This is a genomic window from Candidatus Neomarinimicrobiota bacterium, from assembly GCA_017656425.1.
GTDB lineage: Bacteria > Fidelibacterota > UBA2242 > UBA2242 > B5-G15 > JACDNV01.
This window is the reverse complement of record JACDNV010000002.1, coordinates 115,343-173,013: the sequence shown is the minus strand read 5'-3', so window position 1 is coordinate 173,013 and position 57,671 is coordinate 115,343. Positions and strand designations below refer to the sequence as shown.

40 protein-coding genes and 1 pseudogene (2 of these 41 running past the window's edge) are annotated in these 57,671 nt (G+C 34.4%); 21 read left to right on the top strand and 20 right to left on the bottom strand.

Translation table 11 applies throughout. The features are described from left to right. The 3 genes from nifJ to H0Z29_01975 all read right to left on the bottom strand — a co-directional run. Positions 1 to 2,455 carry the 5' portion of a pyruvate:ferredoxin (flavodoxin) oxidoreductase gene (nifJ, locus tag H0Z29_01985; GenBank protein MBO8130269.1) on the bottom strand. Its footprint begins 1,061 nt before the window's first position, so only the first 2,455 of its 3,516 coding nucleotides appear in the window; its start codon is at positions 2,453 to 2,455; the stop codon falls past the left edge of the window. A gap of 134 nt (positions 2,456 to 2,589) precedes the next feature. Continuing rightward, on the bottom strand, positions 2,590 to 3,771 hold the full coding sequence (locus H0Z29_01980) for an ATP-dependent 6-phosphofructokinase (protein ID MBO8130268.1): 1,182 nt from the start codon (positions 3,769 to 3,771) through the stop codon (positions 2,590 to 2,592). Between the two features lie 125 nt (positions 3,772 to 3,896). Next, on the bottom strand, positions 3,897 to 5,858 hold the full coding sequence (locus tag H0Z29_01975; protein MBO8130267.1) for a cellulase family glycosylhydrolase: 1,962 nt from the start codon (positions 5,856 to 5,858) through the stop codon (positions 3,897 to 3,899). 626 nt (positions 5,859 to 6,484) lie between these two features. Between H0Z29_01975 and H0Z29_01970 the strand changes: the two genes are divergently transcribed. Further along, positions 6,485 to 8,428, top strand: a complete 1,944-nt coding sequence (locus H0Z29_01970; GenBank protein ID MBO8130266.1) for a sialate O-acetylesterase — start codon at positions 6,485 to 6,487, stop codon at positions 8,426 to 8,428. A 3-nt stretch (positions 8,429 to 8,431) separates the two neighbouring features. Here the strand turns inward: H0Z29_01970 and H0Z29_01965 are convergent. Beyond that, positions 8,432 to 9,301: pseudogene (locus H0Z29_01965) on the bottom strand (VIT1/CCC1 transporter family protein). 809 nt (positions 9,302 to 10,110) lie between these two features. Here H0Z29_01965 and gltB point away from each other — a divergent pair. Genes gltB through H0Z29_01950 form a run of 3 tightly spaced genes read left to right on the top strand, consistent with a single transcriptional unit; the run spans position 10,111 to position 17,427 of the window. After that, positions 10,111 to 14,658 carry a glutamate synthase large subunit gene (gene gltB, locus H0Z29_01960; protein MBO8130265.1) on the top strand — a complete coding sequence of 1,516 codons (4,548 nt, stop codon included), beginning with the start codon at positions 10,111 to 10,113 and terminating at the stop codon, positions 14,656 to 14,658. Then, positions 14,651 to 16,138, top strand: coding sequence for a glutamate synthase subunit beta (locus H0Z29_01955; protein MBO8130264.1), 1,488 nt, complete (start codon positions 14,651 to 14,653; stop codon positions 16,136 to 16,138). Before gltB ends, H0Z29_01955 begins: the two co-directional genes overlap by 8 nt. A 20-nt stretch (positions 16,139 to 16,158) precedes the next feature. Beyond that, entirely contained in the window at positions 16,159 to 17,427 is a 1,269-nt protein-coding gene (locus tag H0Z29_01950) for a radical SAM protein (protein ID MBO8130263.1), read from the top strand. Positions 17,428 to 17,484: 57 nt separating this feature from the next. On the opposite strand, the gene H0Z29_01945 is transcribed toward H0Z29_01950, so the two are convergent. Continuing rightward, positions 17,485 to 21,654 (bottom strand): lamin tail domain-containing protein, encoded by a 4,170-nt coding sequence (locus H0Z29_01945; protein MBO8130262.1) that lies wholly within the window; start codon positions 21,652 to 21,654, stop codon positions 17,485 to 17,487. Between the two features lie 115 nt (positions 21,655 to 21,769). Here H0Z29_01945 and H0Z29_01940 point away from each other — a divergent pair, with 115 nt between their 5' ends. From H0Z29_01940 to H0Z29_01910, 7 genes are all read left to right on the top strand, one after another. Next, positions 21,770 to 23,476 carry a hypothetical protein gene (locus H0Z29_01940; GenBank protein MBO8130261.1) on the top strand — a complete coding sequence of 569 codons (1,707 nt, stop codon included), beginning with the start codon at positions 21,770 to 21,772 and terminating at the stop codon, positions 23,474 to 23,476. 10 nt (positions 23,477 to 23,486) lie between these two features. Further along, entirely contained in the window at positions 23,487 to 24,758 is a 1,272-nt protein-coding gene (locus H0Z29_01935; GenBank protein ID MBO8130260.1) for a hypothetical protein, read from the top strand. Between the two features lie 8 nt (positions 24,759 to 24,766). Further along, complete coding sequence (locus H0Z29_01930; GenBank protein MBO8130259.1) at positions 24,767 to 26,101, top strand: LPP20 family lipoprotein; 1,335 nt, start codon at positions 24,767 to 24,769, stop codon at positions 26,099 to 26,101. Positions 26,102 to 26,118: 17 nt separating this feature from the next. Beyond that, positions 26,119 to 26,679: an LPP20 family lipoprotein gene (locus H0Z29_01925; GenBank protein ID MBO8130258.1), complete on the top strand. Its 561-nt coding sequence runs from the start codon at positions 26,119 to 26,121 to the stop codon at positions 26,677 to 26,679. Next, positions 26,672 to 27,439, top strand: a complete 768-nt coding sequence (locus tag H0Z29_01920; protein MBO8130257.1) for a hypothetical protein — start codon at positions 26,672 to 26,674, stop codon at positions 27,437 to 27,439. The genes H0Z29_01925 and H0Z29_01920 overlap by 8 nt, the downstream gene beginning before the upstream one ends. Positions 27,440 to 27,516: 77 nt before the next feature. Next, the gene (locus tag H0Z29_01915; protein ID MBO8130256.1) at positions 27,517 to 27,825 is read left to right on the top strand and encodes a hypothetical protein; all 309 of its coding nucleotides are present in this window, start codon (positions 27,517 to 27,519) and stop codon (positions 27,823 to 27,825) included. Continuing rightward, complete coding sequence (locus H0Z29_01910) at positions 27,826 to 29,505, top strand: hypothetical protein (GenBank protein MBO8130255.1); 1,680 nt, start codon at positions 27,826 to 27,828, stop codon at positions 29,503 to 29,505. A 13-nt stretch (positions 29,506 to 29,518) separates the two neighbouring features. Here H0Z29_01910 and H0Z29_01905 read toward each other — a convergent pair whose 3' ends face one another. Continuing rightward, on the bottom strand, positions 29,519 to 30,517 hold the full coding sequence (locus tag H0Z29_01905) for a potassium channel protein (GenBank protein MBO8130254.1): 999 nt from the start codon (positions 30,515 to 30,517) through the stop codon (positions 29,519 to 29,521). Between the two features lie 124 nt (positions 30,518 to 30,641). On the opposite strand from H0Z29_01905, the gene H0Z29_01900 reads away from it, so the two are divergent. The 10 genes from H0Z29_01900 (at position 30,642) to tgt (ending at position 42,121) form a co-directional block, all read left to right on the top strand. After that, positions 30,642 to 31,736, top strand: a complete 1,095-nt coding sequence (locus H0Z29_01900; protein ID MBO8130253.1) for a hypothetical protein — start codon at positions 30,642 to 30,644, stop codon at positions 31,734 to 31,736. Positions 31,737 to 31,773: 37 nt separating this feature from the next. Continuing rightward, positions 31,774 to 32,541 carry a TerB family tellurite resistance protein gene (locus tag H0Z29_01895; GenBank protein ID MBO8130252.1) on the top strand — a complete coding sequence of 256 codons (768 nt, stop codon included), beginning with the start codon at positions 31,774 to 31,776 and terminating at the stop codon, positions 32,539 to 32,541. A gap of 21 nt (positions 32,542 to 32,562) precedes the next feature. After that, positions 32,563 to 34,722 carry a S46 family peptidase gene (locus tag H0Z29_01890; GenBank protein ID MBO8130251.1) on the top strand — a complete coding sequence of 720 codons (2,160 nt, stop codon included), beginning with the start codon at positions 32,563 to 32,565 and terminating at the stop codon, positions 34,720 to 34,722. A gap of 3 nt (positions 34,723 to 34,725) precedes the next feature. Then, positions 34,726 to 35,532 carry a biotin--[acetyl-CoA-carboxylase] ligase gene (locus H0Z29_01885; GenBank protein ID MBO8130250.1) on the top strand — a complete coding sequence of 269 codons (807 nt, stop codon included), beginning with the start codon at positions 34,726 to 34,728 and terminating at the stop codon, positions 35,530 to 35,532. Further along, positions 35,507 to 36,274 carry a type III pantothenate kinase gene (locus H0Z29_01880; GenBank protein MBO8130249.1) on the top strand — a complete coding sequence of 256 codons (768 nt, stop codon included), beginning with the start codon at positions 35,507 to 35,509 and terminating at the stop codon, positions 36,272 to 36,274. Before H0Z29_01885 ends, H0Z29_01880 begins: the two co-directional genes overlap by 26 nt. Next, complete coding sequence (locus H0Z29_01875) at positions 36,271 to 36,942, top strand: hypothetical protein (GenBank protein ID MBO8130248.1); 672 nt, start codon at positions 36,271 to 36,273, stop codon at positions 36,940 to 36,942. Before H0Z29_01880 ends, H0Z29_01875 begins: the two co-directional genes overlap by 4 nt. A gap of 215 nt (positions 36,943 to 37,157) precedes the next feature. Beyond that, positions 37,158 to 38,522, top strand: a complete 1,365-nt coding sequence (locus H0Z29_01870; protein ID MBO8130247.1) for a hypothetical protein — start codon at positions 37,158 to 37,160, stop codon at positions 38,520 to 38,522. 172 nt (positions 38,523 to 38,694) lie between these two features. Next, positions 38,695 to 39,582 carry a DMT family transporter gene (locus H0Z29_01865; GenBank protein MBO8130246.1) on the top strand — a complete coding sequence of 296 codons (888 nt, stop codon included), beginning with the start codon at positions 38,695 to 38,697 and terminating at the stop codon, positions 39,580 to 39,582. Continuing rightward, positions 39,579 to 40,928, top strand: coding sequence for a DNA repair protein RadA (gene radA, locus H0Z29_01860; protein ID MBO8130245.1), 1,350 nt, complete (start codon positions 39,579 to 39,581; stop codon positions 40,926 to 40,928). Before H0Z29_01865 ends, radA begins: the two co-directional genes overlap by 4 nt. Then, complete coding sequence (gene tgt, locus H0Z29_01855) at positions 40,928 to 42,121, top strand: tRNA guanosine(34) transglycosylase Tgt (protein MBO8130244.1); 1,194 nt, start codon at positions 40,928 to 40,930, stop codon at positions 42,119 to 42,121. Before radA ends, tgt begins: the two co-directional genes overlap by 1 nt. Here the strand turns inward: tgt and H0Z29_01850 are convergent. The 14 genes from H0Z29_01850 to H0Z29_01785 all read right to left on the bottom strand — a co-directional run. Further along, complete coding sequence (locus tag H0Z29_01850; GenBank protein MBO8130243.1) at positions 42,105 to 43,553, bottom strand: glycogen synthase; 1,449 nt, start codon at positions 43,551 to 43,553, stop codon at positions 42,105 to 42,107. The two genes, tgt and H0Z29_01850, sit on opposite strands and share 17 nt — an antisense overlap. After that, the gene (locus H0Z29_01845; GenBank protein MBO8130242.1) at positions 43,550 to 45,256 is read right to left on the bottom strand and encodes a DUF1957 domain-containing protein; all 1,707 of its coding nucleotides are present in this window, start codon (positions 45,254 to 45,256) and stop codon (positions 43,550 to 43,552) included. The genes H0Z29_01850 and H0Z29_01845 overlap by 4 nt, the downstream gene beginning before the upstream one ends. A gap of 58 nt (positions 45,257 to 45,314) precedes the next feature. Then, the gene (locus H0Z29_01840) at positions 45,315 to 47,429 is read right to left on the bottom strand and encodes a DUF1926 domain-containing protein (GenBank protein MBO8130241.1); all 2,115 of its coding nucleotides are present in this window, start codon (positions 47,427 to 47,429) and stop codon (positions 45,315 to 45,317) included. Positions 47,430 to 47,445: 16 nt separating this feature from the next. Beyond that, entirely contained in the window at positions 47,446 to 48,453 is a 1,008-nt protein-coding gene (gap, locus tag H0Z29_01835) for a type I glyceraldehyde-3-phosphate dehydrogenase (protein MBO8130240.1), read from the bottom strand. 157 nt (positions 48,454 to 48,610) lie between these two features. Continuing rightward, positions 48,611 to 49,660: a trypsin-like peptidase domain-containing protein gene (locus H0Z29_01830; protein MBO8130239.1), complete on the bottom strand. Its 1,050-nt coding sequence runs from the start codon at positions 49,658 to 49,660 to the stop codon at positions 48,611 to 48,613. After that, positions 49,660 to 50,511 (bottom strand): agmatinase, encoded by an 852-nt coding sequence (speB, locus tag H0Z29_01825; GenBank protein ID MBO8130238.1) that lies wholly within the window; start codon positions 50,509 to 50,511, stop codon positions 49,660 to 49,662. The genes H0Z29_01830 and speB overlap by 1 nt, the downstream gene beginning before the upstream one ends. Then, positions 50,498 to 51,349, bottom strand: coding sequence for a polyamine aminopropyltransferase (speE, locus tag H0Z29_01820; GenBank protein MBO8130237.1), 852 nt, complete (start codon positions 51,347 to 51,349; stop codon positions 50,498 to 50,500). Before speE ends, speB begins: the two co-directional genes overlap by 14 nt. 17 nt (positions 51,350 to 51,366) lie before the next feature. Next, positions 51,367 to 51,837: an arginine decarboxylase, pyruvoyl-dependent gene (locus H0Z29_01815; GenBank protein ID MBO8130236.1), complete on the bottom strand. Its 471-nt coding sequence runs from the start codon at positions 51,835 to 51,837 to the stop codon at positions 51,367 to 51,369. Between the two features lie 18 nt (positions 51,838 to 51,855). Further along, the gene (locus tag H0Z29_01810; GenBank protein ID MBO8130235.1) at positions 51,856 to 52,263 is read right to left on the bottom strand and encodes an S-adenosylmethionine decarboxylase proenzyme; all 408 of its coding nucleotides are present in this window, start codon (positions 52,261 to 52,263) and stop codon (positions 51,856 to 51,858) included. Positions 52,264 to 52,626: 363 nt separating this feature from the next. Next, positions 52,627 to 53,049 carry an isoaspartyl peptidase/L-asparaginase gene (locus tag H0Z29_01805; GenBank protein ID MBO8130234.1) on the bottom strand — a complete coding sequence of 141 codons (423 nt, stop codon included), beginning with the start codon at positions 53,047 to 53,049 and terminating at the stop codon, positions 52,627 to 52,629. Positions 53,050 to 53,134: 85 nt separating this feature from the next. After that, positions 53,135 to 53,311 (bottom strand): isoaspartyl peptidase/L-asparaginase, encoded by a 177-nt coding sequence (locus H0Z29_01800; protein MBO8130233.1) that lies wholly within the window; start codon positions 53,309 to 53,311, stop codon positions 53,135 to 53,137. A 126-nt stretch (positions 53,312 to 53,437) separates the two neighbouring features. Then, entirely contained in the window at positions 53,438 to 54,619 is a 1,182-nt protein-coding gene (locus H0Z29_01795; protein MBO8130232.1) for a HAMP domain-containing histidine kinase, read from the bottom strand. Then, positions 54,609 to 56,999 carry a YfhO family protein gene (locus tag H0Z29_01790; protein ID MBO8130231.1) on the bottom strand — a complete coding sequence of 797 codons (2,391 nt, stop codon included), beginning with the start codon at positions 56,997 to 56,999 and terminating at the stop codon, positions 54,609 to 54,611. The genes H0Z29_01795 and H0Z29_01790 overlap by 11 nt, the downstream gene beginning before the upstream one ends. Further along, a protein-coding gene (locus tag H0Z29_01785; GenBank protein MBO8130230.1) for a hypothetical protein crosses the window boundary here: on the bottom strand, positions 56,983 to 57,671 show its 3' portion. The gene runs 478 nt beyond the window's last position; the window shows 689 of its 1,167 coding nt (coding positions 479-1,167); the start codon falls outside the window, past its right edge — the gene reads right to left on this strand; the stop codon is at positions 56,983 to 56,985. The genes H0Z29_01790 and H0Z29_01785 overlap by 17 nt, the downstream gene beginning before the upstream one ends.

Sequence of the window (57,671 nt, the reverse complement as noted above, 5' to 3'; positions counted from 1 at the left end):
AAGGAGTCTCACCACATCCAGCACAAGCTCCTGAAAACTCAAATAGAGGCTGCTGAAATTGGCTACCTTTTAGCGTCGTCTTCTTTACCAGATTTCCCCTATTAGGGATAATTTCAAGATATTTCCAGTTTTCCACCTGATTCATTTGTGTCTCTATTGGCTTCATAACCAGTGCTTTCTCTTTTGCTGGACATACATCAACGCAATTTCCACATCCAGTGCAATCCAGTACAGAGAGTTGTATTCTAAATTCATAACCCTGAAGCTCCTTTCCAATAGCAGGTATAGTTTCAAAAATCTCGGGTGCCTTCTCCTTTTCTTCTGGTGTTACCAATACAGGTCTAATGACAGCATGAGGACAAACAAAAGCACATTGATTACATTGTATGCAGTTCTCTTTTATCCATTCAGGCACTTCAATAGCAATTCCACGTTTTTCATATTTAGTGGTAGCGGTAGGAAAGAGACCGCCTGGAGTAAAAACACTCACTGGTAAAGTATCCCCTTTTTGAGCATTCATCGGTATCAATATCTTTCTAACAAATTCCGGTAAACTTTCCTCTGTTTTTTCTTCTTCTTCTTCTTCAAGATTTATCCAATCCTCTGGATATTTTACTTCCCGTATCGCATCTCTTGCCCTGTCAACAGCATTCCAGTTCATTTTAACTATATGCTCACCTTTAGTGCCGTACGTCTTTTTTATAGCATCCTTCAAATATTTTATCGCCTCTTCTTCAGGTAAAACCTTCGACAATTTGAAAAACGCGGTTAACATTATCATGTTAATTCTTTCGCCGAGTCCCAGCTCCTTCGCAATACTGACTGCATCTACTATATAAAACTTTGCCTTCTTCTCAGCTATCTTCTTCTTTAATTTATTCGATAAATGAATTTCTAACTCTTCATCGGACCAAGGTGCATTCAGAACAAAAACCCCGCCTTCCTTCAAATTGTCAATCATATCGTATTTATTGACATAGCTCGCCTTATGACATGCTATATAATCAGCGGAAGTAACTGTATAGGTAGATTTAATCGGTTTCTTACCAAACCTTAAATAGGATATAGTTAATCCGCCTGATTTTCTTGAATCATAGGCGAAATATCCCTGTGCATACATATCAGTATTATCACCAATAATTTTAATGGCATTCTTGGAAGCACCAACCGTACCATCTGAACCAAATCCCCATAGCACACACTGAACTGTACCCTCTGGAACCGTATCAAGCTTTTCAGTGATAGGCAAAGATCTGAAAGTAACATCATCTTCTATTCCAATGGTAAAATGATTCTTAGGTTCAGGTAGTTTCAAATTATTGAAAACCGCTTTTACCATAGATGGATTAAACTCTTTCTGACCGACGCCATATCTACCACCCACTACTATTCTGTCCTCTTTTGCATTCTGTAAAACAGTACATACATCTTCATATAGCGGTTCGGCATAGGCGTTTGACTCCTTTGTCCTATCAAGCACTGCAATTCTTTTTGCTGTTTTAGGTAAAACTTTTAGAAAATGCTCAGCAGAAAATGGGCGATATAGTCTGACCTTTATCAATCCTACTTTTTCTCCTTTTGAGGTTAGATAATCCACAACCTCATGAGCCGTTTCTGCACCAGAACCCATCATTACGATAACTCTTTCCGCATCAGGCACTCCGACATAGTCAAATAGATGGTATTTTCTGCCTGTTACCTTCCCTACCTGTGTCATTACATTCTCAACAATAGATGGAACCGCATCATAATATTTATTGGCTGCTTCACTAACCTGAAAGAAAATGTCGGGATTCTGAGCAGTGCCGCGTAGCTGTGGATGTTCTGGATTAAGCGATCTCTGTCTAAATTTCTCAATCGCCTCTTCATCTACAAGCCCTTTAATAGTATCATAATCTATCACATCTATTTTTTGTATCTCGTGACTTGTTCTAAAACCGTCAAAAAAATGGAGAAAAGGTAAACTTGATTTGATTGCCGAAAGATGTGCAACCAATGCTAAGTCCATAACCTCCTGAACAGAACCTGAAGCCAGCATACAAAAGCCCGTTGCTCTCGCAGCCATTACATCAGAATGATCACCAAAGATAGAAAGAGCTTGAGTAGCGACAACCCTTGCAGAAACATGAAAAACACCAGGTAACAATTCTCCTGCTATTTTGAACATATTAGGTATCATCAGCAAAAGTCCCTGGGAAGCGGTAAATGTTGTAGTCAATGATCCCGCTGCCAATGAACCATGAACAGCTCCAGCAGCTCCGGCTTCGCTCTGCATTTCAACAACTTTTACAGTTTGCTCAAATATATTCTTCAATCCTTTTGCAGACCATTCATCAACAAGTTCCCCCATTGGGGAAGACGGCGTAATGGGATAAATCGCCGCGACCTCTGTTAAAGCATATGCAACATGAGCCGCAGCGGTATTTCCATCCATACTCTGCATATTTTTTTTCATGACTAACTCTCCATTTCTTTTTATAATACAATAAACAAAGGGCGAGTATAATACTCGCCCTTTCCTTCTTAAAGATTCAATTAAATGCTAAACATACTATATTTTTTACTTTTATTATAATCTTAACCATTATATCAATCCTCATCAGATATTATCAACATTGGATTACCTTCAAAACCGATATATTTAGGTCTTAACCTTTCGGTATTATAATATTTTTCAACATCAACCGCTTTCTTTTTACTTGTAACAATATCCAGCGGAACGTCAGTATATTTACCCTGTCTTACACCTACAAGTCTACCCGAAACCCCTCTGGTAATCAAGTCAAATGCAATGTTCCCATATGCCATCGGTACAATAGAATCTATGGCATCAGGATCTCCACATCTAACTAGATATCCCAGTTTCTGACTGATAACATTTATCTTTTTCCCATTATTATACCTAGCGGACAATTTCTTTATTCTATCAGCTATAACATCACCAATACCACCAAGTTTTTTATGTCCGAACATATCAGCCTCTTCACTCATAAAAACCATCTCCCCACCTTCGAACATAGCACCTTCAGAGACCAGCACTACAGAATATCTGCTGGGATTGGTTAACCTATCCTCAATTAAAAGCTCCGTCAACTTCTCGATATTAAACTTATACTCAGGTATTACACACCTGTTCGCTGCACCTGCCATAGTAGGTAATAAAGCAGTAAATCCTGCATACCTACCGAATACTTCTATTACCAATATCCTTTCATGGCTTCCTGCCGATGTTCTCAAGCTATGAGTTAGAGAAAGTGTTCTTGTAACACATGTGCTAAAACCAATACAATAATCAGTACCCGGGACGTCATTATCCATTGTCTTTGGCATAGCCACAACTTTAAAACCCTCTTTATGCAATCTTACACCATAACTCAGTGTATCATCGCCACCAATTGGAATTAGATAGTCCAGACCCAGCCATTCGAGATTTTTCAATACCTCTTCTGTTAAGTCATTAACCTCTCCATTAAATCTATCTTTTAAATGTTCAGGAACTGCATCTGCGGGCACCTTGCTGGGATTAGTTCTCGATGTGTGTAAGAAAGTCCCACCTGTTCTACCAACTCTGTTAACAACATCTTCCGTCAGCCTCTGAAAATTATTTGAATTATCATAATCCTTATCCCTGACCATCTCAACTAATCCAGCCCAACCTCTTCTAATTCCAATAACCTCATATCCTTCCCTAATAGCTCTTAATGTAATCGCACGAATCGCTGGGTTCAACCCCGGGACATCACCACCACCTGTCAATATACCTATTCTCATTCTGTACCTCCCTTTCTCATTTCTTAAGAAACCACTAATTTTACTCAATTTAGTAAAAAATTACAATCGGTAAACTTGTTGTCTTTAATAATATAAGACTTTTGAAATTTTATCGAAAAGCACTGTTATTTCATATATATCATATTTATCGAATCATAAATTTTATCTTCACATTTTATTCGACAAATATAAAAACCAGTTGATATCGCCTTACCATCACTACTTTTCGCATCCCAGCTTAACTCATATAATCCTTTACCATAATATCCCTCAAAAATCTGGGCAATTTTCCTACCCATCAGATCGTATATCTCCACATTGACATTTAGATATTTAGGAAGGTAGAATTTAATGATGGTTCTATCATTAAAAGGATTTGGGAAATTTTGATACAGGACAATTCTCTCTGGTATGCTGGCAGGTTCATCACGAATTGAAAACTCATTTTTAATCGCGATCCCATCAAACCATAATTCAGCATCATCTAAATTGCGATGCTCAGCTACTATTTCAAACAAATCCACTTTTCCCCAATCAAAAGCACCAGGAACAGGTTCATACCACTTACCATTATCCCATGAACCACCATCTACAAAATCACTCAGAGATATAGCTATATTTTGCCATGTACCATCCCAACTAACCACATTATCATCAATAGTGTACTTTTTTCTCCATGGATGATCCTCATCACTTTCCTTAGTATCTACAAATCTTATATCAATTTCTGTATTGGGACTGTTACCTTTAATATACATTACTAAGAAATAATTATTTTCTAACAAATACGTTAAATCTTTATCAATCAAGAAATTAAAAGCAATAGAATTATATCGTTTTGCATTAGTCCAGTAAATGCAAAAATTTCCGATAGCAGCATCACTGTTATATAAGTCAAGATAGCCTTCATTCCAGCCGGCCATTTCAATCATCTTGCCAGGATAATCGTCATAGATATTAAAACCAACACTATCAGGCACAATTTTAAACTCTTTTTGTTCAGGTACATTAAGTTTGAGTGCTTTAAGCAGTGGCACATTTAAATCATATTCGAACAGTTCATTACTTCCCTTCTCAAATAATCCAAACCCACCTTTGTAATCCCACATTGTCCAGGGAATTTTATGGTCTTCAAAAAATTCTCTAACCACTTTATACCACTTTACCCTGTCTTCATTCTCACTATTTTTCATATAAACACCGAACTCGCCACAAAAAACCTTTATATTCTTTGAATCTCTAAAATTCACAACTTCCATTAGCCTATTTTTAATCCAGTTTTCATTGCCCTGGCTGGGGTATGAATTATATTTTTCTTCTATCCAAGTACCCTCATATTTTGATGGCAATTTGGGCATTTCATCAGCGTTATATGGAAAGGGTATCCTCACGATTTGATCCATAGATGGATCTACCCAATTAGCTCCCTGATGGGTAAAAAGAAAAGGCTCATAAAAATGAAAACTATAGATTAAATTTTTATCTTCATAAATCTGCACATTTTTTAATCCATCAATACCTCCCCAATCAGTACCCGTCACCACTATCGTGTGGCTGGTATCAATTTTTCTTATCTCCTCAATAACCTCACCCTGAATATTATTCCATGTATCCTTATCAATACCATGTGGCTCATTTAAAATTTCGTAATAGATCAGTTCTGATCTGTCCTTATACCTCTCTGCTATCTGTCTCCAAACTGGTTTTAAAACCTCCCCAATTTTTACTGACGTGTTTTCCGATGGATCAAAGCTGTGATTATCAAGGATCAAATTAATATTAAGCTCCTCTGCCCAAACAATAACACTATCTAAGAAAAACCAGAAAAGTGGGTCAATAGTATAGTCAGGAGCTCCAGTTGTCATTGCATGGAGATTAATAGGCAGTCTTATTACATCACAATCAAGGGATTTAATATTCTCGATATCTTCCTTTGTAAATTTATTAAACTGAATTTCTCTGGGACTTCCCGCTTGAAACCACATGGTAAGATTTACGCCACGATTAAACTGACCCCGCAAGAGTGAGAATAAAAAAGTGATCATTAAGAATTCCACAAAAATTGTTTTAAATAATGACGATCTCATAATCACCCTTCTGTTTTACACTAATCTAACTTAACATAATTAAAAAATAATGAATAAATTTTACAATAAATTTTATTTTTTATCATTTAGTCCATATTATTTTCATGCGAGACCAAAATTATATCATTTAAGCTATTTTAACTTCACTATTTACTGTTAATATTATTAAAATGAATAGTGAATAAATCCTTAGGATAAGACATTAGCAGATACCTGAAAAATATCTCCTACTTTTATTTCAATTATCATTTTTTTCCAATATAAATAATTTATAAGAGGGATAAAATTGTTTTTGTAATTCTCAAGGTGAATTTAAACAATGTAGCTTCAAATCCATATTCTAAAGGTAATGAATAATTAATACTGCTCAAAACTATTAGTTTGTACTCTGATTAAGCACTTTATATGATTGTGAATCGTCCTGGAAAGAAATCTCGATATAAGCCATATCTCTACCAAATGTATTAATTATCAATTTATTAAAAAAATTCTAGTCAATTACTAGAATAATTAAGGATAACTAAAAGCTGTTTGAGAAATACTTTTAATAAATTGCTTGGATTTTGTCTTTCAATATGAATATTTTTAAAGTTGTTTAATTTGCTATTCAATCTGGAGGATTAAAAATGAAAGAAAGCGCAAGGACTTCCTTATTATTTATCATTATAATCATGTTAACGGTATCGGTTGCTGCCAAAATAAAGCTACCAAAGCTTATCAGTGACGGGATGGTACTGCAAAGGGAAACAGAACTTACAATTTGGGGGTGGGCATCCCCAAAGGAACATGTTGAAATTGAGTTCATGGGTAAAACCTACGCTACTATATCGGATAAGAAGGGTAACTGGGATATAAAACTACCAAAATTAAAAGCAGGTGGTCCCTATAAGATGATAATAAAAGGAGAAAATACAATTACAATAAAGGACATCTTTATCGGTGATGTCTGGCTTTGCTCAGGTCAATCAAATATGGAATTAACAATGCAGAGAGCAAAACCGCTGTATGAGGATGAAGTAGCAAACGCAAGTAATCCGAATATCCGACAATTTGAGGTTCCTGATGTTTACAATTTTAATGCTCCTCAAAAAGATCTACCTTCCGGAAAGTGGGTAATTGTTACACCCAAAACAATTTTAAAATTCTCGGCAGTTGCTTACTTCTTCGTAAAGGAACTTTATGAAATTTATAAAATACCTATTGGTCTTATTAATGCATCACTTGGTGGCTCTCCAGCTGAAGCATGGATGAGTGAGGAAGCTTTGAAAGAATTTCCTCATTATCTCCAAGAAGCTTACAAGTACAGAGATAGCACTTTAATAAAGAAAATACAGAAAGAAGACAGACAAAGAATTTCCAGCTGGTACAGGGAGCTACACAAAAAAGACCTTGGATATAAAAATTCTGAAAAACCATGGTACTCATTGGACATCGATACAACTGATTGGTTACCTTTTAATCTTCCCGGATACTGGGCTGATCGGGGTGCTGGAAATTTAAACGGAGTGCTATGGTTTAGAAAAACATTTAATATCTCATCCGACAAAGCAGGAAAACCTGCAAGGTTGTTGTTAGGTAGAATTATTGATGCAGATTCTGTCTTTGTAAATGGAATATTTGTGGGAACAGTCTCATATCAGTATCCTCCAAGAAGATATAAAGTTCCTGATGGAGTACTAAAAGAGGGCAAAAACGAAATTGTTATACGAGTAATAAATAACGCAGGAAAAGGTGGCTTTGTACCGGATAAACCATATATGCTAATCGTGAAAGGAGACACAATCGATTTAAAAGGCAAGTGGCTTTATAAAGTCGGTGCTGAAATGCCACCGCTGAAGGGAAAAACATTTATCCAATGGAAACCAATGGGACTTTTTAACGCAATGATTGCACCTCTTCTGAAGTATAAGATTAAAGGCGTAATCTGGTATCAGGGAGAATCAAATATTTCAAGAGCAATTGAATACAGAAAACTTTTCCCTGCACTGATAAAAGACTGGCGTAAACACTGGCGAAATAATAAGCTACCATTTTTATTTGTTCAACTACCCAATTATGGTCAACCTTCATCTGAGCCAACTGAAAGCTGGTGGGCACTCTTACGTGAAGCTCAACTTATGGCGCTAAAACTTCCCTATACAGGTATGGCAGTTACAATTGACATTGGCGAATGGAATGATATTCATCCTTTGAACAAAAAGGATGTCGGCAAACGTCTTGCACTCTGGGCGAGAAAAATCGCTTATGGTGAGAAAGATATTGTTTATTCAGGCCCTATCTATAAAAAAATGAAGAAAAAAGGGGGTGAAATAATACTTTATTTCGAACATGCAGGTAGTGGACTTGTTGCCAAGGGAACAGAGCTACAAGGATTCTCAATTGCAGGGCAAGATAAAAAGTTTGTAGGCGCAAAGGCTGAAATTATAGGCAAGAATAAAGTTGTTGTCTGGAGTGAAAAGGTTAAAAAACCTGTAGCTGTAAGATACGCCTGGGCAGATAATCCAGAGGGAGCAAATCTGTATAACAAAGAGGAGTTACCAGCATCACCATTTAGAACTGATAATTGGTAAAAATTATACATCTATACCAAAGAGAATCCTCATAGAATAGCCAATACCAAAACTTATAGCTGCAACGGTTAAGCTTAGTATCAGCATCTCTAAAAATGCTCGACTAAAACTTTTATTCATTGCCACGGAAATATAATAATTGAAAATTGCAATAATCACAATTCCAATGATAAGCATACATGCAAGGGAAATGAGAGGATTGTGAAAAATTAAATATGGAAACACAAGGGCTACCACGGTAAATATATAAGCAATCCCTGTATATATGGATGATTTTAAAGGATGTTTTTCACTCTTTTCAGCTTTTGTAGAGAGATACTCAGATGCCGCCATAGATAGTGCTGCTGCTATACCGATAATAATACCTGATAATGCTATTAATGGTGGTTTTCTTAAAGCTAAAGTTAATCCAGCCAATCCCCCAGTTAACTCCACAAGAGCATCGTTTAACCCCAGAACAATTGACCCCACATAACGAAGTCGCTCCTCATCAAGGAGTTCCAGTAGCATTTCCTCGTGCCTGACTTCATCTTCTATTACACTTTCAATATTTTCAACCTCATCTTTCAAGTCGGTGTAATTTTCCTGGGCTGATTTCTCACCCTTCTCCATAAGTTTCAAAGAAAAAGTAATACCAAGAGTTTTTGCCATCATAACATAGAACCAGACTTTAATCCAATCAGGAGGTATATTCTTACCAGTTAAACCCTTCCATATCTCGTAATGTTTTCGTTCCTATTCTGCAATCTGTAATAGAATTTTTCGGTTATCTACAGATCTATTACTTTTAGCTATTCTTTTATAGATATGATATTCCGTGATTTCATTACGCTGATATGATACCATAATGTGCTGAATGGATTTACCTCTCATATTTTATTTCCTTTACAATCACTTCTTCCTCTTTAAAAATACTAACATTCCAATTCACACACAAGCCATAATACCTAAAATGAGCGGACAACCAAATTTCCATTTAAGCTCCGGGAGGATTTCAAAATTCATACCCTAAATTCCTTATAGAAGGTCAGGGGTATAAAATTGTTCCATTGATCCATAATGTATACAGCTAAGAAAGTTAATGGAATTGATGGGTATAAGAAATATTTAGAGGATATCAGATGAGAGATTGATAGAAAAGAATTGAAAGAGAAATATCTTTCATAATAGGCTTTAATGGATATGATAAAATGTAGTAGTAAGATATTAACAATTAATAAGATTTATGTAAAACAATTAAAATTTGCATAGTGAAAAGGTAGTAAACTAGCCTTAGAGAATGGAGTAAGTAAGATCAATATAATACTTGACTTTTTCAGCACAGATTATTGTAAAATGTCTCACCACATTGCATACCATTCGCCTGAATCAGACACTATTTCTGAAAACTAACCTTGACTATTACGATTTTTTAATTAAAATTATTGGACATTTGCAATTATGTTGATTTTAGTAAGTACATTTATATTATGAATATTTCAAAGAAAGCACGGAAATATATAAATAACTGTAATATAAAAAATACTATCTATTGTCAAGCTGAATATTCTTTCCTTTTATCAATCATAATTATAGCAATTATAATAGTAATTTAGAGTTTCCTGCCAGAGGCCTGAAACAGTTAACAAACTTATAAGACCTCTGGCAGAGGGAAAGCTAATTGTAAATTTTTATAAGAGGTTATGATGGGAAAAAAGTTTGGACTATATAACAGTTTATTTGAACACGATGGGTGTGGCGTAGGATTCATAGCCGATATTCATGGATATAGAAAAAAGCATGTTATAAGGGATGCAATAACATCTTTAAAAAATTTAAACCATAGAGGCGCATACGGTTATGAAGAAGGAACCGGGGACGGAGCTGGGCTACTTTTCCAGATTCCAGATACTTTTTTCAGGATTTACGCTTCAGAGAAAGGCATTGAATTACCAGCAATTGGGAACTATGCTATAGGTATGTTTTTTTTGCCAACAAGTAAAGAAAAGGCAAACATATCAAAAGAATTATTTAGAAAAATAGCTGAGGAAGAAAGTTGTATTATACTTGATTGGAGAGAAGTAATAATCAATAAATCAATCCTAGGGAAAACAGCAAGAGAAAGTTGCCCCCATATTGAACAGGCAATCATAAAAAAACCAGAACATATAAAAGACGAGGCAGAATTCGAAAGGAGACTATATTTAATTAGAAAAAAATACGAAAGGGAGCTTAATAGATTAAAAGACAATTCAACATACGTTGCTAGCCTCTCATACCGAACCATAGTGTATAAGGGTATGCTAATAGCGTACCAGATTGATAAGTTTTATGAGGACCTGAATAGCGAAAATATAGAGAGTAGATTTTGCATGTTTCATTCTCGGTTTAGCACAAATACATTTCCAAGCTGGAAACTATCTCAGCCCTTTAGAATGCTTTCCCACAATGGCGAGATAAACACTCTACGAGGCAATATAAACTGGATGAGAGCCCGAGAACACACAATGAAATCCAGATATTTTACTGATGAAGAAATTGAAATCCTAAAACCTATTATTTATGAAAGTTATAGCGATTCAGCAATTCTGGATATGGTTTTTGAACTTCTGGTTAGAACTGGGAAGTCTCCTCAACACGCGATGTTAATGTTAATTCCTGAAGCATGGGAAAATAATTCATTCCTTGATGAAAGAATAAAGAATTTCTATCGATTCCACTCATGTATAATGGAACCTTGGGATGGTCCCGCCTTTGTAACGTTTACTGATGGACGAGTAATTGGAGCAAATCTCGACAGGAATGGTCTAAGACCAGGGCGATACATAATTACAAAGGATAATTACGTTATCGTTTCCTCAGAATCTGGAGTTATAGAATTACCCCCGGAGCAGATAAAATATAAAGGTAAACTCGAACCGGGGAAAATGTTCTTTATCGACTTTGAACAGGAAAGAATTATAGGTGATGAAGAGACGAAACTATCACTGGCAGAAGAGAAACCATATGGCGAATGGGTTAAAAAGAATTTGATCCATATAAGTAAATTGCCAGCTTCAAAGTCACATGATGATATAGATGAAGAAAAAGATTTACTAAAAAAACAGTTAATTTTTGGATATACAGAGGAAGACCTCTCTTATATTATCAAACCTATGGTTGATAAAGGGATATGGAATCTTGGTTCTATGGGAAACGATACTCCATTAGCGGTATTGAGAAGGAAACCCCAACTGCTTTACAACTACTTCAAGCAGATGTTTGCTCAGGTAACTAACCCACCACTCGATCCTATAAGAGAAGAAATGGTTACCACTGTTCAGATGACTATAGGCCCAGAATCGAATATCCTTGAACCTGATGAAAAAGCTTGTAAACAGATTTTACTGGATAGACCAATTCTTAAAATAGAGGAACTTGACGAATTAAAATCATTAAATGGGACTCGAAATTTTAAATCGAAAGTATATTCCATCACTTTTGAAAAGAAATCTGGATATAAAGGAATGGAAAAAAGATTACAGGAAATATTCAAAGAAGTGAGGAAGGATATCGAAAATGGAGTAAATCTTTTAATTCTATCTGATAGAGGTATAAATAAAGATCGCACACCAATTCCATCTCTTCTTGCTTGTGCGGGATTGCACAATAACCTTGTTGAAAAAAAATTAAGAACAAAAGTCGCTATAATTGTCGAATCCGGTGATGCTCGAGAGGTCCATCACTTTTCTTTACTAATAGGATATGGAGCAAGCGCAATCTGCCCGTATATTGCATATAAAACAATAGAAGATTTATACAATAAGAAAGAATTATCACCAGAGCTTACACTCGAAAAAGCAATTGGAAATTACATAAAAGCGGCAATCAAGGGTGTTGTAAAAGTTATGTCTAAAATGGGTATTAGTACTGTTGCCAGCTATCACGGTGCTCAAATATTCGAGGCAATTGGATTGGGTGATGAGTTGATTAATAAGTACTTCAAACACACAATCTCAAGAATCGGAGGTATCGGCGTCAAGGAAATCTATGAGGACGTTGTAAAATTCCATAATGAAGCATATGATGAGCTGAGAGAGGGAATTTCCATTCTACCTATAGGTGGTCAATTTCAATGGTTTAGAACAGGCGAATATCACGTCTGGAATCCTGAAACAATTTTTAGGCTACAACTATCGACTCGTAGAGGCGATTATAATTTATTCAAACAATTTTCAAAATTTGTAAATGAAGAAAATATTGAATACCCATTGATAAGAAATCTTTTTGATTTTGATTACGATAAGTGCAAGCCTATACCCCTTGATGAAGTCGAACCAGTCGAGAACATATTGAAAAGATTCGGGACATCGGCAATGTCTTTTGGTTCAATAAGCAAAGAAGCCCACGAAACGATGGCAATTGCAATGAATATGATTGGTGGATGGAGCAATACGGGAGAAGGGGGCGAAGATCCTGAAAGATACAAATTGTTTGAAGATGGCAAAAACCGCAGATGCAGGATAAAACAGGTCGCTTCAGGACGTTTCGGTGTAACTGCTGAATATCTTGCCAACGCCGATGAAATTCAAATTAAAATGGCTCAGGGAGCAAAACCCGGTGAAGGTGGTGAACTACCAGGTAAGAAAGTATATCCATGGATAGCCAAGGTACGCTATACAACCCCAGGGGTCACACTGATCAGTCCTCCTCCACACCATGACATATATTCCATAGAGGACCTTGCTCAATTAATACATGATCTAAAATCCGCAAATCCTAATGCAAGAATTTCAGTGAAACTTGCAGCTGAAGCCGGAGTAGGAACAGTTGCTGCCGGTGTTGCCAAAGCAAGGGCAGATGTTATACTTATCAGCGGGCACGATGGCGGAACAGGCGCAAGTCCAATTACTTCCATAAAATACGCTGGTATACCCTGGGAACTTGGGCTTGCAGAGACACAGCAGACCCTGGTTATTAATAACCTTAGAGACAAAGTAGTATTACAGGTGGATGGCCAAATTAAAACTGGTAGGGATGTGGTAATTGGAGCTCTACTCGGAGCTGAAGAATTCGGTTTCGGTACAGCAGCCCTAATAGTACTGGGATGTGTAATGATGAGAAAATGTCATCTGAATCTCTGTCCTGTAGGGATAGCAACTCAGCATCCAGAACTCCGAAAAAGGTATAAGGGCAAAGCTGAGTACCTTGTCAACTTCATGAGGTTCGTTGCTCAGGAGGTAAGAGAATACATGGCAAAGCTTGGCTTTAGAACCTTTGATGAAATGGTTGGAAGAAGTGATTTGCTTAAAATAAGAGAAATAAAAAACCATCCTAAAGCCAACCTTTTAAGACTTGACAGAATTATCACAATACCCGAAAAGTACAAAAACAATCCTGTCAGAAAAATTAGCGATCAGGATCACCAACTTGAAAAAGCACTCGATAACATACTGATAAAAGAAACAAAACAAGCTATTGAAGAAAGAAAACCTACATATATTGAGAAAAAAATAAGAAATACCGATTTATCTGTTGGAGCAATGCTTGGTCAAAAAATAGTTTCGCTATACAAAGGAGAAGGATTACCTGATGACACTATAAAAGTAAAATTTACAGGTTCAGCGGGGCAAAGTTTTGGTGCGTTTCTTCCAAGAGGTATAACCTTTATCATTGAAGGTGATGCAAATGACTGTATAGGCAAAGGTTTATCAGGTGGAAAAATAATTGTATATCCACCGGAAAACTCTGACTTTAGGCCTGAAGAAAACTTTATCATTGGCAATGTTGCCTTTTATGGCGCTACATCAGGTAAAGCTTTTATTAGAGGCAGAGCTGGAGAAAGATTCTGTGTGAGAAATTCGGGTGTTTATGCGGTTGTGGAGGGTGTCGGTGATCATGGATGCGAATATATGACGGGCGGAATAGTCGTTGTGATAGGAAGAGTTGGAAGAAACTTCGCTGCAGGAATGAGCGGTGGAATAGCCTATATATGGGATTTCATGGGTGACTTCAAAAAAAGATGTAACCTCGATATGGTGGAAATTGAACCATTAAAATACAAAAAAGACGAAAGTATTATTAAAGATTTATTAACAAAGCATTATGCATACACAAAGAGTACAGTTGCTCTCCACCTATTAATAAATTGGCCTCAGGAAAAAGAGAAATTTCTTAGAGTTATCCCATTTGAGTATAAAAAGATAGTAGAAGAAACCGATCAAGTGTCAGAGTTTGATCTAAAAAATGTGAAGGAGATTATTAATGCCTAAGGATAATGAAGAAAAAATTAGTTTTTTATTGTATAAACGAGAGGATTTACCACTAAGACCTGTACAGGAAAGGATCAAAGACTGGAAGGAAATATACCGTCGCCTACCTGAGGAAAAAGTCAGGCTTCAGTCCGAAAGATGCATGGCATGTGGGGTCCCATTTTGCCACTATGCCTGTCCATTGGGAAACCACACTCCAAAAATAAATCAGTTTTTTAGAGAAGGGAAGATAAAAGAGGCTATCGATCTGCTACATCAGACAAATAATTTTCCCGAATTTACAGGGCTTTTATGTCCTGCACTATGCGAGAAATCATGTGTCCTGGGACTTGACAATGAATCAGTGACAATCAGACAGATTGAGCTATCAGTTGTAGAAAAAGCATGGGCTAGAGGTTATATAAAACCTAAAAAACCTTGTAAAGAAAATGAAAAAAGTATTGCAATAATAGGTTCTGGACCTGCTGGACTTACCGCTGCTCAACAACTTAGAAGAATTGGTTACGACGTAACTATTTTTGAGAGAACCGACAAACCAGGTGGGTTCTTAAGATATGGGATTCCAGATTTCAAACTTGAAAAACATATTCTTGATAGAAGAATTAGTCAAATGGAAGAAGAAGGAGTAATATTCAAATGTGGTATTGAGATTGGAAGTGATATTAAACCCGATGAGATTCTGGAAAAATTTGATGCTGTAATCCTTGCGTGTGGATCTAATAAACCAAGAGACTTGGACATACAAGGAAAAAACCTGAAAGGTATCTATTATGCCACCGACTACCTGAGTTATGCCAATCAGGTTGTAGCAGGGAAAATAAAAGAAAGCGATGCACTATCAGCTAAAAACAAGAATATTATCATCATCGGGGGTGGAGACACAGGAGCTGATTGTTTAAGTACAGCTGTAAGGCAAGGAGCTAAAAGTGTAATTCAATTTGAACTATTTCCACCTCCACCAGAAACAAGACCCGAGGAGAAACCATGGCCATTATACGTAAGGACACTTTCACATCCCATTTCAATAGAAGAGGGTGGAATCCAATTCTTTAGAATAAACACAAAAAGATTCATTGGCAACAGTAAGGGAGAAGTCATAGCACTTGAAGCTACCCGTGTTGTACCAGTTCAAGAAAAAGGTAAATTGGCCCTTGTGGAAGTACCAAACTCCGTGATGGAATTTCCTGCCGACATGGTTATACTCGCACTTGGCTTCACGGGACCTGCCACAAAAAATATAATTGATGAGCTTAGATTAGAGCTAACGAAATGGGGCACTGTAAAAACTGACGATAATGGAATGACAAGTATACCTGGAGTATTTGCCGCCGGTGATATGGTTAGAGGACAGAGTCTAATAGTCTGGGCAATCGCTGAAGGTCGAAAAATAGCTCACGAGGTTGATAAATATATTTTCGGCAACTCTAAACTCCAAAATCCACTTGCCGATTATTTCACAAAAATTCCATTTGAATTATAAATTTTCATAAATTTGCAACTATGGAAAAGGTCTTACCATCACTAGTCGTTTCGGATGGTAATGGAAATGTTATTGATATAAATGAATTTTACCCTGCTGGTAGCTCCGGAAGGTTTATAAAACATATACCAGAAGATGAATGGATTCCTTTGCCCGATGGTAGTAAAATATTTGAACTCCCAGGTAGACTACCTATAGGAATCAATAAAAGGACAGGTGATGTTGTAATTCTCGAAAGTGAAAAGGGTGAAAATATAATGGCAGTAGCTGCATTTCCTGCTCCAGCATATACGATAACCTACTTAGCCTGTTATGAAAATATTGAAAATGCTCCTGTTCTTCCACTTTTCGCATATTCCGCTATTGGGTGGTATGAAGGGAGATTCTTTATCCCTGCAATTAGAATCGATAATGATATAAGGCAGGACCCATCCCAATTCAATCTCCGCTGGATAAAAAAGAATGCCAAAAAATTCTTGAAAGAATATAAAAATAACCGACTTGCAAGACATCTTATTGAAAATTGTGCACTCACCTATCACTGTCCTGCAGCACAAAACTATTTACTTAATAGATGGGAAATGCCTGTTCCAACATCACGTAAATGCAACGCAAGATGTATTGGATGTATCTCCTTCCAACCAGATAGCTGTATTCCATGCACACAAAATAGGATGAACTTCACACCTACTGTCGACGAGATAGTGGAAATCGTCGTCCCCCATATCGAGACAGCTCCCCTGCCAATCGTAAGCTTTGGACAAGGTTGCGAGGGGGAACCTCTTCTTAATGGAGACCTATTAGCAGAATCAATCAAAAAAATTAGAGCAAAAACAAAAAAGGGAACTATAAACCTTAACACAAATGCAAGTAAACCTGAGACAGTTAAGGAATTAAGAAAAAGTGGTCTTGATAGTATGCGTGTATCCTTAAATTCTGTAAGAGAAAAGTACTATATGAAATATTTTAAACCAATCGATTATAATTTTGAGGATATTTTAAAATCTATAGAGGTAATGAAAAGGCTTGGAGGTTTTGTCTCTATCAACTACTTTACTATTGCCGGTTTTACCGACCAGCCGGATGAAGTAGATGAAGCAATAAGGCTTATCAAAGAATTTAAAATCGACATGATTCAGTGGAGAAACCTTAATATAGATCCGGATTATTACTTTGATAAACTTAAAATAGACAACATTGAAGGAATCGGTATAAGAAGAGCAATGGCAGAAATAAAAAAGAAAATTCCTTCAATAAAATATGGTTACTTTAATCCATACTTAGGATAATCTTTTTAGGATCAACCTTTTTAAAATAATATTTAAAATGGTAGCAAATGATGAATTTTACAATTTCCCTGCTACAACTACAGTGGAAATATACCCCACCTTTCGGCCTGTTTTCACATCCTTAGCGTTAAATCTAACAACATATATTCCAACCCTTACCTTTTTGCTGTACATTGAAGAGCCGTCCCAGAATATTACTCCTGTCGATTCCACAAGTTGATTCTTTGCAACATTCGAAATCATCCTACCGAACAGATCGTAAATATATACGTCGGCAATAGCAGATTCAAAAGGTATATTATAATAAATCCCTGCCTCATCATTCGTACCATCGCCATCCGGAGTAATGGGATTGGGGTAAATTTTAATCCCAAACTCTTTCATCTTTACAGTCATCGAAATACTATTCTTTAACCCAGGCGTGCATCCATATTCACTTTTTGATGGTTTCCAGTTATAATGGGTGTTGGCATTATTAAATGAAATCCTCTCCAGAGATTTACCAGGAATCATATTCCAATTTTTATCATATCTCAAAGAATCTATTACATTCCCAACTGGATCGTAGAGTATTATCTCATCTTCATCACGATTATAGATTGGATAATCATTCATTACTAACACTTGAGAGGAATTAAACCATTCAAAGTTAAATATTGTTGAGTCAAACGAAATTACAAAAAAGCTGTCAGGATAAATAAATTTATCTTCATATATAAAGAATCTTTTCCCCTTATTCTCATCTGATATCGACCACCCATTAATATTAATTACATTTTCTGTCATGTTGTGTATTTCAATAAATTCTGGATTAAAAAAAGAACTTAAATCATCATTTTTTATCAAAAACTCTGTTAGTATTACACTATTTCTATCATAAGGAACATTAATTACAAATGACATCGTATCATTTCGACCATTTAAATCTTCGCTACAACTAACAGAGGCAATGAATCGATTTATCCCGGATTCTAACTCATCGATTAAAAATTCAACTCTACAGGTATCTTCATTCTTTAAACTTTCTATGCTTTTTTCTTCTATAAGCAAAAAATCATTCATACCAGTTTTAAAAATAGAAGCAACAATACCCTTACATGTCTCAAGACCGATGTTTCTAATCCACAAATTAACAGAGTAGAAAGCGTGACCGTTACTGTTGTTTGCTAAAATCTTCAGTGAATCAATACAAACATCAAACTGGTATGGTGTAATACTATTCTGATATCCAGGAGTACCTCCGGTCGGGTCAGTACATACACTCCAGGAATCTCTATCCTGTGAAGGTAAGGCGGGAAACTTTTTCTCAATGGATTTACCAGGTAAAATTCCCCAATTTTTATTATAAGACAGATAATCGATGACCTCACCATCCATACCTGATATTTTAATATCACCCGCATAATTATTCAGGATAATCCATGACGACGGGATAATAATCCTGCCTTCCTCAGGAATAAATGCATCAAATATAGAGCTATCCTGAGAAAGAACAATACATTCACCGGGATTCAATTTATAATGATTTTCAATAACGGATCTCCTTAGCTTGCTTGACAAAACCATCTTATTAAGATTAATTGGGAAATCCGATAAATTGTATAGTTCAATATATTCGCACTGATCCTCCTCAGGATATGGGAAAAATTCATTAATTACAATCTCTCTACTATTTACCTTTGAATAAACGTTCATATACGCGTAATTATCTTCCAAATTTTTATCATTAACCATACTAACAATTACCTGAAAGTGACAATACCCCTTTCCCGTGATAAAGACTTTTCCCGATAATTCTATAGAAGAATCTGGTTGCAATCCAGGAATATTTTTTAGTTGCCACACAATATCATCATCATAAAAACTTCCATTAAAATTACTATCATATCTTATTTCTATATTTGAAAATCCAGTTTCCTTCCTGCCTACATTTTTCAGTTTAACAACAAAATTAACTTCCTCCCCAAAAGATGCAATAGTATCGATAAAATGGGCATCGCTTATAGAGATATCATATTCAAATTTCAATATCGAATTCGCTCTACCGGGTGTGGCACCATTTAAATCCAGGCATGATCCCCAGTTTTCACCTACCTGACCATCTGCATTAGGGTCCCTTCTTTCAAGTGATATCCCATACCCACCACCATATTGATTTTTATAATAAACTCCATCTATAACATTACCCGTACCATCACAAATAAATACTGAATCCGAAGTATTATTCAGAATCGGAAAATCCTTAACACATATAATTTTACCTGAAAAATTCGGATAATTTCCAATAAAATTTCCTTCTCCTGCTAAAATCATATACTCATTGGGTTTCAATATAAAAGTTGTATCTGTAATGACCCTCCAATTACCACCACCATCTCTAATCCTCCATTTTGCAATGTCAATTATCTCCTGAGAACGGTTATAAATTTCTATCCATTCTGGTTCATCTTCATTGGGATCGTACATAATCTCATTGATTACTATAGATTGTCTCAGATACCGTGGATATACAAAAATTTCACTTGAATTATTTCCCTCATTCTCATCTCCATTAACCGATAACTCCGCTGCCACTCTATTTATTCCACTGAGTATCAAACCACCAATAAAATCTATACAAATAGAACTATCAGGTTTGATTATTCCAGAATATGTTTTTACCTGGTCGAAATATTTTCCAAATATCAAACTGTACATATCAATTGATATTTCAAATTCATTAACTTCTTTTAACCCATAGTTTTTTACTTTCAGACATATTTTAAATGAATCACCAACGTCTATTGCACCATCAGAGTTCAACACGTACAGGCTATCAATCCCCAGGTCTATCTCTTTTCTCATTATTGAATTACGCATGCCAGGAGTTGCCCCCGCTGGACTAATCGATAATCCCCAGTTTGACATATCATTTGTAAAACCATATGGATTCCTCCTTTCAATTGATACTCCAGATTCGTAACCAAAGTCCTTTGTATAATAAAGTGAATCAATTATAAAACCAGAACAATCAATTATCACGATAGAATCTCCAGTATTATTGAGAATCGGGAAACTCTCCATCTCCCAAACTTTTCCCGCATCTTTTCCATAACTCTGAATTATTTTTCCCCTATCACTTGTTAATACAATATAATCCCCTGGATTTACCACCAATGTAGAATCTGAGATAGGACAAAAGTCGCCTGAGGCATCTTTTATACCAAAATTTTCAAGATTTACACAATATATAGAGCGGTTGAAAATCTCTATCCATTCCTGTATATCTTCTCCTGAACAATACATTACCTCATTGATTACTAGACATTTGGGGGGATAACTAACAAATATATTTGTAGATGAGAAATTATTTTCTTCACTCTCATCGTTCTGACATACTAAAACCGCTTCTACCAATAGCTTGCCACTCTCAGTAACCTTAAAAGCTGCTCTGCCAATTAAGCTTTCACCACAAACTAATTTTTGATAGTAAAATTTTTGCTGCCGATATATTTCATTATGAAATAAGGCATCTTTAACGACAATATTAACATAATATTCATAAATTGTATCTATTCCCGCATTTACTATTTTATATTGAACATATACCGAATCGCCCTTTTTCAGAAACTTACCCGAGGCTACTATCAAAGAATCAAGTCTCAAATCACGATGCTTTATCACTATTGAATTTTGAAAACCAGGAGTGCCATTAAATACAATAGAATTACCCCAATTTTCTGGCCTATTATCACTAGCAGGATTTATCTTCTCGTCAGAGTAGCCAGATTCCTGATCCGGGCTTGTGACCATATATGATACGGTATCGCCTTGATTATCCATAAGACAAATATGATTTCCTTCAGAATTCTTTAATCCATTTTTACCAAAAGCATTATCATTAATAGTTAAAATTAGAGCAGTATCAGGTATAATATCTTTATATCTATTAGAAAGGCTATCTATTACGTACCCCTTATCCAAAATAAGACAATAATGATATGGATAAAGTAAATAGAACTCTCCTGGTGAAATCAAACTGTCTATATAGCCATTTACTGATAACTTAAATCCTTTCAGAGAAACAGTATCACTTCCATAATTGAAAACTTCAATATACTCATCGTAATAATCTAAACTTGGCGGATCAAACATTATTTCATTTAAAGTAATATTTTGGCTATAGCTCCCTAGGTTGGATAAAGATAATATGAAAAAAAGTACTATGAGTTTTATTCTTTTCGCCATTCTAACATTCCGGGCTCATAAGAATCTTACAAATTTAGATATATTTTGTCAAATATATGATTGTTAATGACAACATTAATTAATAAAATTGATCAAATAAGATTGATGTATGGTCATGATTGAGATAAATTATATAAAAATATGCTTAATAAAGGTAATCATCTTAATAGTTATATCGCAGAATTTACTCGGGTCAGTTTATGATAAGAAGGGTATTACAGTAATTCCATACATCCTGATTGAGGGAAAAAGAATAAAAATCAAAGAAAAAGAAAAAAGCTTAATTATAACGGAGGTTAAAAATGCCCTTGAAATGAAAAGATTTTTTGTAAACAAATTGCCCGACAAGATTTTCTCAGTATTTTCAGAGAAACTCAGTGCTATTAATAACCCGAGTATTGAAGTTATTAAAAGCCATATAAAAACCTATTTAGTCCCAGAAATTTTTAAAATTCTGGATGCCGAAAAGGAGATAAGAGCAAGAGAATTTGAATCCGAAACAGAAAAACATTCATTTATTGTGTTGAAGGCAAAAGAGATCGGAATATCAGCTGATGAGATTATCAAAGTCTACAATCTTTCATATATTGCATTGCCCTATATCAGGAGATTTACTGTAGTAAAAAATTCAGAAGAAAACAAAGTCAAGGTTAAAATCTCAGGCGGCATTTACTGGTTCCAGATTTCATATTATCCCGATACAAGTATCAAGTATCTAAAAAAGATTAGCTCAGAAGGAGTTGGAATATCTAACCTTGATAAAACATACTATATTTTCGGTAAAAAATACTCTCCATATGAATTTGCTTTAAATACAGCTGTTAGCAGCTTCGCACTAAATCTGCAATCAATAACAAAAAATATGGAATGCTTCAAATTAAATATTCCTATAGCAGAGATTGAAAAAAGATTTGTCTACCTGCCTCTATCAAAAAGAGACGGGCTAAAGGAAGATTATCCGTTTCTTGTCGGGGAATGGATTGAGGACGAAGCAGGAAATACTGATATTCGTTATTCCGGTTTTATTAGAATAATGAAAACCTCTCCAAATAGCAGTATCCCTTCAAAAGCGCTTGCTATAAAAAAGGGTGATTGGGCAAAGGGAATGCTTGCAGTTGAGTACCCATACATAGGGATTGATATAGCTGTCAAACCAAGACTAACGCCAATTAATATAAATCATGGAGCTGTATTAACTGAAGACTTCCTTTTAATTTTTGGAGATTACAAAGGTTTATATATGGCAGCAGATATAAGCTTTAACTTAAGTATCAGCTCGTATATTCACTCTTTTCAAAGTTTTTTAGTAGCTGGAGTCAGCGGTGGTTTGATTCCGGTAAAAACTCTACTTTATGATGATATACATTCCGTCATACTGAACTGGCCCGAGCAAAAAATAACAGCCGGACTTGTCGAAATACATACTGGATACCTCAAAAGATATTATATTGGTTCTCTAGCTGTACATTTCGAAGTTTTATCCTCTTTTCAGAGAGTATACATAACCAACAGTTACAAAGGAGATGATGTATATATATACAACAACAGTATTGGATTTCGACTCAATTCCGCTATCGAATATGCAATGAATATCAATTCCAATATAGGATTCTTTTTGGGAATAGACCTCTTCCCACCTCTTAACTGGTGGTCGGTAAAGTACAAGGGGAAAGAACAAGATGTAGAGAACTTCTTTACGTATGATTACCCAAAAATATACACGGCAGGTATATCATGCGGAATATACTATCATTTTTCAGTACCGCAGTTAATTTTTAACCCATTTGCTATAATCCAATCAATTTTAAATACTAAATATTAAAGGAAAAGCCATGAAAGAAAAAATCCTCGCATTTTTTATCCTATCTATTCCAATTATGATAATTGCGAGTAAAAGAGTTAGCAATCTTCCTGTATCCAATGATGCTTCAATTATAGAATACACTTCACCAACTGAGGTTATAATAAAAGCAACAGGCATTGGTATAGACTATAAACACAGGAAACCAAGAGCCAAAGATATCGATAAAAATGCAAATATTGATGCAAGAAGGGCTGCAATCTGGTACCTGCTTTATTCTGGAAGTGATCCAATACTTAACACTGAAGAATCAAGGAAGAAATTTGAAGCTATTCATGAGGAATTTTTCAGAAGTGATAATATTGACCAATTTATCGTCTGGGAATCAAGTAATTACGAGCAAAGAATAAAAATAGATAATGGCAAACGACTAAAAATAACAAAGACTTTTAAAGTCAATATAAGACTTCTTAAAGACTACCTTACGAAAAAAGACATAATTCAATCGGAAAGGGAAATTGTGGAGAAAGTCGGATTACCACAGATTATGGTAATTCCAGAATCACCTGATTCCATACCTGCAGTTGAGTTACTAAAAAAAGACCCCCTTATAAAAAAGGGAGCAGAAGCAATAGAGCAATTCCTAACTGCTAGAGGATTTGAGGTGATAGTTCCCGAACAGGTTTCGGAACTTAACGACAAGTTAATAAGCGGATTATCAGCATCAGGTATAATTGACGTAAACTACCTTTTCGCACTATCAATAGGTAGCGACATATATATCACCTATAACATCAATAAGTCCGTAAGAAAAATAGGCTCTACCACTGTAAAAAAATACACAGTTGGATGTCGTGCTTATGAAACAACAACCGCAAGATTACTTGGTACAGAGATAGGCTACAGTAAGGAAAGACCAGCAAGCGACGAGGCGCTGATTGAGGAAGCAATGAATAACTCCATAGGAAAGGTTCTTGATAGAATTGTAAACTACTGGAAAAAAGATATCTCCTCTGGAATACCCTATAAACTCATTATAACAGCAGACACTGGCTTTTTAGATAATGAGATTGAACAGTACTTTTTTGATGTAAAAAATGCGATAGAAGAAAAAGGTAAATTAAAAGTCAATATTTTATCAGATAAAATGTTTGATACTACACTATGGATATTGCCAGAATTATTTAATGATTCATTCAGTATTTATCAATACCTGAGGGAAAAATTCCATAATAAATTTGAACTCAAGAAAATTATACTTAACAGGAAATTTATATATTTAAAAATGTCTAAAAAGCAATGAGGCAAATAGTGAAAAGTAAAATTATCTTAACAACTATTTTAATATACACACTTTTGTTCAGCGGGATTCCGGAGTGGGCAAAAACACATCAATCAAAAAAATATCCCTCCTCAAGCTATGTAATTGGTGTCGGTATTGGTAAGACTCAAGAAGAGGCCATAGAAAATGCCAGAGCTGATCTGGTAAAACAAATAATAGTGAAAATAAAATCAGTTACAGAATCCACCGAAGAAGAAATTCAACAGGATAAAACAATTATTTCTAGATCTGAGATATTAAACTATGTAAAAACCGAAGCAGAGCAGACTATGCCTAACGTAAAAATTGCTGAAATTAAAAGAGTTAAAAAGAATTACTATGCCTTAGCTGTCCTGAACAGGGAAAAATATTTATCCACTCTTAAAATCCAGATAAAAGATATCATCATGAACATAGAAAATTTAAAAGCAAGTGCCAACAATAACTTGAATAGAGGGAATCTGCTTGTCTATTTTGAGGAATTCAACAAAATAACAGACTTAATACCCGAATTATTATCAAAAAACGAAATTTACTCAGCACTGACAGGCTCAAATTTAGCTCAGATTAATGAATACTTTTTGGAAAAAATCGACACAGATATTAAAAACTCTATTTCAAACATAAAAATAAAACTTATCTCTAACTTAAATCGTGAGTACGTACCTGGCAAACCAGTCGAAAACCCGATAATATTCAAACTGGAATATCAAGCTAAAAACTCTTCGATAGGATTGAAAGGGATACCAATTGTTGTGAAATATTCAACAGGTGAAATAATAGACAGGATTAAAACTAACGATAATGGAATAGGTAAAACAATTTTTACCCCATTTCCAACAGATAAAGACAACCTTACGGGGAAAATACTAATCTTAATCGATGTTGATAAATTACCGGATTTTGCAATGGAATATTTAGAGAATGTGCAGACAGATTTTACCTATAAAATAAAGATACCAGATATCAACTTTAGGATTAAAATAATAGATACAATATCAGGTTCATCGAAACTGATTGAAACATTAATAGCAAGGGAGTTATCAAAATACAATCTTAAAATTTCTCAATCATCAACTTATGAAATAAGGGGAGAAGTGAATATGGTTCAGGATAAAGAAATATCATCTCCAATAAATAAACTTTATTATACAGAAATAAATATCATTTTGAAACTGCTGGATAATAATGGTAACAAAATTTCAGCATTAACTATAAAATCCAGCGGGGTTGATAAGACACATATACAGGCTATTACTAATGCAATTAATAGTGTTAATATAAACTCAAAAGAATTTCTAAAATTCATCAGTAGTGTTTTTTAAAATGAGGAGGAGAAAATATGCGTGAAAAAATCATTATGTTAACAATTACTTTAGCTGCCTGTGCATTTATCCTTAACTGTGGAGGAGGAAGACCGGTTGCCGATGTTGAAAAAATACCTGAGTGGTATATAAATCCACCTCAGGCGGAAGATGCAATATACGGAGCCGGAGATGCTGTAAAACAGAGCCTTGCTCTTGCAAAAGAAGCAGCGGATGCCAGGGCAAGAGATGCTATAGCAAGAACAATAGAGGTAAAAGTCTCCAATATGTTAAAAAATTTCATGCAAGAAAGTGGACTTGCAAATGATGCCGAGGCACTAGAATTTACAGAGAGTGTGAGCAAGCAGGTAGCTAATGTTGTTCTTAACGGATGTAAGATTGTGAAGAGAAATGTAGTTACCGAAGGTAATCTATATCATATTTATTCATTAGCGGAATATAATCTCAGTTCGCTAGTACAGGAAACTCTAGAGCAGGCAAGACGAAACAAAGCCTTATATAATGAAGCAAAAGCTCGCATGAGCTTTGAGGAACTGGAAAAGGAAATCCAGAAGCTTGAAAAAATCGGGAATGAATAAAAACGCAGAGCCTGCTCTCAGGTTGAGCAGGCTCTTTTTTATCCTGATTATATTTTCTATTCTATTAACCACAAAGTATCTTTTATCTCAGGAAGTATTTCCATCTTGGTTTAAAAAATTACCAACCCCACCTTCTGGATACAGGTTCTCCGTTGGATATGCAGGCAAATACATCAACAAAGACCTTGGTAAACTTGCTGCTCTCGAAAATGCATTAAAAAACCTTTATAAGCAAGATTCAATACGGTTAAAATTTAGATTGGAAGAGATAAGTGATGGTCGCATGCGCATAACGCATCCATCATTTATTATTATATATGATAGTAGCAAATTAAATTGGAATGTAGACTATAAAATCGTTGATTCTCTATACACCGATAAAAGTTATTTCGTTTTAATAATAAGCCCATCTGATATCAATGTGAATGTTGCAAAGCGAATTCTAAATGATTGGGAAGAGAAACCCGATTGGGTAAAGCTAAAAACAGAAAAAGATAAAAATATTGGTATAGGTATCGTATCAAATTACATCTCCTGGGTAAGAGCCTGGCAGGATGCTGATGATTTTTCATACTTTGATCTGGCAAAGGCAAAAGAACTCAATGCAAATTCAATTCATACAAAAAGATTTTTTGGATTTTTAATTGAATCAAAAATAATAAAACAGGATTTTGATACTATTCTTAGAAACTGCGTTGTTATCGAGAGATGGTATGATAAAACTAATGACATTTACTATTCCCTCTGTGTAGAGTACTAAAAATCCCACATATTAATTTGCAATATCATTAAATACTGAATAAATTAAATTTGCTAATAAAAAAGGAGGGTAAAACCATGATCTCAGCACTAAAAAAACTTTATCTCGCAGGACTTGGGGCAATTACACTGACTAAAGAAAAAGCGGAGGAGCTTGTCGACGAGCTGGTTAAAAAAGGACAGGTTAAAGCGGAAGAAAAAAAATCATTTGTTGAAAATATATTAAAAGCAGCTGAGGAAAAGAGAAAAGAAACCCAGGAATTTATAAAAAAGGAAATTCAAAAAGTTCTAAAATCAATGGAAATTCCTACAAAAAAAGACGTCGAGAATATCGTTAAAAAACGGTTAGAAATGCACCGTAAATCCGAACATAAGATTACCGAATAAATGAAATTAACATCTATACCAAAAACCTGGAAGCATATCAAAAGATATAGGCATATCATTACAATACTTCTGAAATATGGCTTTTCCGATATAGTCAACGTCATCAGTAGTGACCTGATACTGAGGTTTGGGGAAAAGTTTGTTCCCCGCATAGGACACATAAAAGCAAAGACAAAATCAAGAGCGGAACGCCTCCGAATGGTTTTCGAAGAATTAGGTCCTACTTTTATAAAAGTTGGACAAATGCTCAGCATGCGCCCTGATATATTACCACCAGAGTATCTGATTGAATTACAAAAACTTCAAGATAATGTAGCTCCTTTACCTTTTGAAGAAATAAAAAAGATTATCGAAGAAAAATCAAATCAGGAATTAAAAAATAAACTGAAATTGATAGACGAAAAACCAGTTGCTTCTGCATCCATTGCCCAGGTACACACTGGAGTACTAAAAGATGGAACAAAAGTTGTCTTAAAAATACAACGACCGAACATAAGAGAAATCATACAAACCGATATGGAGATTTTATCTGATCTTGCAAAGATAGTTAAAAAATATCTCAAAGATCAACTTGCTGTAGATCCAACTCTTGTTGTAAAAGAGTTTAATAAGATGATTATCAATGAGTTAAACTTTCTCCATGAAGGTCGTAACATATTGAAATTCAAAAATTATTTTAAAAATGAACCTACTATATACATACCAACCTATTTTCAAGAACTAAGTAACGAAAATATAATAGTAATGGAATACATAGATGGGATAAAACATGTAAATAGGGAAAAATTGATAAAACATGGCCTTAATCCCGAAATTATAGCAAGAAATGCCATCAGGTTAAGCATGATGCAAATCTTCGATTTTGGATTTTTTCATGCTGACCCTCACGCTGGTAATATTATTATACTTAAAAATAATGTAATATCACTGATTGATTTCGGTAATATAGGATATATTGATCAAGAAACAATGGGCTATCTTGCAGATTTACTCATTGGTTATATAAAAAACGACATAAGAAAAATTATGCGGTCTCTGGAGTTGTTAAATATAATTGATTCTACAACTAATATTGAGGATATAAAATATGCAATAAGTCTATTGATAAATGAATTTACAAATATCAATCTATCAACTGTAAGTATTAAAGAGTTGTCAAGAGAAATTCATTCTCTTGTCTATAATTATCATCTAAAATTTCCCACTAAACTTTCACTTATGTTAAAAGCTCTTATTACTGCAGAAGGATTTGGGGAAATGCTTTTCCCCGAAATAGACATTATTAGTGAAATTAAACCTCATGTAAAGACACTGATACGAAAAAGATACAGTCCAATTAGAAAAATTCAAAATATGTTTACAAATCTCGATGAGGTAGTATTGCTTATTGAAGACTTACCTGAGAAGACAAGGGACATTCTAAGTAAGATGGCTACAGGTAAATTATCAATAATTTTCGAACACAGAAACTTAGACGGACTTGTTAAGGGATTAAACAAAGCGGGGAGTAGACTTTCTTCATCTTTAATCATCGCCTCACTAATAATCGGTTCATCTATAATAATTCAACTGCCAATTGGATATAAATTATTTGGTTATCCCATCATAGGTATCGTTGGTTATATATTAGCTTTTATTCTCGGGCTTAGATTGCTCTGGGACATATATAAAAACAAGTAAATATTTAGTAAAATTAACCCCTTGCAATATTTTTCAACTTATTGATATTATTTTCCTCTCCTATAACAATAAGTGTATCATTTGATTGGATAATCACATTGGGACCAGGATTATAAATAAACTTTCCTTCTTTTGTATAAATTGCTATTACAATTATATTCAACTCCCGTCTAATAGGTGTTTCAGCAATTTTCGATCCGACTAATATTGAGCCATCTTCCACCTGAATTTCCTCCATTGCAAGGTTATACACACCTCTTTTTCCAACTATATCAATAAAATCCACAACATAAGGTCTTAATAACATCTGAACCATTCTGTGTCCACCAAGCTCATAGGGTTTTATAACCCTGTTAGCTCCAGCTTTAATAAGCTTTCTTTCACTCCCTTCATTTATTGCTCGAGTTACTATAAAAAGGTTTCTGTTCAAATCTCTGGCTGTCAGAGTTACAAAAATATTGTCTGCATCCTTTTCAACTACTGAAACCAGCCCTTTTGCCCTTTTTACACCTGATTCAATCAAAGTTTCATCATTTGTAGCATCACCTTCAATATAAAGATACCCTGACTCCTTGAGAGTCTCTTGCTGTTCCGGATTACTCTCTATAACAACAAAAGATGCTCCATTATTTTTCAGTTCTTTACAAATTTGCTTACCCATTCTTCCGAATCCACAAACTATATAATGATCTTTTAATTTTCTTATTTTTTCCATCATTCTTCTACTCCTGAAAAAATATTCTTCAATAAAATATTGAGTCGCTCTTCCTGCTGTATATGCTATTGCAGATATCCCAAATACTATTATCAAAATAGTGAATATTTTACCTGTATGACTAAGAGGATGAACCTCCTCAAAACCAGTTGTTGTAATTGAAATTATTGTCATATAAAATGAATCTATAAAATTCCACTTCTCTATTACAATGTAACCGATAGTTCCAAATACGATTACTCCAGTAAGAAAAATAATTGCAGCTTTTATATGCCTAAATGTATCTTTTTTTCTCATTTATAATTGAAGTTTAATCATTTCTTATCAATACATCAGCTATATCAATTTAATAGTAAACATTTTTATTGATTTTTTCCATAATAAGAAATAAAGTAGAATAACAAAAAATTAGGAGGTTGAAATGGTAAGAGGGTTATTAATAACGATAATAGCAATCACAGTTATAACTTTTGATAGTAGTATCTTGTTATCACAAAGTTTGGAAGAAAAATTAAGTGAGTTACTAGAAGACCATGCGAAATTATATCTACAACCTATTTTTAATGCATTTGGTAGTACCATCAATAGTGGATGGTATCATTCCGCAGGTACTCATAAGCTGTTTGGTTTCGACATAAGTATCAATACCTCAGCAATGGCAATCCCGGATAAGGATAAAATTTTTAAACTTGTGGCTCCCGATTTTACAACTACTCAACAGATTGGTGGTAGAGAATACACATTGAGTATAGATAGCGAGATACTATATCCAAATAGAGAAGCTCCAACAGTCTTTGGCTCCGAGAAGTGGGCGGAAATTAATAAAACAGATGATGTTGATGGCATCAAATCTTTATTAACGCTACAGCTGATAGATCAAGGTATGGACCAGGAAACAGCTAACTCCAGTACCACTCAAAATCAACTGAATAGCATTGTTAATAGTATACCAAACCTCACTTCACCTCCTGGATTTGACCTTAAGTATTTTTTACTTCCTATAGCACAAATAAGTGTTGGTATTGCAATTCCTATGTCACCGATAAAAGCGGAGGTAATAGCCCGGGGACTTCCGAAATTTGAATTAGAAGATATGGGAGAGGTAAATCTATTAGGATTTGGTGGGCGCCTACGTCTCGATCCTTTCATCCCTATTCCAATGTTTCCATTAAGAATCACAGCGGGAGGCTTTTTACAAAATATTAACATAGGAGATGTTCTAAAATCGCAGCACATCCATTATGGGTTAGCAGTAGGGAAAGATATAAATCTAATAACGTTTGGTTTTGGCATATACGCAGGTTACGGGCTGGAAAAATCAACATATGAAGTTAAATACAGCTACAGTGGAGAGGGTGATACCTCAAGTAACACTGAGTTCAAATCAGAGGGGGAAAATAAATCAAGAATAATAGCAGGTGTAAATCTTAGGCTTGCGTTAATCAATTTATCACTTCAATATTCTAAGAGCTATTATGATATATTAACCCTTGGCATTGGTTTATCAATAAGATAAAAACTTATTTTTATTATATAAATATGGTTATTATACTATGAGTAGAAAATGGTTTGGAACTATAATTGGCGGAGGAATAGGATGGGCACTTCTGGGTCCTCTTGGTGCTCTTATCGGCGCGTATATTGGCAGTATGTTTGACTCATCAAGTTCACCAAGAACAAAAGAATATTCTTACGATTACGATGTTTCTACTGATAATCAATTTCAAAAGTTTGGAGACACAAGAGCGGGGGACTTCGCAATCGCTATGCTATCACTTTTTGCATATATTACAAAAGCAGATAAGAAAACGCTTTCCTCCGAGGTACGCTATGTGAAAAAATTTCTAATTGAAAAGTTCGGAGTTGAAAACGCACAGGATCTATTATATCTATATAGAGAAATTTTGAACAAAAATTTCGATATAAAAGAAATTGCAAAACAGATAAGAAATTATATGGATTATTACTCAAGGCTTGAACTACTCCATGTACTATTTGGAATAGCTGGAGCAGACGGCGAATATCATCAATCAGAATTAAAAGCATTAGAGGAAATCGCTCTTGAACTTGGAATAACTGCCCAGGATTATAATTCTATCCGGTCGATGTTTGTAAAACAGGGGAATTATGCATATGAAATACTGGGGGTATGCCCCGAAGATGACATAGAAACGATTAAAAAGGCATACAGGGAAATGGCAAGTAAATACCATCCTGATAAAGTATCACATCTCGGACAGGAGTTCCAGAGGTTAGCCGAGGAAAAATTCAAACAAATTAATGAGGCATATCAACAAATAAGACAGATAAAAGGATTTTAGAAAAACAAAAGGGATAATAAAATGAAACGATACTTATCAATCTTTATAATTTTCATTTTATTACTTACAATCTTATATCCTGAAGAGGGGATGTTTACACTTGATAATATTCCCAAAAAAATCAAGGGGATAAAATTAAAGCCTGATGAGATTTTTAGCCCAACCGGTCCTTGTTTGGCGGATGCAGTAATAATAATTGGTGGTGGAACAGGCTCTTTCGTCTCGCCTGATGGGTTGATTTTAACAAATCATCATGTAGCATATCAAGCAATTCAGAAAAACTCATCACCAGAAAATAATTACTTAAGGGATGGCTTTTATGCCAGATCCTTAGAAGAAGAAATACCTGCTCCCGGATATGAAGCATATATTACAATAGATTTTAAAAATATAACTGATACAGTAAAATCTGTAATAAAATTCGAAGAATCCCTTCGGGAGAAAGATATGACCCCCGAGGAAAAAGCAAAAGCAATAGAAAAAAAGATTGCTGAAATAGAAAAAGCCTCGGAAAATGAAGAAGAAGGGATAATTGGGCAAGTTATATCTTTTCTTGACGGAATGGAATACTACTTATACAGATACTTAAAAATAAAAGATATCAGGTTAGTATATGCACCTCCATCGTCAATAGGTGTTTACGGTGGCGATATTGACAACTGGATGTGGCCAAGACATACAGGCGATTTTTCTTTCTTGAGAGCATATGTTGGACCTGATGGAAAACCTTCTGAATACTCCAAGGAGAACGTTCCGTTTAAACCAGAAAAATATTTAATAGTATCTTCGAAGGGTATAAAGAAAAACGACGCCGTATTTATTCTCGGATATCCTGGTTCAACAATGAGATATAGAACATCTAATTCGGTAGACTGGAACCAAAATTTCTCTTATCCTTTTAGGATCAGGCTTTTCAAAGATGTTATAGAAATTTTAGAGGATGAAAGTAAAAAAGGTGAAGATGTTGCAATAAAGCTGTCAGCGAGAATAAGAGGGCTAAATAATGCGTTGAAAAACAATCAGGGAATGGTTGACGGCTTTAAAAAATCAAAACTACTGGAAAGAAAAAAAACGCAGGAGGAAGAATTCAAACTATGGCTTAAAAAAAATCCCGATATCATTAAAGAGTATGGTAACCCTCTCGATCAAATTGAAAAGCTATACGCTGAATTAAAAAAAGGGGCAAAAAGAGATAACCTCATTCGGTATATGATTATGATACCCACAGTTCGCTATGCAACCACAATACAGAAGTGGAGCATTGAAAAAGAAAAACCAGAGGGGGAACGAAAACCACAATATATGGATTTTAGAATACCAAGAATAAAAAGGGAATTTGAAATTGGAGCAAAGGATTACTATTATCCTGCAGATAAAAGGCTTCTTGGTTACTTCTTTGAAAGATTACTCGAACTACCTGAGAATGAACAACCACAGTTTATAAAAAGACTATACACAGATAAAAGCAAGGCAAAAGAACAAATAAAAAAATTTATTGACAATGTTTTCAAAAAAACACAAATAACTAATCCTGAAATGTGGATAAAAATGTTCAATATGAATAAGGCTCAGCTTGATAGCCTTAATGACCCATTTATAGAATTTGCAAAAGAATTAAACAAAGAATTCGATAGAATTGAAAATAAAAACTATCGATTTAATGGAATGATAACAGAGTTAAGACCGAAATACTACAAGCTTTTAAAAAAGTGGAAGGGTAATGAAATGTATCCCGATGCCAATAGAACCATAAGATTTACTTATGGTTACATCAAGGGATACAAACCAAGGGATGCCGTTTTCTATGATTATATAACCTCATTAAGCGGTATCATAGAAAAACACACAGGGGAAGAACCATTTAATGCACCTGACAAGTTAATTAAGTTATGGGAAAACAAAAATTATGGTATCTATATGGATAAATATATTAATGACATACCCGTAAATTTCCTTGCCACCACCGATATAACCGGAGGTAATTCTGGGAGCCCTGTCTTAAACGGAAAAGGTGAGCTTGTAGGGTTAGCTTTTGATGGAAACTATGAATCTATGATAAGCGATTGGCAATATGATCTAAATCTTACAAGAACTATTGCTGTCGATATAAGATATGTACTATATATTCTCGAGAAATACGATTCTGCCAACAGGATACTGGAAGAATTAAATATAAAGTAGTAAATGTTCAATTATCTCAATCTAAAATTAAAAACAAAAATAATAAAACCATATATCATACATTTTCAAACAATAGACTCAACCAATACTTATTTATTAAATAATAATCACCTTGAAAATGGAACAGTAGTTCTTGCAGATTACCAGACATCCGGAAGGGGAAGAAGAGGCAGAAAATGGGAATCCAATCCTGAAGAATCATTACTTTTTTCTATACTATTACTAAAACATCCTGTAAATATAAATCTTATGGGATTTACTTTCGCATCTGCTGTAGGCGTAGCAAAGGGACTAATTAAGGTCCTTAAAAATCAGAAAATTTCTTTGAAATGGCCAAATGATGTATTGTTGAATGATAAAAAAGTATGCGGTATACTTGTCGAATCAAGGACAACCGGAAATAATTTGAATAAAGTAGTTATAGGAATTGGGATAAATATTAATCAACCGAGAAACTTTTTCACTGGAAACAGAAGATTTGGAACATCAATTTTAATTGAAACAGAGAAAATTCATGAAAGAATCATAATATTAAAAGGTGTTTTAAAGGAGCTCGACAGACAACTTAGATCGTTATTTAATTCAGGTTTAAAGTATACGATAGATGAATGGAAAAAATACTGCGACCATTTAGGAAAGACCATATCAATTAATGATGGACACAAATCACTAACAGGAATTCTTGAAAACATAGAAAATGATGGAGCAATCGTATTAAAATTTAATAATGGAGAGAAAAAAAGATTTATTTCTGGTGACGTTACTATTCATAAGGAAAGCATATATGCTACTGGCAATCGATATTGGTAATACAACTACAATTTTAGGAATATTCAAAAATGATAAATTAATTGAATGCTGGAGAATTGCCAGTACCCACACCAGAACAATAGATGAATCATGGCTCACAGTAAAATTATTATTCCATAACTCAAACATTAAGATCGGAGAAATAAAAGGCGTAATTATATCCTCAGTTGTCCCACAGCTAACTCATATTTTTCAGCTCATGTCAAAAAAGTATTTAAAAATTGAACCTGTTATTGTTACAAACACATTAAATCTGGAATTGAAAATATTATATAAAAATCCATCAGAGATTGGTGCAGACAGATTATGTAATGCTGTTGCAGGAAAACACCTGTACAAACCACCACTTATAATTGTAGACTTCGGTACAGCTACAACTTTTGATGTTTTGTCGCCAGAAGGAGACTATATTGGCGGCGTTATATGCCCTGGACTTGAAACAGCAGCAAATGACCTTATAAGAAGAGCAGCAAGATTATATAAAGTTGAATATATCTTCCCTGAAAAAATAATAGGTGATACTACCACACACGCAATGCAGTCTGGAATACTTTATGGACATATAACTATGATAGATGGAATCATAGAGAGAATTAAAGAAGAGTTAAAAATAAACAATTTCAATATAATCTCTACGGGCGGAATTGCAGATGAAGTATCAGATAAATCTAAATATATTCAAATCGTTGATCCTGATCTCACTCTAAAAGGGCTTAACATAATATACAAATTAAATAAGTGAAAATTCTTTTCATTCTAATATTAATAATACACATACCTACAATATATCCAGAAGAATTGGATACTATATCTGTTCTACAGGTTATTAAGACGCTTGTTAAAAATCAGGAAAAGGTTAACCTCTCATATGATGCAACAGCTACAATTACCTTTCATACAATTGAGGGTGATACAAAATCCGTAAGGAGAGTATACAGCAGATACTTCGTTGACAAGGGCAGAATAATAAAGGGGATAAGACTTAATACAGAAAACAAGAGGAAATCCCCAACCGATTTCCCACGTTATAAGGAGAACGATATACTACCACTTTTCAGTCCCCTGTCTTGGGATGCTATTCCTTACTACCATTTTTATTACCAAAAAGATACCACAATAAATGGTAATGAATGCATGACTGTTAAATACTTCCCTATAAAGAGGTCAAAAGACTTGAGCTTTGGATATGTATGGATATCGAAAAAAGATACTGATCTTGTGGCTCTCGAAATGACCGCATCAATTCCTTTTACTTTCACAGAATATTTTACAATGAAAATGTATTACATAAAGCTTGACTCGGTATGGGTACCTGATGAGATAAACACAGAATTACTAATAAATTTCCTTGGTATTTATAAAAGGATAGTAACATTTGATCAAAAAGTAATAAAAAGGTACATAAAATAACATATCCATTCTATTCTTCTCCTTATAATTAAAAATTGATATAAAAACTCAAAATATCAATTAAATTTTATCCAGGTTGTCAATATTATATATAAAAATTATATTAATTATATCATATTGTTTTTAAATTACCACTGTGTTTTGTTATAGATCAATAAATACGTATGTGCAACCTATTCAGTTAGAGTAGGTAGAACAATCAAGGAGGTTCTAAAATGGAATTCAAAGAGCTCGCATACAAATCAGCTGATGAAATGATATTCGGAAAATCACTACATCCTGTAAAATGCGGTTTTGGGATTGAAATAGGTAATGGAGCTGTATACCCAGAAATCAACTATACCTTACCAGCTATTGGGATGAAAAACGACAATAACAAAGAAATTTTAAAACAATATGAGGATATTGTCTCCGACATACTAAGTCGTGCTCACATACTCCAGACACCAGGCATAGTACTGGAATTTGAACATCCACCTCAGTTAACCATGAATGTAGAAATGGGAGCTCAGGTTACAAAGCTAACACTGGACTTAATGGAAAAATTCTATTGTGAGAAGGGATTAAACTCTGCCCTGAGAGTAACTGTATGCGATATAAGAGATCAGGAAAGACCTCCAAAAATCCGCACTGAAAATTATGTAAAAACATTATTTGATTCCTTTATCAAAAACGCTGAATCTGGAGCACATATGCTCTCAATTGAATCCATAGGAGGTAAGGAAGTAACAGATATAGCTATTATCGAAGCTGATATACCAGGACTGCTATTCGGTATAGGTATACTATCGTCAAAAGATATGCACTTTCTCTGGGAAAATATTGTAAAAATAGCCAAAGATAAGGGTTCAATACCAGCTGGAGATACCGCATGTGGCATCGCAAATACAGCAATGGTCCTTGCAGATAGAGGCTTTATACCAGTAACGCTTGCAGCAGTCATAAGAGCAATGACAGCTCCCAGATCATTGATAGCGTATGAAGAGGGTGCAATCGGTCCTTCAAAAGACTGTGCTTATGAGGGACCAGTTATAAAGGCTATCACTGGATTCCCTATATCAATGGAAGGAAAGTCTTCTGCATGTGCACATTTCAGTCACATGGGAAATATTGCAGCTGCGACTTGTGATCTGTGGAGCAATGAGTCTGTTCAAAATGTTCGTTTATTATCTGGATTTGCACCGGAAGTTTTTACTGAAATTTTAATATACGACTGTAGATTAATGAATGCAGCTTTAAAAGAGGGGCATGAAGTAACCTTAAAAAACCTGTTCATTAAAAGTGATGAAAATTTGAGCCCGCACGCATTTATAATTTCACCAGAAGCATCTTATGAAATCGCAAAAGCTATTATTTCAGAAAAGGATGATTTCAAACGCACACATTTAGCAGGACTAACCGCATGTGAACTATTAAATACAGCAATCGAATCAGGATATTTAAAGGTACCGGAAAGAGAAAAAGCATGGCTCGGTAGAATATGGAAAAAATTAGAGGAATACGATGAAAAGGAAAAAGTAATTGATGCTGCTATGTCCAGATACAAAGACAAAGTCTGTATAGAAGAATATGAATTATAAATTAAACTGACACATCCTATAAATTTTAAATAATCTATCATTCTCATCAAATGTCTTAATTATGGTACTCAATTTACCATCACACTGAATAGAATGTTGGAGAGTAAATATTTTTTAATTTTTTAATGTGGCTTTTATAATTTTTTTATAATAATATTTGCTCGACTGAATTATGAATACTTTACTATTTCTTATTACATGCATCATCTGGAGCACCACATGGGCAATGATAAAGATTGGGGTTGAAGAGACTCCAATTATGCTGGGACTGGGTTTAAGGTTTGTAATCGCAGGCTTATTTTTATATGTAATTATAAAAATAAAAAATCGAAAAATTCCATTCGATTCACAATTAATTAAACTATACCTTGTCTCTGGTCTTATAACAATGGCTTTTAGCTACTACTGTACCTATTATGGAACCAAATTTATACCAAGTGGATTATCTTCAATATTATGGACTACCTTACCCCTTTTCGTCGGTATTTTTTCTCACTTCATACTGCCAGGGGGCAAATTATCTTTCTGGAAATTTATATCTATTATTATTGCCATCGGAGGTACAAGCATTATATTATCAGACCAATCTCTTATTTTCAGCAAAGATTTACTTGTTGGAAGCCTAATTATACTTATCGGTGTAGTTGCTTCTGCCTGGCCGAATGTCTATTTAAAAATTCACAATGACTATGATTCACTTGTACTAACCTGCATGGCAATGTTAATTGCTGGCTTCATACACCTGATGGGGGCAACTATATCAAATCAATGGGACAAAATGGTTTGGGATTTTAAAAATCTCGGAGCTATCATATATCTGGGAATTCTCGGTTCAGCAATTGCCTTCTATATTTATTATACCTTACTACAAAGAATAAATGTAGTTAAGGTTACTTTTATAACTCTCATAGTACCAATATTCGCAACAATGGTTGGTTGGGCATTTCTCAAAGAGCGTGTTACAGTAAAAGAGATATTAGGTGGTATTATTATCCTTTTGGGTGTATTCTTATATGATTGGGATAAATATAAACTAATATTGATTCAAAACAAAAAATGAAAAAAGAAAAATCAAAAACAATATTTGTCTGCTCTGAGTGTGGCGCAATTTTCCATAAGTGGGTTGGAAAATGCACCGAGTGTGGAGCCTGGAATACCGTCAATGAGGAAGTTGGACCATCAAAATCAACTATTCGGACATCTTTTAAGTCAACACCCCAATATTATAAAATTAGCGAACTTACATCTGACAAACAATCACATATACCTACCGGAATAAACGAATTGGACCGGGTTATAGGCGGTGGCTTTATGAAAGGATCTGTAACCCTTCTTTCAGGGAATCCAGGTATAGGTAAATCAACCCTTGCCCTTCAGATTGCTGACTCACTTAAATCCTATAAAATATTATATATTTCAAGCGAAGAATCACCAGAACAGTTAAAAATCAGGGCTGAAAGACTAAATGTCATAAATGAAAACCTATACTTATCCGGTGAAAATCTACTTGATAACATATTATATATAATTGATTTAACAGAACCGGAAATGGTAATAATAGATTCCATCCAAACTATTTACTCTGAAGAATTCGAGAGCTCACCTGGGGGAGTATTGCAGACAAGAGAATGCACAACACGATTATTAAAAGTAACAAAAGAAAAAGGACTCTTGACAATATTAATTGGTCACATAACTAAAGAAGGTATCATTGCCGGTCCAAAAGTATTGGAGCATCTTGTGGATACTGTTATATTAATGGAGGGTGATCAGAACAATTTCTTTAGAATAATCCGATGTTTGAAAAATAGATTTGGACCTACCCGCGAAATTGGTATATTTGAAATGAAGGAAGGCGGATTAATACCGGTTCAGGATCCATCGCTCTTATTTATTTCCGAAAGAAGAAAAAATGCATCAGGCTCCACAATTGCAGTTAGTATTGAAGGAATGCGCCCATTGTTAATAGAAATACAGGCACTAATAGCGAAAAGTATATACCCAACACCCCAGAGAAATTCAAATGGTGTAGATTACAGAAGACTTACCATGCTGCTCGCGGTTATAGAAAAAAGGGCAAATATTCCAATTACTGCATTAGATATATTCATCAATATCGTCGGTGGTTTACGTATAGATGACCCAGCTTGTGATCTTGCAATTGTGACATCTATTCTATCAAGCTACTTTGATAAACCGGTTGATCCCGAAGCTGTCTTCATTGGCGAAGTAGGACTTGTAGGAGAAGTAAGATCTGTTAAAAATATGGAAACGAGGATAAATGAAGCAGCCAGACTCGGTTTTAAAAGAATATATATACCAAAAAAATTGAAATTACCCGATAAAAACATCACTTTGATAAAAATTGAATCTATTAATGAACTAATCCAAAATATATTTTCTTAATGGAATTCATTATAGAAAAACAATCAAAAAATACAAAAGCCCGTGCCTGCAGAATAATTACTGATCATGGTGAAATAAAAACTCCAACCTTCATGCCAGTTGGTACATATGGTGTGGTAAAAACACTTACGCCAGTGGAGCTGGAAAACGCAGATGCTCAAATCATTTTAGGGAATACGTATCATCTATACCTGAGGCCAGGCATTGAAATAATAAAAAAGGCAGAGGGATTGCATAGGTTTATATCCTGGCACAAACCAATATTAACAGACAGTGGTGGTTTCCAGGTATTTAGTCTATCGCATCTCAGCAAAATAAATGATAATGAGGTTATATTTCGCTCACATATAGACGGATCAGAGCATATCTTTAGTCCTGAAAAGTCTATTAGAATTCAGAGGGAACTTGGTCCGGACATTATAATGGCATTTGATGAGTGTACACCATATCCATGCGATTATGAGTATGCAGAGAAAGCACTGAAAAGAACCTATAACTGGGAAATAAGATCCTATGAGGAATTCATTAAAACAGAACCGCTTTATAATCATAAACAATATATTTTTGGTATAATTCAGGGAAGTGTATATGAGGATTTAAGACTGAGAAGTATCGAAGAGTTAACTAAAATAGACTTCGATGGTTTCGCTATTGGTGGTCTTGCTGTTGGTGAACCAAAGGAAACCATGTTTAATTTACTCAAAAAAATCACTCCTTTATTACCTGAATCAAAACCTAAATACCTGATGGGAGTTGGTAAACCAGAAGATATAGTCAGAGTGATTGATATGGGCATTGATATTTTTGATTGTGTACTCCCAACAAGAAACGCTCGAAATGGTACACTATACACACAGAGCGGTAGAGTAGTGTTAAAGCAATCTCGATATAAAGAAGACTTTAATCCTCCTGATCCCAATTGCAAATGCTATACATGCAAAAATTTTTCTAAAGCTTTTTTGAGACATCTTTTTATGATTGGAGATATGACTGGACTACGATTGAACACAATTCACAATATACATTATTTCCTTGAGCTGACAAAATCAGCCAGGCAGGCAATACTCGAAGACAGATTTGATCGCTGGAAGAAAAACTTCTTCAAAAATTATCCTGTCGAAAAAGATCACTATTTAGAAAATCAGAAAAGAAGGGAAGAGAGAAGGAAAAAACACATTAATGATATCCGCTGAGACACTTATAATAAAGAGCAATGTACCTTTTCGCAGCTCTTTCCCAGGAAAAATTTTTTCTCATAGCTCTTTTCGAAACGTCTATTAGCAACTCTTTATTTTTATAAAGATCAATAGCCCTTTTAATCGCTTGTATAAGCGCTTTCTCAGTATATTCTCTAAAGACAATCCCTGTGCCATTTTTGTTATTAATATCCAATACTGTATCTGCCAGACCACCTGTCTTTCTCACTATTGGAATTGTCCCATACTTCATACTTATCATCTGGGTTATACCACATGGTTCATACAAGGATGGCACCAAAAAATAATCACACGATGCATAAATTTTATGTGCAAGTTCATTATTAAAACCGAACTCGCAATAAAACCTTCCCATATACTTTTCAGTGCAAAGCTTAATTTCAGCCTCATAACTCTGATCACCCTGACCAAGTAGCGCCATACCACAGCCAGATTCAAAAACAACTGGCATTGCTTTTATAAGAATATCTATACCCTTTTGCAACACAAGACGAGATACAATGCCAAAAAGAGGTCTATTTATTAAAGCCTTTTCGAACCCAAACTCAGACAAAAATTGTTCTTTATTCTTATTTTTAAATCCTATCTCATTAATAGAATACTTATAATAAATAAAATTATCTCTCGCAGGATTCCATTCCTCATAATCTACACCATTTAACACACCATACAAATTTTTTTTATGTTTAACAAATATTTCTCTCATTCCGCTACTGATCTCATCACTTAACATAATTTCTCTTGCATGAGTTGGACTTACAGTAGTGATCAAATCTGAATGTATAACTGCGGTTTTCATCGGATTAATTTTACCTCCCCAGTATAAATCTCCATTTTCCTCAAAGTATACATCAGGTAAATCGAATATCTCTTTATTTCCAATATCCGTTATTCCCTGATATCCTATATTATGAATTGTAAACACAGTTTTTGCTTTTAAATGACCACATTTTAGTTTTTTATATAAAGGCAATAATGCGACATGGTTATCGTGACAATGTATAATATCTACATCCTTTAAATATCCATTTATAAATTCAATCGCTGCTTTTTGGAAAAATACAAATCTGCGGGTATAATTTTTAAGAGGAGATCCATCCAATTCTGTATAAACCCCACCACTATTAAGCAAGTTCTCATTGTAAATAAAAAAAATCAAATATTTTTCGTTACATTTATATTCAAAAACTTTAAAGGTATATTTTTCATCTCCTAACGTGACATATGAATCCAGATTTATATCATTAAGCTTATATTTGTTTTTTAATATAAAACCATATAATGGAGTGATGATATAAACTATATTTCCTAATCGATTCTGTGCCTTTGGTAATGATCCTAATACATCTCCGAGCCCACCAACCTTAGAAAAGGGAGCAACTTCTGCAGCAATATGAATAATTTTCATTCAATCAAACCACACCAATATTCAAAATCTATATTCTCAAAAACAAAATCATTCTTCTCAACCGTCTTCAAATATCTTTCTTCCTGCTCTGACAACTTACCATTCTTTCTATAATTATCAAGAATACCTTTCAATCTCCTAATACACTCCGCATGGTACGCTACTCGATTCTCAGCATAATCACGTGCACTCCATGTACTAATTAAAAACTGCCAGTCTGAACTCTCAAGTAGCAATAGTTCCCGTGTCATCTGGTTTAAAATTCTTGTAAGAGTTTTATCTTTAGTACCTTTAAACTCATCAGCCAGAGAAATAATCAAATCCTCAGCTTTATATATTTTTTTCCATGTCCATTCCGTCCACTCATTAAGCCATATATAATGAAATCTCCCCTGACCCCATGACCCTTCTGGTAACGAAACAACTTTTTGAGGAGGATTTTTTTCTAAATGCTCTGCCAGTGTAATAGCTTTATAATCTCTCTTCTTATTCAACTTTTTTAATACCTTACCGAGCCATCTTATGCCTTCAAACCACCAATGACCAAATAATTCTGCGTCAAATGGGCATACCATTACGCCGGTTCTCCCAGAGCTTGTATTATATTCACTTAGATATTTCTCTACAAGACTTACAAAATGATCAGAATGACTCTCAAGAGCGTCTTCTACATCAGGCGGATAATATTCCATCTTATCGGCAAGATCAGATTCATTACTTGTTACTTTCCAGTATCTCAGACCACCAGGAAAATGCTTCTTATGGAATTCTAGATATCGACCATCGCCAGGATATCCCCACTTTCCACTCCATACTTGCATGCTAGACTCTTCGTGTCTTCCGTAGACAACAACACCTCTTTCTGTACCAGTACTTGAAACAAAATAGTTCTCAAATATTGTCCTTTCCTCAGCAACTTCATGATATTGTGATCTAAATTGACTCCATAAATGCTTTAATGCCTCAAATCTATCGATATAAACACCTTTAGTCTCACCCCCCATAATCAGAGCTTTGTCAGCAATAAAATACTTAATACCGTATTTATATAAAAATTCTTCTACACCTTTTCTATCAAATTCCTTTTCGTAACCTTTTATAGGTGACTTCCAACGATAACTTGGCCTATATGCACACTCCGGCAACCATATACCAATAGGATCTTTCCCAAAATGTTTTTTATAAGTTTCAACACCTATTCTAATTTGTGCATCGACTGCTTCCTCAGCGCCTAAAAGTGGAATATAGCCATGAGTAGCAGTACAAGTAATAATTTCTATATATCCTTCATCCTGAAGGCTTCTAAACGCAGAAATTAGGTCCCTCTTATAAATCTGTTCAAACTCCTCAAGCTCTGTTGTATAAAAATCATACCACATCTGAGCTATCTGAGCCATAAGTTTTCTTCCTGTCCGAGAGAATTCCTCCTTATTTTGCTCTGAGATTTCTATCCTTTTTTTAATATATCTTACAAGACCTCCTTTAAATTTCTCTGAAGCCAACTGTTCAGCAAGTATTGGGGTAATCCCTATAGTGATATTAGGCTTAATCCCCTCTGAAATTAGATTGTTGAATTCATTTAAAAGTGGAATGTATGTTTCGCAGGTTGCTTCATACAGCCAATCTGTACCATGTGGCCATTCTCCGTGATTTATCACATATGGTATATGACTGTGTAAAACAAAAGCTAAGTACCCCTTCATCTCTATCCCCTCGACTTAAAAATTAGCGTTTTGCTATAATTTAACTCTACTAAATCAACTAAGGAAGGTTAAAAATTGAGAGTTCGTAGATTATTCTTGTTTTTTCATTAGGTTCCAAATTCATTTCTATCCATGGAATAACTGCAGAGCTTTGATATATCCTTTCAAATCCCGATTCTGAAATTGAAACGGTTTCAACAGGAAATATCCAGAACTCCATGGAATTTTCCACACTCAAATGTATAGAAAACTTTCTCTCTTCATCAATGATTGAAACTTTCCTAAGCTGTTCTTTAATCCCTTGAAAATTCAACCCTACTTTATCTACCTGTCCGTCTTTTGTCACGTAATACACATCGCCAGTTTTTCTTGACATAGCAAAATTAAACTCAGGTCCAAATTTAAAGCTGTTTTCGCTATCATCTATATTTTTTAGATCATAACATATCTTTATATTATCAGTACCTATTGTAATTATCTTTTTTATCCTGAATTTTTTCCTATTTACCAACCCATTGCAAACCATCGTAATAGTTGAGCCCTTACAAACAGCATCGAATCTCCCATTTATAAAACTACTATCCTCGTAATAACTACCCCTGGTAAAATCCTCAATATTTACATCTGGTTTTATAAAATGGTCTATTAAGATTTTACGTAAGTATTTATCATAAGACAAATATTTATCAATGTTCTTCTCTTTTGACACAACCATATCATGTATGCTTCCTTTAATTTCACTCTCTTCTACTAACTTGGCTTTTCTCAATTTACTATGGTATGCTTCCCGATATCTTGACATAGTGTTAAGGAGGTTTATCTTTTTATCTAAAATAGAAAACTCTTCAATTATTCCCCCCTTTGCAGGTGAAAAAGCCAGGGATAATTTCCCATTATTAAATAAAATTTCATCAAAACCATCACAGTCTATATCGATTGATTTAAATTTACCAACATTATCCTGATCTAAATTGACAAGCAGTTTCTCACATGTTAGTAACTCTCTATAAATAGCATCTCTTAGATGGGGTAAATATAAACCTCCGAATATACCATGCCAGTAAGCACAGTTACACATTCCTCTCCAGAGGTGCTTTCTTGCCTCTCTTAGCTTACTGGCTCTATATTTAGAATTTTTTTTATTCATACATTCCTGTATATTATTCGATAAATAAAATAATTTCTTTTGCATCCAGTTTGATTCAGCATATTTTGAAAGAAAATTTCTCCACATACCACCCTTTAAAAATGGAACTAATTCTTCAAAGCGACCATTATTTTTAAATTCTTCGATCAAATCCCCAAATTTTTCTCCGGCTTCCCATGTCAGTGACCATTCACTCATTTCAAAATATGATGCTGTTGGTAAATACACTCTGCCCTTTGGTGGATAATTATTAAAATATTCTGAGAACGTTTTAGTTTTTAACCAATCAGTGTTATCTATTATAGCTTGGAAAAATCTTCTTAACCATTTCTCCTCATAAGAGGTTTGATAAGTACCTGGCCAGACTCCAAACTTTTCTCCATCATCAGCCATTACTATCGCATTATTTCCATCTTCTGTAGCATATTTTCTCAGATATTCAATAGTATACTCAGGCTCTTTGAAAGGAATAGCATACCTCAAATCCTGACTAATTGGAAATATACCCAGCTTTCTACCCTGATGCTCGGTAAGAAAATAACCTGTTAATTTCTCTTTGTTATACCCATTACTTATAAAATGATAATCATCTACTGCAATATATTTAATCCCGGATTCTGATATAGGTTTTGCAAGATGAGGCTCCCAGACTCTTTCGGTAAGCCATAACCCTTCAGGTATATATTTAAACCTACTTTTGATATATTTATTTAGCATTAAAATCTGACCAACTATATCACTCTCAGGGATCATCGCGAGGATTGGCTCATAGAAGCCACCCGATAATATCTCCACATTACCCCTTGAAACAACGGAAACTATTTTATCTATGAATTCAGGATGCCGTTCTTCAATCCATTCAAGTAAACAACCACTATAATGAAGACTTATATGTATTTCAGGAAACTCCTCAAGAGTTTCTATGAATGGAAGATAACATTGCCGGTAGGCATCCTCGAATACATATTCGAAGTTACCTACCGGCTGATGATTGTGTACTCCAAATATAAAATTTATTGTCTTCAATATTGATAGTGTCCGATTATAACATACTCGCTAACTTCTCTGTCAACTCAACAACTCTGCAGGAATATCCATATTCATTATCATACCATCCAGAAATCTTCACCATCCCAGTCTCAAGAACCATAGTCAGATTAGCATCAAATACACAAGAATAAGGATTCCCGATTATATCAGATGATACTAATGGATCCTCAGTATACTGCAGGATACCTTTTAAATCTGTCTCAGAAGCTTTTTTCATAGCCTTGTTAATCTCATCGATGGTTACACTTTTTTCAACTTCAAGTATTAGATCAACAACCGAGGCGTCTGGCACAGGTACTCTGTAAGCAACACCATCCATCTTGCCCTTCAGTGCAGGTATAACCTTCCCGATTGCCCTCGCTGCACCAGTTGTAGTCGGCACGGTTGACATTGCAGCCGCCCTTGCTCTTCTTAGGTCCTTATGTGGAGCATCAAGTAGCCTCTGATCCATTGTGTATGCATGAATTGTTATTAAAAAACCCTGCTTAATACCAAAATTATCATTCATTACTTTTGCCATAGGTGCTGCACAGTTTGTTGTGCAAGAAGCATTAGATACGATCTGCTCTTTACCAGTCAATACATCATCATTGACTCCAAGAACTACTGTAGCATCAATCTCATCTTTGGCAGGAACCGTCAAAACTACCTTTTTCGCACCTGCCACCAAATGGGCTGCAATCTGCTCCCTTTTTCTAAATACACCAGTTGATTCAATAGCGATATCTACGCCAAGCTCTTTCCAGGGAAGTTTTGAAGGGTCTTTTTCAGAAAGCACTTTAATTTTTTTACCATCAACTACCAGATTTTCTCCATCGGCATAAACTTCACCCGGAAACTCCCTATGCACCGAATCATATTTCAATAAAACTGCAAGTGTCGATGCATCAATAAGATCATTGACTGCGACAACATCAATATCCTTCCCCGTATTTTTCATTGCTCTTAAAATACATCTCCCTATTCTTCCGAAACCATTAATACCTACTTTTACAGACATTTTTAACCTCCTCTATTTGTATCTTAAACTATCAATTAAAGCACAAAATATAGTTTTTTTAACTATTATATACAAATATCATTTACAGTTTATAGAATTCACTAAATTTACCACATAACGAATTTATCTTTTACATCAAAATGCAATCCGATATTATTTACATTTTAATATTATCTATATTAATTCGATATTTATTAAATAGAGATCGATTATTTCTAATATAATTCCTAATAGCATTTATAGGGACAACCTGAGTAATACCATATTTTATTGACGAATATCTCGATATATATATTTCACCTCGATATGGTGTTAGGCTCTCAGCACTCTCAAACCCAGAACCTCTTTCAGGTGCAAGATACTGAAGGAAATCTGCAGCTGATGATCTTGCAATCCCTACAATTTCCACCACTGAGGTTATGCTGTTAATAGCAAGTACAATAGAGCCGCTTGCACCACGATTAAATGGTGCATCTACTATAATCTCACCACTTTTATCACTTTTTATTGAACCAATTATACCTTTCGTAACTAATTTGAAGCCGCTTGGATAACCTATCAGATAAATAAAATTACCAATCGCTAGTTTATCTGAATCTCCAAAAGGAAATTCCAAAGATGGAATTATGGAGGTAATTTTATCACTCTTCAAATGGACTAAAATAAAAGCAATATCTAAATTTCTATCGTAAAGGATTACTTCGATAGAGTCGTAATCCGGGATATTGCTGATGTAAAATTCCTGCTTTATACGAAATCCAACAGACTCAACAACATTCTTTTTACCACTCTCAATATAATAATAGCTAAGGATTGTATCCGGGAAATTGATTACATGTGCACATGTTAACAAAAGTGCCTTTTCTATATCAGAATATAATACAACAGCAGTGCCTGATGAAGTTCTATTAAAGAATATCTCTCGTTCTGCAAACTTCTGTAAATCTATCAGTCTTGCTTCTCTTTCACTGATTTTAAGCCTCTCAGAAAGTACATATCCTTTATAATAGCAAATGCTTGAGATGAATTTCACATAAGATTCCGCTTTTTTTAAATACTTTGAGATATCCCTGATTGGAACATTACTGTAGTAGCTATCAACGATAGATAACTTTTCCTCTTCTACAACATATCTTCTAACACTGCATTGACTTAGAATTAGAAAAAAAAGAAGGTAAAATAATATAGTTATTAATTTATTTTTCATTATAATATCAAAACCATCTCTCTAATTAATTTAGCACAAACTATGTTAGAAACACCAGAATTATCGTAGTGTGGAGTCAATTCAACAACATCCATACCTACAACATTATTTGATCTAAATTCATATAAAATTTTTAAAAGCTCATTAAACTCAACGCCACCAGGTTCAGGATTACTTACTCCAGGAATGATAGAAGGGTCAAGAACATCAAGATCAAGGGAAATATAAACAGATGTATCCTTCGGTATATTTTTAACTTTTTTGATGAAACTTTCATACTCTTCAATTAAATAAAAGTTTAGATTCTCCTTACCAAAAGTTATTTCTTCCTTTTCTCCCGATCTAACCCCCCATACGAACACATTCTCGCAAGGAAAAAACTCGCAAATTCGTCGGAGGACCGTCGCATGAGAATATTTCTCTCCAAGATAATTATCCCTCAAATCAGCATGAGCATCAAGATAAATAATTCTGACATCTTTATATTTCTTATACAATTCTTTAACTATCGGAAGAGTAATTAAATGTTCCCCGCCTACAGCAAAAATTTTCTTATTATCCCTTAAAAATTTTCTAACAACGGAACCAATCTTTCTAATTGATCTCTCTGCATTTCCATACGTCAATAAAATATCACCAACATCACAGATTTTTTCTTCTCCAATCTCCTTATTAAGACTAATAGAATATGCCTCAATACTCTCGGAAGCCTCCCTCACGAAACTGGGTGCAAATCTGCTTCCTGCTCTATAGCTGGAGGTACCATCAAAAGGTATCCCAAAGAAAACTATGTCAGACTCAGGATAAGATGAGTCAAATCCAAGGAAGTTTATTCTTTTAAGATTTTTCATTTATCATCTTTTTTACAAAGTTTGGCAATGAAAAGCAGGATTTGTGCACAGCGGAATTATAATATTTCAGATCAAGATTATCTCTCTCATATCTCTCTTTTTGAAAATCTTTTATTGGATCATACTTTTTAGAGGAAAAAGAGAAAGACCACATTCCCGATGGATAACATGCAACATGGGCAAGATACATTCTAGTTTCAGGAAAAACTGATTTTAAGTTTCTATATATACCTGGAACATGCTTCTTTAAGGTTACATCATAGGGTGTCTCAGTCTGGGAGACCATGATACCGTCATCTTTTAAAATTGATTTACAATTAGTATAGAATTCTTTAGAGAAAAGACCGACTGCTTGTCCAACAGGATCTGATCCATCTATTAAAATAATGTCATATTTACGATTCGTTTTTTCTACATATTTTAATCCATCTTCAATATATATTCTTAATTTTGGATTATCAAAATACCGACCAAGCGATGGGATATACTTCTTGGTTACCTCAACAACTTCAGCATCTATTTCAACCATGTCCACAGATTCAACTATTTCATGCTTTAAAACTTCCCTTGCAGTACCACCATCTCCTCCACCAACAATTAAAACTTCTCTCGGATTTGGGTGAGTATACAGAGGTACGTGCGCAATCATTTCATGATATGAGAATTCATCATACTCACAACTCATTACCATACCATCAAGCGCAAGAAGTCTCCCCATTTCTTCAGTTTCAAAAACTTCTATCTTCTGATATTTACTTTCTCCGGTAAATAACGTCTTCTTTATTTTAAATAGTAGCCCATAAACCCTCATATCATCTTCAACAAACCATATACTCATAATAATTCCCTTTCACATTAATCCCATAGCACAACCCCTGCGAAGGCCGTGGCTACTTTTTTAACTTCTATGGTAGCGCCGATTGATATTATCTCTTTTAGAGTACGATTTCTAAATTTAAATCCATCAATTACCATCTCTTTAACACGTTTTTCTACAATATCTAACGGTGCTTTATTAGAATATTCCATTATGAGTCCAGCTAAATCTTCATTTTCAGGAATTCCTACTGCAACAGCAGCAGAAATAACCTCTCCAGGAACTGATGATGTTATTTTTGAATATGCTATTGGAACCAAAGACCCATGAGGCAATTTTATTGGTTCAATTCTTTGACATTTTGGGGGCAAGATACTGCTAAGTTTTACAAGATTTGTATCTCCTACCCCTGCATCTATTAACGCGTTATCAAAGCTATTTAGTTCCGACTCACCCTCTGCACATCCTTTTACCAAAAAGTATTTTGTCGGTGTCTTAATTACTGCCATTTTCCACCTATCAATAATTCATTTAACCTCAACAGCCACGCTTTCCTGTGGTTTATGGTAAACTTTTTGATATACATCATCAAATAAACCGCGTCTTAATTCCATCATACTACTTGTTTTACTTCTCAATTTATTTTCAAGATATTTATAAATAGTCCACGGTGATATTGTATCACCGCAAGTAAAAACATCCACAGCAGCATAGTTATACTCAGGCCAGGTATGAATAGCAACATGAGATTCTGCGATAACAACAACACCACTAACTCCATGTGGACTGAATTCATGAAAAACAGTTTTAACTATAGTAGCCTCTGCTTCATTACATGCTTCAACCATATATTTCTCTATCAACTCAACATTATTGAGTATTTCAGAATCACAATCATAAAATTCGGCAAGTATTTGACGACCTAAGGATTGCAAGGCTCACCTCCTTTCCCTTTCAGAGTTACCAAATTCTCCTCAACCGGAATCAAAGAACTATGTTTGTGGAAAAATAAAAAAGGGATAGTTTGTACTATCCCTGGGAAAGGTAGGTACTCAATGTGGTGGTAGAAGCATACGCTTCTACCAATATAACCCCCATCTTTATAACAGGACGGCTATATTGACTTGTTTGTATTTTTATTAATTTATTCTCTATCATTCATTTATCCTACTTAAATAAAAACCCGCTAAAAATTTGCACGCAAATTTATTTAACAAATTAATAAAAAACAATCCATTTTTATTTAAAACCAAAGTGTAAAAATTTATTTCTTATCACGCGGAATATTAAGCTCTATCCTAATTTCTTATGAAGCTAATGCCTTCACTTACTTCTAATTTATCACCCTGATAGATATAGTACCTAAAACCGGGTAAAAGAGATACCGAAGCAGTATAACCTTCCGCATTTACAGCAAGAAATGCATCCTGAAAATTCACCTTCCCGTTATTTGACTTAATTATTCTTTTTAACGCTTCCTCGCAAGCCTTCTGTGGATGCATACCACCTCTCATTAGCACAACGATTAAGAAACAGTCAGCAATTCTTATTATTTCTTCGCCAATACTAGTTGCCACAGCGACACCAGCCCTATTATCAAAATATGAACCCGCCCTAATAATGGGGGAATCACCAATTTTACCTGAAATCTTCCATGCTAATCCACTAGTACTCACACCAGTCGCTATGTCTACATTCTGATCAACAACAATTAGACCAATTGTATCGTGGAATTGATCTGGGGAAAGCCAGTTATCCTTTTCATTTAGATTTCTCTTGCATTTTAGCTACCTACCCTCGAGCCTTCTACGTCAACAAATTCTCCTCTTTAAAACCATTTGCCAGAGCAAACTTCTTGGCACAATAACCAACTAGAATTTTATGCTTCGTCGTTTCCATAACTTTCCTTGCAACAGAAATTGAATTCCTTATATTTTCAAGACAAGCTACAATTCCACACCTGAGTGCTTTACCTTCAATAATTAAGGCGTCAAGCTGTACAACACCATCTTTATTTGGTAATCACCATATCCAACCGATAACACATTAAGCTCATTCTCTGTTACATTTAGATTTAAAATATTTAATACACAAAGACATCTTTTATATTTAATTTCTTTTTAAAACAATTCTTACGACAGTCTTTTCAAAAGGCTTACTCTCTTTAATAAAAATTTTTCCTTTGTGATATTCTTCTATAATCCTTTTTACTAGTGACAGACCCAGACCCCAGCCACGTTTCTTTGTGCTAAATCCAGGTCTGAAAATATTCTTAAAATTTTTCTTTAATATCCCCCTCCCATTATCTATAACATCTATTATTACCTTATCATCATTTGTTTGTGATAGTATAACTTCTACTTCAGGATTTTTCGTCTCAGAAACCGAATCTATAGCATTTTTAATAATATTTTCCATACTCCAAGTAATCAAATCAGCGTTTACTCTAGCCTTTACATCGTTTAATGGTCTGAATCTTAATACAACCCCTTTGCCAAGTTGCGGTAATCTTTTCTTGAAATAGTCGATAACCTCCTCAATCAGATCATTTAGTCGATATTCACCAAAAACAGGCTTAGAACCAATCTGAGAAAATCTATTAGCAACTTTTTTTAGCCTATCTATGTCTCTCTTTATTTCTGTTTTTATTTCTTCCGAAATACTCTCATTTTCCAACACCTCAATCCACCCAATAAGAGAAGTAAGTGGAGTCCCAAGCTGATGTGCAGTCTCCTTTGCCATTCCAACCCAAATTGATCTTTTCTCACTGCTTCTTATATAATGAAATCCAAGATATCCAAGTAAAATAAACAGTCCAACGATGCCTATCTCAACATATGGAAAAATTTGTAATCTCTTTATTAGTTCTGTATCTCCATAATGTATATAACCGAGTAGATAGTCCCCATATCTAAGAGGTATAGGTGGATTTACTTCATCCATTTTCCTAACAATCTTTATAATTTTTAAAGTATCATCTCGTGTATTAACTTTTTCAATTCCTATATTTCTCCATGCAGTAGGCTTTGAATTTATATTCTGAGTGATAACCATGGGAATAGACACACGCTTTATAATCTGATCGAATATAAAACTGAAATCTTCGGGGCTATAATCAGTAGCTGCTTTTACGTATACCTCGGCATAGAATCTAAGGAAATTTTCACTTTCCTTCCTAAGACTATCTACAAGAGACTTAGTATAGAATAATAGCCATATAATCAATAATATAGCTAATACAAAGAGTCCTTTTTTTATATTTCCTGAATAATTATAAATCTTATTTTTCACTTCTTTTAACTATAAGCAATGTGACTATTACAAGCAGTGATAAAACACTTATTATCAAACCAGCATAAATATCAGTTGCTCTAAAGCGAAGGAAAACTGTATGTTTTCCTGCAGGGACTACTATTCCCCTGAATGCATAGTTGGTTTTGAATATATCCGTTACATTATTATCAACATATGCTAACCATCCATTTGGATAATAAATTTCGGAAATTACCAGAAAGGCAGGTTTATTAGTATAAACTGTGAAAGTCATACTATGAATATCCCACTTTTCAATAGACACATATGAAGTATCAGGCTTGCCTATCTGGATCTGGAGTTCCTCCTCTATTATTGAGACTCTTTCTGGATCAAATTTCCCATCTTTTATGATATTAAATATCGTGTTTTTATCCTTCACAACCTGTACTGTATCACAGAAAAATGCTCGGGGTAAGAATTTTTTAAATTTATATATTGCAACAGGTATATGCCTGCCATTTATATATGTTGTTGTTTGTAATAACTCCTCAAAATTATCATCGCTAAATCTTGCAGGTGAAATTATGTACTTCACATTAAGCATCCTCAATATCCCCATGGTATTAAATCCAACATTTTCCATCAAATCCTGATATACTTTTAATTTCGCAGGATGATAACCTCCGATTGATTGCAATCCAAATAATCCCCAATGCTTATCGTTAAATAGATTACCTAAGGGATATATCCTAAAAATATCTTTATCTTTTGAAATATATTCGCAGGCAGGATCTCTCAGCTTTGTTAAATCTACTCTGCTGGAGACCATTGGTCTTATTATCTTATTATCCACCCTGTATAAATCAACAAAAGTAACCAAAACAACAGTTGCGAAAAATATCTTTGCACTCAGTTTTTTATTCATGAATAGATAAGCCACTGATAAACCTGCCGCCAGAAACAAAATCATTAACCAGAAATCTCTGTATAACATATCGAATCTTAGATTATTAACATACCTGATCTGCTGCTCATTCCATTGGGGATTAACCTTAAATTTTTCAAACATACTGGCTTTGTAACTCTCTTTAAATAGAAGAAGATATAGTGCAAAAAGCCCCAATAATCCAAATACTATAAAAATTATCTTCTTTAGCTTCTTTTTCCCCTTTTCATCAAGTTTAGAAATATATTCCACCAAATCATTAAGACCAAATGCAGCAAGTACTGCTACACAAAACTGTGTCACAATTAAAATCATTGATGGCACCCGAAATTTACTAAAGAAAGGCAGAATTTTATAAAAAAGACCATATAGGAAAAAATGTTTACCAAATGCAGTTAATAGACTTAAAATTGCTATGGTAATAAAAAATATTGTTATTTTCCTTTTTTTGATGAAAACAGCTAAAACCCCCAATACAAGAACTAGAATGCCCATATAATTTGGATAATCTGTAAAAGGCATAGTTCCCCAATAAGTAACACCACCAAAACCAAAATAGCTGGGATTCAAAAAAGTCATCATCTCTTTTGGATGGAAACTCCACATGGTAGCATAATCAAATCCTGTTCCACCACCAGATCCCCCTCTTATACTGTACTTTGAATAGTTATGAATAGGTATATACAATACCGCAGATAAACAAAATGCCAAGACGAGAGAAATAACAAAAAATGGGACTACTTTTAATAATATCTCTCTTGCATTTTCTTTTCTCCAATTTACAATCAAAAAATAAATAAAATATGCACCTATTAGCATCCACGTATAGTACGCAATCTGGACATGCCCTCGTTGAAGTTGAATACCAAGAATAAGAGCAGTCAATGCCATATTAAACAACCCTGGTTTATAAAGCAACCTATCAATTGCCCAAACTGCCAAAGGCATGTAAACAGCCGTCATCATCTGGGAACCGTGACCATAAACAAGCATCGTTATAAGATAGGGTGTTATCATGTATGCAAGACCGCCAAAAAATGCTGGGATTGATTTAAGTCCCCATCTTCTTAGTAGTAAAAATGTTCCAAAACCTGCGATGAGATAGTGTAGAACCATCGGAATCATGCCTGGTAAGCCCAGCATTGATATAAATTGTAGAATAAAATTTGGAAGATATACGTAAACATTAAAAGATAAAGCCGAAAAAGCCGGCATACCTGAGAAAATATATGGATTCCATAGGGGATATACTCCGTCAACAAAATGTTTTTTTAATGAGTAAAAAGTATAAGATGCTGAAACCTGGTCAGGGGTGGTAAAACTTTTATCACTAAAAATAACACTATAAAAAAGCATTACTAAAATTATAAAATATAATAAAATTGCGTTAACATATTCGTTCTTTAGAATATTTGAAAGTTTGTTTTCAGTTACCTTTTCACTTTTTACATTTTTATTCTTTTCCCTCATTAATTCTACCTCCATCAAAATTATCTCTTAAAAATTCAACCAAATCAATTTTAACCTCTTTTTTCCACCATTCACCAATTTCTGACATTGTTCCAAACCATGGATCATCCTCTTTCAGCATCTTTATCATATCCATAAATGTTAAATAATACTCCTCATTTCTCATCTCATGAGGATGCCATAGAACTGTCAGTACTCCACCGGTATTTTTTACTCTTTCTTTAATTTCATAAATGTAACGGAGTGCCATTTCTCTTTCTATTCGCATACCCTTGGTCTTCACAAACATTGCACTATCCTGAATTATTAAAGGAATCTCTAAAACATCAAGTTTTTTATTATTATTATTAATATCGTAAAGATAAAATGGATATGACGTGCCTCTTCGAAATCCAATGTTATCATTAAATCCCAAAGTTGAGTCATATAATATTCCCGCTCTTTTATATATTTCTGGACTTCTTTTATTATCAAATCTTAAAAAATGTGCTCTATGAGATAAAATATTTTCATTTAGTAAATTCTCTAACTGAGTTTTTTCCTTAAGAAAATCATCTATACTGTCAAGAGCATACCATTGTGAATGTAGCCCTATTTCAAATCCATCTCTCTTAAAAATCTTGACAATTTCTTCGATACAGATTTTCTTATCATAAAATGTAATTTTATCCC

Coding starts and splice junctions, on each gene's coding strand:
- tgt (MBO8130244.1), top strand. CDS start 40,928: ATGGAATTCATTATAGAAAAACAATCAAAAAATACAAAAGCCCGTGCC.
- H0Z29_01850 (MBO8130243.1), bottom strand. CDS start 43,553: ATGAAAATTATTCATATTGCTGCAGAAGTTGCTCCCTTTTCTAAGGTT.
- H0Z29_01970 (MBO8130266.1), top strand. CDS start 6,485: ATGAAAGAAAGCGCAAGGACTTCCTTATTATTTATCATTATAATCATG.
- H0Z29_01955 (MBO8130264.1), top strand. CDS start 14,651: ATGCCTAAGGATAATGAAGAAAAAATTAGTTTTTTATTGTATAAACGA.
- H0Z29_01915 (MBO8130256.1), top strand. CDS start 27,517: ATGATCTCAGCACTAAAAAAACTTTATCTCGCAGGACTTGGGGCAATT.
- H0Z29_01900 (MBO8130253.1), top strand. CDS start 30,642: ATGGTAAGAGGGTTATTAATAACGATAATAGCAATCACAGTTATAACT.
- H0Z29_01885 (MBO8130250.1), top strand. CDS start 34,726: ATGTTCAATTATCTCAATCTAAAATTAAAAACAAAAATAATAAAACCA.
- H0Z29_01940 (MBO8130261.1), top strand. CDS start 21,770: ATGATTGAGATAAATTATATAAAAATATGCTTAATAAAGGTAATCATC.
- H0Z29_01865 (MBO8130246.1), top strand. CDS start 38,695: ATGAATACTTTACTATTTCTTATTACATGCATCATCTGGAGCACCACA.
- speE (MBO8130237.1), bottom strand. CDS start 51,349: ATGAGTATATGGTTTGTTGAAGATGATATGAGGGTTTATGGGCTACTA.
- gltB (MBO8130265.1), top strand. CDS start 10,111: ATGATGGGAAAAAAGTTTGGACTATATAACAGTTTATTTGAACACGAT.
- H0Z29_01895 (MBO8130252.1), top strand. CDS start 31,774: ATGAGTAGAAAATGGTTTGGAACTATAATTGGCGGAGGAATAGGATGG.
- radA (MBO8130245.1), top strand. CDS start 39,579: ATGAAAAAAGAAAAATCAAAAACAATATTTGTCTGCTCTGAGTGTGGC.
- H0Z29_01910 (MBO8130255.1), top strand. CDS start 27,826: ATGAAATTAACATCTATACCAAAAACCTGGAAGCATATCAAAAGATAT.
- H0Z29_01935 (MBO8130260.1), top strand. CDS start 23,487: ATGAAAGAAAAAATCCTCGCATTTTTTATCCTATCTATTCCAATTATG.
- H0Z29_01815 (MBO8130236.1), bottom strand. CDS start 51,837: ATGGCAGTAATTAAGACACCGACAAAATACTTTTTGGTAAAAGGATGT.
- H0Z29_01920 (MBO8130257.1), top strand. CDS start 26,672: ATGAATAAAAACGCAGAGCCTGCTCTCAGGTTGAGCAGGCTCTTTTTT.
- H0Z29_01830 (MBO8130239.1), bottom strand. CDS start 49,660: ATGAAAAATAAATTAATAACTATATTATTTTACCTTCTTTTTTTTCTA.
- H0Z29_01845 (MBO8130242.1), bottom strand. CDS start 45,256: ATGAAGGGGTACTTAGCTTTTGTTTTACACAGTCATATACCATATGTG.
- H0Z29_01945 (MBO8130262.1), bottom strand. CDS start 21,654: ATGGCGAAAAGAATAAAACTCATAGTACTTTTTTTCATATTATCTTTA.
- H0Z29_01870 (MBO8130247.1), top strand. CDS start 37,158: ATGGAATTCAAAGAGCTCGCATACAAATCAGCTGATGAAATGATATTC.
- gap (MBO8130240.1), bottom strand. CDS start 48,453: ATGTCTGTAAAAGTAGGTATTAATGGTTTCGGAAGAATAGGGAGATGT.
- H0Z29_01880 (MBO8130249.1), top strand. CDS start 35,507: ATGCTACTGGCAATCGATATTGGTAATACAACTACAATTTTAGGAATA.
- H0Z29_01790 (MBO8130231.1), bottom strand. CDS start 56,999: ATGAGGGAAAAGAATAAAAATGTAAAAAGTGAAAAGGTAACTGAAAAC.
- H0Z29_01950 (MBO8130263.1), top strand. CDS start 16,159: ATGGAAAAGGTCTTACCATCACTAGTCGTTTCGGATGGTAATGGAAAT.
- H0Z29_01890 (MBO8130251.1), top strand. CDS start 32,563: ATGAAACGATACTTATCAATCTTTATAATTTTCATTTTATTACTTACA.
- speB (MBO8130238.1), bottom strand. CDS start 50,511: ATGAAAAATCTTAAAAGAATAAACTTCCTTGGATTTGACTCATCTTAT.
- H0Z29_01925 (MBO8130258.1), top strand. CDS start 26,119: ATGCGTGAAAAAATCATTATGTTAACAATTACTTTAGCTGCCTGTGCA.
- H0Z29_01905 (MBO8130254.1), bottom strand. CDS start 30,517: ATGAGAAAAAAAGATACATTTAGGCATATAAAAGCTGCAATTATTTTT.
- H0Z29_01980 (MBO8130268.1), bottom strand. CDS start 3,771: ATGAGAATAGGTATATTGACAGGTGGTGGTGATGTCCCGGGGTTGAAC.
- H0Z29_01975 (MBO8130267.1), bottom strand. CDS start 5,858: ATGAGATCGTCATTATTTAAAACAATTTTTGTGGAATTCTTAATGATC.